Annotated in this window: 60 protein-coding genes, 1 pseudogene and 1 riboswitch (1 of these 62 running past the window's edge); of the genes and pseudogenes, 18 read left to right on the forward strand and 43 right to left on the reverse strand. The window is 42.7% G+C overall.

Features of this window, described 5'->3' with window-relative positions; genetic code table 11:
- Positions 1-301 precede the first annotated feature (301 nt).
- Positions 302-409: riboswitch (TPP riboswitch) on the forward strand.
- A 99-nt stretch (positions 410-508) separates the two neighbouring features.
- The 5 genes from tenA to thiW are packed head-to-tail and all read left to right on the forward strand — an operon-like array spanning position 509 to position 3971.
- The gene (gene tenA / locus WFH04_RS10690) at positions 509-1192 is read left to right on the forward strand and encodes a thiaminase II (RefSeq protein WP_336824038.1); all 684 of its coding nucleotides are present in this window, start codon (positions 509-511) and stop codon (positions 1190-1192) included.
- Complete coding sequence (gene thiM, locus WFH04_RS10695) at positions 1192-1998, forward strand: hydroxyethylthiazole kinase (RefSeq protein ID WP_336824039.1); 807 nt, start codon at positions 1192-1194, stop codon at positions 1996-1998. Before tenA ends, thiM begins: the two co-directional genes overlap by 1 nt.
- Positions 1995-2834 (forward strand): bifunctional hydroxymethylpyrimidine kinase/phosphomethylpyrimidine kinase, encoded by an 840-nt coding sequence (gene thiD / locus WFH04_RS10700; RefSeq protein ID WP_336824040.1) that lies wholly within the window; start codon positions 1995-1997, stop codon positions 2832-2834. Before thiM ends, thiD begins: the two co-directional genes overlap by 4 nt.
- Complete coding sequence (gene thiE / locus WFH04_RS10705; RefSeq protein WP_336824041.1) at positions 2821-3480, forward strand: thiamine phosphate synthase; 660 nt, start codon at positions 2821-2823, stop codon at positions 3478-3480. The genes thiD and thiE overlap by 14 nt, the downstream gene beginning before the upstream one ends.
- Positions 3477-3971 (forward strand): energy coupling factor transporter S component ThiW, encoded by a 495-nt coding sequence (thiW, locus tag WFH04_RS10710; protein WP_336824042.1) that lies wholly within the window; start codon positions 3477-3479, stop codon positions 3969-3971. The genes thiE and thiW overlap by 4 nt, the downstream gene beginning before the upstream one ends.
- 124 nt (positions 3972-4095) lie before the next feature.
- On the opposite strand, the gene WFH04_RS10715 is transcribed toward thiW, so the two are convergent.
- On the reverse strand, positions 4096-5556 hold the full coding sequence (locus WFH04_RS10715) for a protein adenylyltransferase SelO (RefSeq protein ID WP_336824043.1): 1461 nt from the start codon (positions 5554-5556) through the stop codon (positions 4096-4098).
- A 392-nt stretch (positions 5557-5948) separates the two neighbouring features.
- Between WFH04_RS10715 and WFH04_RS10720 the strand changes: the two genes are divergently transcribed.
- The 5 genes from WFH04_RS10720 to WFH04_RS10740 all read left to right on the forward strand — a co-directional run bounded on the left by WFH04_RS10720 (position 5949) and on the right by WFH04_RS10740 (position 11504).
- Positions 5949-6833 carry a hypothetical protein gene (locus WFH04_RS10720; RefSeq protein ID WP_336824044.1) on the forward strand — a complete coding sequence of 295 codons (885 nt, stop codon included), beginning with the start codon at positions 5949-5951 and terminating at the stop codon, positions 6831-6833.
- Between the two features lie 158 nt (positions 6834-6991).
- Positions 6992-7675 carry a response regulator transcription factor gene (locus WFH04_RS10725; RefSeq protein ID WP_336824045.1) on the forward strand — a complete coding sequence of 228 codons (684 nt, stop codon included), beginning with the start codon at positions 6992-6994 and terminating at the stop codon, positions 7673-7675.
- Between the two features lie 10 nt (positions 7676-7685).
- Positions 7686-8708: a sensor histidine kinase gene (locus WFH04_RS10730; RefSeq protein ID WP_336824046.1), complete on the forward strand. Its 1023-nt coding sequence runs from the start codon at positions 7686-7688 to the stop codon at positions 8706-8708.
- A gap of 101 nt (positions 8709-8809) precedes the next feature.
- Positions 8810-9586 (forward strand): ABC transporter ATP-binding protein, encoded by a 777-nt coding sequence (locus WFH04_RS10735; RefSeq protein ID WP_336824047.1) that lies wholly within the window; start codon positions 8810-8812, stop codon positions 9584-9586.
- Complete coding sequence (locus WFH04_RS10740) at positions 9573-11504, forward strand: FtsX-like permease family protein (RefSeq protein ID WP_336824048.1); 1932 nt, start codon at positions 9573-9575, stop codon at positions 11502-11504. The genes WFH04_RS10735 and WFH04_RS10740 overlap by 14 nt, the downstream gene beginning before the upstream one ends.
- 295 nt (positions 11505-11799) lie before the next feature.
- Here WFH04_RS10740 and WFH04_RS10745 read toward each other — a convergent pair whose 3' ends face one another.
- Positions 11800-12228 (reverse strand): hypothetical protein, encoded by a 429-nt coding sequence (locus tag WFH04_RS10745; protein ID WP_336824049.1) that lies wholly within the window; start codon positions 12226-12228, stop codon positions 11800-11802.
- A 233-nt stretch (positions 12229-12461) separates the two neighbouring features.
- Here WFH04_RS10745 and WFH04_RS10750 point away from each other — a divergent pair, with 233 nt between their 5' ends.
- Complete coding sequence (locus WFH04_RS10750; RefSeq protein WP_336824050.1) at positions 12462-14195, forward strand: ABC transporter ATP-binding protein; 1734 nt, start codon at positions 12462-12464, stop codon at positions 14193-14195.
- A 483-nt stretch (positions 14196-14678) separates the two neighbouring features.
- Complete coding sequence (locus WFH04_RS10755; RefSeq protein WP_336824099.1) at positions 14679-16103, forward strand: MDR family MFS transporter; 1425 nt, start codon at positions 14679-14681, stop codon at positions 16101-16103.
- A 204-nt stretch (positions 16104-16307) separates the two neighbouring features.
- Here the strand turns inward: WFH04_RS10755 and WFH04_RS10760 are convergent, their stop codons facing one another.
- Complete coding sequence (locus WFH04_RS10760) at positions 16308-17939, reverse strand: hypothetical protein (RefSeq protein WP_336824051.1); 1632 nt, start codon at positions 17937-17939, stop codon at positions 16308-16310.
- A complete protein-coding gene (locus tag WFH04_RS10765) occupies positions 17932-18729 on the reverse strand; it encodes an ABC transporter ATP-binding protein (RefSeq protein ID WP_336824052.1) in 798 nt (265 codons plus the stop codon). Before WFH04_RS10765 ends, WFH04_RS10760 begins: the two co-directional genes overlap by 8 nt.
- A 187-nt stretch (positions 18730-18916) precedes the next feature.
- On the opposite strand from WFH04_RS10765, the gene WFH04_RS10770 reads away from it, so the two are divergent.
- Positions 18917-19804, forward strand: a complete 888-nt coding sequence (locus tag WFH04_RS10770) for a TIGR01777 family oxidoreductase (protein WP_336824053.1) — start codon at positions 18917-18919, stop codon at positions 19802-19804.
- A 519-nt stretch (positions 19805-20323) separates the two neighbouring features.
- Here the strand turns inward: WFH04_RS10770 and WFH04_RS10775 are convergent.
- The 8 genes from WFH04_RS10775 to WFH04_RS10810 form a co-directional block, all read right to left on the reverse strand.
- On the reverse strand, positions 20324-20494 hold the full coding sequence (locus tag WFH04_RS10775; RefSeq protein WP_336824054.1) for a hypothetical protein: 171 nt from the start codon (positions 20492-20494) through the stop codon (positions 20324-20326).
- Positions 20495-20609: 115 nt separating this feature from the next.
- Entirely contained in the window at positions 20610-21383 is a 774-nt protein-coding gene (locus WFH04_RS10780) for a sulfite exporter TauE/SafE family protein (protein WP_336824055.1), read from the reverse strand.
- 299 nt (positions 21384-21682) lie between these two features.
- Positions 21683-21910 (reverse strand): sulfurtransferase TusA family protein, encoded by a 228-nt coding sequence (locus WFH04_RS10785; RefSeq protein ID WP_336824056.1) that lies wholly within the window; start codon positions 21908-21910, stop codon positions 21683-21685.
- An 18-nt stretch (positions 21911-21928) separates the two neighbouring features.
- Positions 21929-23056: an MBL fold metallo-hydrolase gene (locus tag WFH04_RS10790; RefSeq protein WP_336824057.1), complete on the reverse strand. Its 1128-nt coding sequence runs from the start codon at positions 23054-23056 to the stop codon at positions 21929-21931.
- Positions 23053-23631, reverse strand: a complete 579-nt coding sequence (locus WFH04_RS10795; RefSeq protein ID WP_336824058.1) for a sulfurtransferase TusA family protein — start codon at positions 23629-23631, stop codon at positions 23053-23055. The genes WFH04_RS10790 and WFH04_RS10795 overlap by 4 nt, the downstream gene beginning before the upstream one ends.
- Before the next feature lie 48 nt (positions 23632-23679).
- Positions 23680-24159, reverse strand: a complete 480-nt coding sequence (locus tag WFH04_RS10800; protein ID WP_336824059.1) for a DsrE/DsrF/DrsH-like family protein — start codon at positions 24157-24159, stop codon at positions 23680-23682.
- 439 nt (positions 24160-24598) lie between these two features.
- Positions 24599-24733, reverse strand: a complete 135-nt coding sequence (locus WFH04_RS10805) for a hypothetical protein (protein ID WP_336824060.1) — start codon at positions 24731-24733, stop codon at positions 24599-24601.
- A gap of 205 nt (positions 24734-24938) precedes the next feature.
- Complete coding sequence (locus tag WFH04_RS10810; RefSeq protein WP_336824100.1) at positions 24939-25778, reverse strand: dimethylarginine dimethylaminohydrolase family protein; 840 nt, start codon at positions 25776-25778, stop codon at positions 24939-24941.
- Positions 25779-25949: 171 nt separating this feature from the next.
- Here WFH04_RS10810 and WFH04_RS10815 point away from each other — a divergent pair, with 171 nt between their 5' ends.
- Positions 25950-26567, forward strand: a complete 618-nt coding sequence (locus WFH04_RS10815; protein WP_336824061.1) for an MjaI family restriction endonuclease — start codon at positions 25950-25952, stop codon at positions 26565-26567.
- Here WFH04_RS10815 and WFH04_RS10820 read toward each other — a convergent pair.
- From WFH04_RS10820 to WFH04_RS10880, 13 genes are all read right to left on the reverse strand, one after another.
- A complete protein-coding gene (locus tag WFH04_RS10820) occupies positions 26536-27588 on the reverse strand; it encodes a DNA-methyltransferase (RefSeq protein WP_336824062.1) in 1053 nt (350 codons plus the stop codon). The genes WFH04_RS10815 and WFH04_RS10820 overlap by 32 nt on opposite strands.
- 435 nt (positions 27589-28023) lie before the next feature.
- Positions 28024-29334 carry a D-serine ammonia-lyase gene (dsdA, locus tag WFH04_RS10825; RefSeq protein WP_336824063.1) on the reverse strand — a complete coding sequence of 437 codons (1311 nt, stop codon included), beginning with the start codon at positions 29332-29334 and terminating at the stop codon, positions 28024-28026.
- A 55-nt stretch (positions 29335-29389) separates the two neighbouring features.
- Complete coding sequence (locus tag WFH04_RS10830; protein ID WP_336824064.1) at positions 29390-30256, reverse strand: D-alanyl-D-alanine carboxypeptidase family protein; 867 nt, start codon at positions 30254-30256, stop codon at positions 29390-29392.
- Positions 30257-30416: 160 nt separating this feature from the next.
- On the reverse strand, positions 30417-30881 hold the full coding sequence (locus WFH04_RS10835) for a hypothetical protein (RefSeq protein ID WP_336824065.1): 465 nt from the start codon (positions 30879-30881) through the stop codon (positions 30417-30419).
- 1100 nt (positions 30882-31981) lie between these two features.
- Entirely contained in the window at positions 31982-32839 is an 858-nt protein-coding gene (kynA, locus tag WFH04_RS10840) for a tryptophan 2,3-dioxygenase (protein ID WP_336824066.1), read from the reverse strand.
- Entirely contained in the window at positions 32793-33428 is a 636-nt protein-coding gene (kynB, locus tag WFH04_RS10845) for an arylformamidase (protein WP_336824067.1), read from the reverse strand. The genes kynA and kynB overlap by 47 nt, the downstream gene beginning before the upstream one ends.
- Positions 33425-34684: a kynureninase gene (gene kynU / locus WFH04_RS10850; protein ID WP_336824068.1), complete on the reverse strand. Its 1260-nt coding sequence runs from the start codon at positions 34682-34684 to the stop codon at positions 33425-33427. The genes kynB and kynU overlap by 4 nt, the downstream gene beginning before the upstream one ends.
- Before the next feature lie 43 nt (positions 34685-34727).
- Positions 34728-35339 (reverse strand): response regulator, encoded by a 612-nt coding sequence (locus WFH04_RS10855; RefSeq protein ID WP_336824069.1) that lies wholly within the window; start codon positions 35337-35339, stop codon positions 34728-34730.
- Positions 35340-35351: 12 nt separating this feature from the next.
- A complete protein-coding gene (locus tag WFH04_RS10860) occupies positions 35352-36467 on the reverse strand; it encodes a sensor histidine kinase (RefSeq protein ID WP_336824070.1) in 1116 nt (371 codons plus the stop codon).
- A gap of 173 nt (positions 36468-36640) precedes the next feature.
- On the reverse strand, positions 36641-37702 hold the full coding sequence (gene desA / locus WFH04_RS10865) for a Delta(5) desaturase DesA (protein WP_336824071.1): 1062 nt from the start codon (positions 37700-37702) through the stop codon (positions 36641-36643).
- Positions 37703-37882: 180 nt separating this feature from the next.
- Complete coding sequence (gene fabG, locus WFH04_RS10870) at positions 37883-38623, reverse strand: 3-oxoacyl-ACP reductase FabG (RefSeq protein ID WP_336824072.1); 741 nt, start codon at positions 38621-38623, stop codon at positions 37883-37885.
- A gap of 90 nt (positions 38624-38713) precedes the next feature.
- Positions 38714-39040, reverse strand: coding sequence for a bacillithiol system redox-active protein YtxJ (gene ytxJ, locus WFH04_RS10875; RefSeq protein ID WP_336824073.1), 327 nt, complete (start codon positions 39038-39040; stop codon positions 38714-38716).
- Between the two features lie 13 nt (positions 39041-39053).
- The gene (locus WFH04_RS10880; protein WP_336824074.1) at positions 39054-39629 is read right to left on the reverse strand and encodes a glycerol-3-phosphate acyltransferase; all 576 of its coding nucleotides are present in this window, start codon (positions 39627-39629) and stop codon (positions 39054-39056) included.
- 78 nt (positions 39630-39707) lie between these two features.
- On the opposite strand from WFH04_RS10880, the gene WFH04_RS10885 reads away from it, so the two are divergent.
- Complete coding sequence (locus WFH04_RS10885) at positions 39708-40379, forward strand: phosphatase PAP2 family protein (protein WP_336824075.1); 672 nt, start codon at positions 39708-39710, stop codon at positions 40377-40379.
- 26 nt (positions 40380-40405) lie between these two features.
- On the opposite strand, the gene WFH04_RS10890 is transcribed toward WFH04_RS10885, so the two are convergent.
- Both WFH04_RS10890 and WFH04_RS10895 read right to left on the reverse strand, forming a co-directional pair.
- Entirely contained in the window at positions 40406-40960 is a 555-nt protein-coding gene (locus WFH04_RS10890; protein WP_336824076.1) for a hypothetical protein, read from the reverse strand.
- 347 nt (positions 40961-41307) lie between these two features.
- Positions 41308-41859 carry a YdhK family protein gene (locus WFH04_RS10895; RefSeq protein WP_336824077.1) on the reverse strand — a complete coding sequence of 184 codons (552 nt, stop codon included), beginning with the start codon at positions 41857-41859 and terminating at the stop codon, positions 41308-41310.
- A gap of 137 nt (positions 41860-41996) precedes the next feature.
- Here WFH04_RS10895 and WFH04_RS10900 point away from each other — a divergent pair, with 137 nt between their 5' ends.
- Positions 41997-42335 (forward strand): MGMT family protein, encoded by a 339-nt coding sequence (locus tag WFH04_RS10900; protein ID WP_336824078.1) that lies wholly within the window; start codon positions 41997-41999, stop codon positions 42333-42335.
- A gap of 75 nt (positions 42336-42410) precedes the next feature.
- Positions 42411-42791, forward strand: coding sequence for a large conductance mechanosensitive channel protein MscL (gene mscL / locus WFH04_RS10905; protein ID WP_336824079.1), 381 nt, complete (start codon positions 42411-42413; stop codon positions 42789-42791).
- Between the two features lie 375 nt (positions 42792-43166).
- Here mscL and WFH04_RS10910 read toward each other — a convergent pair whose 3' ends face one another.
- The 6 genes from WFH04_RS10910 to WFH04_RS10935 are packed head-to-tail and all read right to left on the reverse strand — an operon-like array spanning position 43167 to position 47596.
- Entirely contained in the window at positions 43167-44156 is a 990-nt protein-coding gene (locus WFH04_RS10910; protein WP_336824080.1) for an ABC transporter permease, read from the reverse strand.
- A complete protein-coding gene (locus WFH04_RS10915) occupies positions 44134-45051 on the reverse strand; it encodes an ABC transporter ATP-binding protein (protein ID WP_336824081.1) in 918 nt (305 codons plus the stop codon). The genes WFH04_RS10910 and WFH04_RS10915 overlap by 23 nt, the downstream gene beginning before the upstream one ends.
- Complete coding sequence (locus WFH04_RS10920; RefSeq protein WP_336824082.1) at positions 45048-45767, reverse strand: ABC transporter ATP-binding protein; 720 nt, start codon at positions 45765-45767, stop codon at positions 45048-45050. Before WFH04_RS10920 ends, WFH04_RS10915 begins: the two co-directional genes overlap by 4 nt.
- Entirely contained in the window at positions 45760-46128 is a 369-nt protein-coding gene (locus WFH04_RS10925) for a GntR family transcriptional regulator (protein ID WP_336824083.1), read from the reverse strand. The genes WFH04_RS10920 and WFH04_RS10925 overlap by 8 nt, the downstream gene beginning before the upstream one ends.
- Positions 46129-46130: 2 nt before the next feature.
- Positions 46131-46814, reverse strand: a complete 684-nt coding sequence (locus WFH04_RS10930; protein ID WP_336824084.1) for a hypothetical protein — start codon at positions 46812-46814, stop codon at positions 46131-46133.
- A complete protein-coding gene (locus WFH04_RS10935; protein WP_336824085.1) occupies positions 46811-47596 on the reverse strand; it encodes a hypothetical protein in 786 nt (261 codons plus the stop codon). Before WFH04_RS10935 ends, WFH04_RS10930 begins: the two co-directional genes overlap by 4 nt.
- A 242-nt stretch (positions 47597-47838) precedes the next feature.
- Here WFH04_RS10935 and WFH04_RS10940 point away from each other — a divergent pair, with 242 nt between their 5' ends.
- Positions 47839-48789, forward strand: a complete 951-nt coding sequence (locus WFH04_RS10940; RefSeq protein WP_336824086.1) for a hypothetical protein — start codon at positions 47839-47841, stop codon at positions 48787-48789.
- 236 nt (positions 48790-49025) lie between these two features.
- Here WFH04_RS10940 and WFH04_RS10945 read toward each other — a convergent pair whose 3' ends face one another.
- The 10 genes and pseudogenes from WFH04_RS10945 to WFH04_RS10990 all read right to left on the reverse strand — a co-directional run.
- On the reverse strand, positions 49026-49391 hold the full coding sequence (locus WFH04_RS10945; RefSeq protein WP_336824087.1) for a VOC family protein: 366 nt from the start codon (positions 49389-49391) through the stop codon (positions 49026-49028).
- A 253-nt stretch (positions 49392-49644) separates the two neighbouring features.
- Positions 49645-50124, reverse strand: a complete 480-nt coding sequence (locus tag WFH04_RS10950; RefSeq protein WP_336824088.1) for an acyl-CoA thioesterase — start codon at positions 50122-50124, stop codon at positions 49645-49647.
- A 35-nt stretch (positions 50125-50159) separates the two neighbouring features.
- Complete coding sequence (locus WFH04_RS10955; RefSeq protein WP_336824089.1) at positions 50160-50876, reverse strand: ABC transporter ATP-binding protein; 717 nt, start codon at positions 50874-50876, stop codon at positions 50160-50162.
- A 42-nt stretch (positions 50877-50918) separates the two neighbouring features.
- Positions 50919-51659 (reverse strand): ATP-binding cassette domain-containing protein, encoded by a 741-nt coding sequence (locus tag WFH04_RS10960; RefSeq protein WP_336824090.1) that lies wholly within the window; start codon positions 51657-51659, stop codon positions 50919-50921.
- 2 nt (positions 51660-51661) lie between these two features.
- Positions 51662-51754: pseudogene (locus WFH04_RS10965) on the reverse strand (urease subunit gamma); the annotation flags it as partial.
- 487 nt (positions 51755-52241) lie between these two features.
- On the reverse strand, positions 52242-53255 hold the full coding sequence (locus WFH04_RS10970; RefSeq protein ID WP_336824091.1) for an ABC transporter ATP-binding protein: 1014 nt from the start codon (positions 53253-53255) through the stop codon (positions 52242-52244).
- 1 nt (position 53256) lies between these two features.
- On the reverse strand, positions 53257-54195 hold the full coding sequence (locus WFH04_RS10975; protein ID WP_336824092.1) for a C40 family peptidase: 939 nt from the start codon (positions 54193-54195) through the stop codon (positions 53257-53259).
- The gene (locus WFH04_RS10980; protein ID WP_336824093.1) at positions 54192-55298 is read right to left on the reverse strand and encodes a mandelate racemase/muconate lactonizing enzyme family protein; all 1107 of its coding nucleotides are present in this window, start codon (positions 55296-55298) and stop codon (positions 54192-54194) included. The genes WFH04_RS10975 and WFH04_RS10980 overlap by 4 nt, the downstream gene beginning before the upstream one ends.
- A complete protein-coding gene (locus WFH04_RS10985) occupies positions 55298-56221 on the reverse strand; it encodes a S66 peptidase family protein (protein ID WP_336824094.1) in 924 nt (307 codons plus the stop codon). Before WFH04_RS10985 ends, WFH04_RS10980 begins: the two co-directional genes overlap by 1 nt.
- 306 nt (positions 56222-56527) lie before the next feature.
- A protein-coding gene (locus WFH04_RS10990) for a peptide ABC transporter substrate-binding protein (protein WP_336824095.1) crosses the window boundary here: on the reverse strand, positions 56528-57671 show its 3' portion. The gene runs 530 nt beyond the window's last position; 1144 of the gene's 1674 nt are visible here — the last part of the coding sequence; its start codon lies off the right edge, out of view — the gene reads right to left on this strand; the stop codon is at positions 56528-56530.

Consider the following 57671-nt stretch of genomic DNA (forward strand, 5'->3'; position numbering starts at 1 on the left):
AATAGAAGCTAATATTACGAGATAAAAAGGCCTTTTTCCGTTAAAATAACTTCATAATTGACAAAAGGGTTGGAAATCAATTCGATTTCCAACCCTTTTGTCTACAGTCTGGAATGAGAACTTTTTGGTTCTCATTTGCTTTTTCAACTGTCTTCGGAAAGATGAAGAAAACTTTTCTTAGCTTTTTAATTGTGAATTATTCGACTTAGTTATGAGGCAATCCATAATTTATTCAGCCAAGACTGTATGTGACTTGCCAATCTATTATTCTGTGCTATAGTGTAGTTGAAAACTGAAAAAAGTTAACCACTGGGGGAGTCTTTGTGAAAGACTGAGACGTGTATCGATATGCGGACCCTTAGAACCTGATCTGGCTCATACCAGCGTAGGGAAGTGGATCGCACGTCTTCTAAAGGTTATCTTACGCCGATATGCGAGCCGCTTCTTCAACAATACGTTGAGTGAAGCGGCTTTTTTGGTTTTCTAAAACGGATAAGGAGTGGTTGGGATGACATTTTGTGAAGAGGTACGGAAAGAATGCAACAACGTTTGGGAGGCTAGTTTTCATCATCCATTTATTACCGCGCTTGCTAACGGTACATTGCCTGAGGATGTATTCAAATACTATGTACTGCAAGACTCGTATTACTTAAAGCACTTTGCAAAAGTGCATGCCATGGCTGCAGTGCAAGCGACAGATATGTTGACTGTACAAAGGTTTGCACAACATGCTGATCGTACTTGCGGTTCAGAAATTTCATTGCATGAAGGTTTCTTCGAACTATTGGACATTACAAATAAAGATCTCGAAAACTTTAAACCTGCGCCGACCGCATATGCCTATACATCACATTTATATCGAGCTGCAATGGAAGGCGACTTGGCAGCGACTTTATCCGCATTGTTACCTTGCTATTGGCTTTATTATGAAATTGGAGAACGGCTGAAAAATGCTAAACCAAATCATCCGATCTATGACAAATGGATTGCCACATACGGCTCTGAATGGTTCGAAAAAGCAACCCTTGAACAGATCGATCGTTTGAACAACTTGACGGAACATCTATCAGATCAAAAACGTGAACAATTGAAAGCACATTTTATGAAAAGCACTCACTACGAATTGCAGTTTTGGGAAATGGCATGGACGAAGCAACAGTGGGAGATTGAAGGAATGGAGGCGCATGCATAATGGCTCCATCTTCTTTGCTGCATGAATTGCGCAACCAAAGTCCGCTGATCCATTGCATTACAAATATTGTCGTAGCAAATTTCCAAGCAAACGGACTGCTGGCATTGGGTGCTTCCCCAATAATGGCCGATTCGATAGAAGAGGCAGCAGAGGTTTCTGCCCTATCTTCAAGCACATTACTTAATATCGGAACGTTGAATGCCAACACGGTCGAGTCGATGATTGCCGCTGGCGGAAGTGCGAATACGTATGGTCGCCCTGTCGTATTAGATCCTGTCGGGGCAGGGGCAACTGCTTTTCGCAAAAGAACGGTGACACGTCTATTAGACGAATTAGATATTGCGCTCATTCGAGGGAATGCGGGAGAAATTGCCGCCATCGCGGGAGTGGAATGGACAGCGAAGGGGGTCGATGCCGGAAACGGATCTGCCAATATTGCCGCTGCTGCAATGGACGTTGCCAATCGTCATCGCTGCCTCGTTGCCATTACTGGAGAAACTGACATTGTAACAGATGGTGACAAACTCATACGAGTTTCTGGAGGGCACCCTATAATGACCCGCATTACAGGAATGGGTTGTCTGTTGAGCGCTGTTACAGCCGCCTTCCTTGCGGTTAATGTACACACTCCTATCGATGCTGTAGCATATAGTCTCGCCTTTTACAAAAAAGCTGGCGAAGTTGCGGCAGAACATGCAGCCGGGCCTGGAGATTTCGCTGTTCATTTCTTAAACGCTTTAGGCGGCATAGATGATGAAGCAATCGATGGTGGACAATTTTTTATCGAAGAGGGGGTTAAGGAATGACTTCCATCGCTCTAACAATTGCAGGTTCAGATAGTGGCGGCGGTGCAGGCATTCAAGCCGACTTGAAAACGTTCCAAGAACTTGGAACGTTTGGAACTTCAGCATTGACTGCTGTCACAGCTCAAAATACATTAGGGGTACATGCGGTACAGCCCATTGACACAAGTATTGTCATTGCTCAGCTTGAAGCAATATTGGATGACTTTACGATCGGAGCAGCAAAAACAGGCATGCTGTTTTCCGCTGAAATTATCGAAGCGATCAGCGATACGTTAAGTCGATATCCTACATTTCCTTTCGTCATTGATCCAGTCATGATTGCAAAAGGAGGTGCCTCTCTTCTCCAGCAAGCCGCAATTGTCGCTTTAAAGGAACGGTTAATTCCAATGGCCGCTCTTCTTACGCCAAATATTCCCGAAGCAGAAGTGTTAGCAGAAATGCCGATCACTTCATTATCACATATGGAGATAGCTGCGAAGCGATTATTGGAAATGGGTGCAGGAGCTGTCCTGCTAAAAGGAGGCCATCGGGAAGATACACCTTTCGCAGAGGATTTATTCGTATCAGCGGACGGCGAGCGCTTTATTATGAAAAGCAAACGGATCCAAACGAAAGACACTCATGGAACGGGATGCACATTCGCCGCTGCCATTACAGCGGAGCTTGCGAAAGGAGCACCAATGACGGAAGCAGTCATAACAGCCAAACATTTTATCCATGCTGCAATTGAAGATGGTTTGTCCATTGGCAACGGGCATGGACCTACAAACCATGCTGCCTACAGATTACGAGGCAATAGGGCACGGAAGGATGTGGAGTTGATTGAAAAACGTTGACTACAAGCTTTATTTCATTATGGGTTCTATAAATGCTACAGACCCGTTATCCGTTTTGGAGGACGCTTTGAAAGGCGGCATCACTTGTTTTCAGTTTCGTGAAAAAGGACCGAATGCACTTGCTGGAACGGAAAAGAAAGCATTTGCCCAAAGCTGCCAAAGACTATGTAAGCAATACGGTGTTCCGTTCATTGTCAACGATGACGTTGACCTATCGATTGAAATCGGTGCTGATGGGGTTCATGTCGGACAAGATGACACAGATGCGGCATTCGTTCGAGAAAAGATTGGGGCAGATAAAATAGTAGGAGTTTCCGTCCATTCAGTGGATGAGGCAAAAGCGGCTATTGCGGCCGGGGCAAATTATGTAGGTATCGGACCAGTCTACGAAACAGTATCGAAAGACGATGCAAAGCCTGTTGCTGGAACTGTTTTAATTGAAAAAGTCAGTACTCTTTTTCCTGAGTTGCCAATCGTAGGAATCGGCGGCATTACGGCAACTAATGCCGAACCGGTTTTTAAAGCTGGAGCTCACGGGATTTCCATCATTTCTTCGATTGCTTCCGCGGAGAACCCCGAAATAGCAGCAAAACAGCTAAAACATACGGCAAACCAATGGGCAGTTAAGAGAAGTGCTTTGCAATGACAACACGGAAGCTTGTTCTTATGACCGCCTTTACGGCAATTGCTATTGCAGGTTCCATTTTCGTCTCCTTTCCGGCAGGCATCGCACGCGCCTATCCGATTCAGCATGCTGTCAATGTGATCGCCGCCATACTGTTAGGACCCTTGCCTGCCGTCATTATCGCTTTTATGACTGGACTTGTGCGCGTTTTAACAGGCACTGGCTCCTTGCTCGCTTTCCCGGGAGGCATGATCGGAGCAGCGCTTGCAGGTTTGCTCTATAAACAATCGGGCAAGGCATTGCTTGCAGCATTAGGAGAAATTATCGGAACAGGAATTATTGCATCCCTTTTCGCAGTTCCTTACGCTGCTATTTTAATGGGAACGACCGTCACTGCATTTTTCTTCATGCCGCCTTTCCTCGTTTCAAGCATCAGCGGAGCGGCAATCGGCGTCGTCGTTGCATTACGGCTCCAACGTATGCCTGCAGTGAAAAGAATACAAAGTTACTAAGTTTTTGCCTAGTTGCCTGTATGAAGCATATGTTTCTTGGTAAAATACAGCAGGTAGCCAATTAAACGAAGAATGATTGGCTGCCTGCTTCTTTTTTATACGGTATCGTGTCTCACGCGAGCACTTATGTTCCACAATACGTTTGGTAGGGATCAGTTGAATTAGACGGCGCAATATATACTTCCTGCTTCTCCGAATACGAATAAGGGTCCGATAATGCTGCCAACAGTCTCTCCATCGCACGAAGGTCACCGTTTTCAACCGCAGATTCAAGTGCTTCTTCAACACGATGGTTGCGTGGAATGATTGCAGGGTTGCTTTCTTTCATTAATTGATAGGCTTCCTCTTCTGTTTCGGTTTGTCGAGAAAGCCTGTCTTTCCATTCCTTAAGCCATTGCTGAAATTCAGGGTGATCAAAGAAAGGAAGATTCTCGGCTTTATTTAAAGTGAACGCTCTAAACGTATTCGTATAATCCGCTTTCTGGTCTTGCATAATGCGCAGTAGTTTTTTCACAAGGAGCATATCCTCTTTCTCTTCATTGAAAATGCCTATCTTGCTTCGCATTCCGGCCATCCAATACCTATGAAAACGTTCAGCAAACCCGGAAATTGCTTCCTGTGCAATATTGACCGCCTCGTCTGTATCCTCATGCAATAATGGTAGCAGCGTTTCAGCAAAACGAGACAAATTCCATTCCGTAATGCCCGGCTGATTGCCGTAAGCATACCGTCCTTCCCTGTCAATTGAACTGAATACTGTAGAGGGATCATACGTATCCATAAATGCGCAAGGCCCGTAGTCAATCGTCTCTCCACTAATCGAAACATTGTCCGTATTCATAACGCCGTGGATGAAACCGACAAGCTGCCATTTTGCAACAAGCTCCGCCTGTCGCTCAATGACACTTTTTAAAAATGTATGGTATGGGTTCTTGTCATTTTCGATATGCGGATAATGTCGGTGAATCGCGTAATCGGCCAATGTCCGCAAATCATCAGTCTCCTGACGTGCTGCAGCATACTGAAACGTTCCAACCCGCAAATGGCTTAGCGCCACTCGAGTCAATATTGCACCTGGCAACACTTCCTCTCTATAGACCGGGGCTCCTGTAACTGTAACTGCAAGGCTTCGAGTCGTTGGAATTTTGAGCGCATGCATCGCTTCGCTAATCAAATATTCCCTCAGCATTGGACCAAGTGCCGCACGCCCATCCCCTCCTCGTGAAAAAGGTGTACGCCCCGATCCTTTTAATTGAATATCAACACGCTTGCCGTTAGGCATTATTTGTTCTCCTAATAAAACCGCGCGTCCATCGCCTAACATCGTAAAATGTCCGAACTGGTGGCCCGCATACGCCTGCGCAATCGATTTGCCTCCATCAGGGATCCGATTGCCTGCCAATATTGCAATGCCTTCTTCGCTGTTTAACATTTGCGGGTCCAACCCTAAATCCCCACATAATGATTCGTTCAACATCACAATTTGAGGTGATGGAGAATGCTCCGGTGATGTTTCAGTGAAAAAAGCTTCCGGGAGTTGTGCATAACTATTCTCCAAATGCCATCCATCATTATTTTTCGTCATCATGATCACATCCTTCTTGGTATTTTCGAGCAGTTGTAACAGCGTCTACACACATTTCGGGTCGATAGCTTCTACTCTCGGTCGGTTAAGAGCGAGCAGCTCAAGCTTTCTGGCTCCTCCACAACGGGCAAGCGAAAACGCTGCCTCTATCTTTCCTCTTCATATCCTCTCACGAATATCGACCTTTATCCTATTTTTTGCATCAATAAATACTTTTGCGGAATATTCAATCTTATAATTCTCACACTACGGATCTATTTTATAATTACGTAAGTGCCGATTTCGGCGTTTAACTTGCAGTACCAAAAGAATCATTTCCAACCTTTTCAATCCTCATTGAAACCTTTTCCACTTCTCTTTGTATATATTACAAACATATGGGAGGGATTTGTTTGAATAAAATATTGGTTCTTTTAGCGACGACCATTCTATTGACAGCGTGTTCAATACCGGAAAAGTCCGCTGACATAGAGGAACAGTCGCAAATGGAGACCGAAACGGATATAGAAAAAAATAACGTTGAAAAGAAGGAAGTAGACGAAAAACAGGTAGAGACAATTGGAGAAGATGACGCGAATGATGGAGACATGTATATAAAAGCAGGGATTTTAACAGTTGGCATTCCGTCGGTCTATAATGATGAAGGCAATTTTGCCAAAAAACATACGATGACTGAATATATGAAAATGGCTGAGGAACAGGGGATTGTTCGCTTCGCAATGGATGACTTTCCGGTGCGGGCCATTGTAAGCGATGATCAGAAGGTCACGAATATAACAAACTTTGCAGATGCCTATATCGACATTACAAATAATGTTGCTTACCAAATCGATAAATCAGAAATTCCGTCGGTCTATAAGCTGTTTCTGTCCGCCCAGCCAGAAGATTTGATAGGAACGCCTGCATCAGACTATCGAACTTGGGAAGAGGCAACAAATTTGGAGAGAGGCATAATGCAAATCGTCATTCTTACAGCGCCGCTATTAAACGATATTGGCTATATTATAGAAAATGAGGAATGGGATCATCCTGTCCTAAACAACGTCCAAAATGATTTCTTTACTCTTGGATCTCCGACTGTTCTATTGCCAGCACCCCAATCAGTAACGGATATGGTGATGTACGACAATATGATGATGATCAGTTCGCTTTGGGAACGGATTGGGAGGTTTGAAAATATAGAAGAAAACAAAGAAGAATTCATTGAAGTGTATCAAAAGCTACGTAGTGAGACGAACAATTTATTTGCACGCATTAACTATGTGTTAACTCAATAATGGATTAAATTGACTATAAAGCTTTTATGGGGACACATTTACCTTCTTCCCTTTTCCGCAAAACAATGTTTTCCCATAGCTGCTCACGCTGCCCATAATAATCTTTCCCAAGTTTGACGCGCGCGTCTATAATAAACATAAGGAAGGGCGTGTATGAGATGGATATGAAAATTTTTATTGTAGAAGATGATCGGGCGATTTTTAATTCACTTAAAGAACGCCTCGGACAATGGTCGCTTCATGTGTCGGGACCAACGAATTTCCATGACGTAATGGGGGCTTTCATTGAAGAGAGGCCCCATCTCATCATTTTGGACATTCAGTTGCCTGCATATGACGGATTCCATTGGTGCCGTGAGATTAGGGCTATTTCAAAAGTTCCGATTATCTTTCTGTCGTCGCGGGATCATCCAATGGATATGGTGATGGCCATGAATATGGGAGCAGATGATTATATCCAGAAACCGTTCCACACAGATGTTTTACTTGCAAAAATACAAGCAATACTTCGGAGAACTTATGCGTATACGGATGAAACAGCAGATGTATTAGAATGGAATGGCGCGATGATTGATATGAAGCGCGGCATAATTCGGCTTAATGGCAATGAAGTAGAATTGACGAAAAATGAATTTTTCATATTGGCTGTACTCGTCCAAGCGAAGGATGAGATCGTCTCTCGGGATGAATTAATCCGCAAGCTTTGGGACGATGAACGATTTGTCAACGACAATACACTTACGGTAAATGTGACAAGGCTTCGCCAAAAGCTATCGGATATCGGTCTTGGTGATGCGATTATTACAAAAAAAGGGATGGGCTATATGGCAGTCAGCTTATGAGGTGGAGACGATGTTCATTGCGTACATAAAAGATATGAAAAGCTGGATACTTCTATTTGTATTATCACTTTCATTTACGAATGTCCTTATTTGGATCGATAAAGGGCTTTCTATAAAAATAAGCTCTCTCATCTACTTGGATATGCTACTGATTGCCCTCTTCATTACATTCTTCATGTGGCGTTTTAAAAAAGAGACACAATATGTAAAGGAACTGTTGCATGCAGCAGAAATTCATTCACAAGATTGGCACGAAGGACTTCCTGAACCATTTTTCTCCCGCGACTATACGATCAATGAATTGCTGCGGCAAGTAGCGAATGATCAATTGGAGAAACTATCGGAAATAAAAGCTGCAAATCTTATGGAAAGTGATTATACAGCAGCATGGGTCCATGAAGTGAAAGCCCCGCTTACCTCCATGAAATTAACAATCGATGCAAACAGACAAGATCCTATAATCCGAAAAATCGAATCGGACTGGCTTCGCGTCCATTTGCTCATTGATCGCCAGCTCTATATTTCACGGTTGCCGTCACTTGGAACAGATTATTCATTAAATAAAACCGAAGTGGCACAATTGATTACCCCTGAAGTACGAGAACTTCAATCATGGTGCATTGAGAAAAATATTGGGGTGGATATTGAAGGAGAAGAAATGGAAGTTATTACGGACAGTAAATGGTGCCGATTCATCATCCGACAATTGTTGACAAATGCCGTGAAATATAGCCCCGACGGAGGGATCATTTCCATTAGAACGGATCGTACACAGAGCGGGCACGCCGTTTTATTAATAAAAGACGAAGGATCCGGAATTCCTGCCCATGACCTCCCCCGCATTTTTGACAAAGGTTTTACCGGAGAGACGGGAAGGCTTCATAATGCGGCGACAGGCTTAGGTTTATATATAGCACACCAAGTCGCCTCAAAAATTGGAGTTTCCCTATCGGCGCATTCCAAAATAAATGAAGGAACGACGATGGCAATCACCTTTTCTATTGAAAATGACTTTGATGCAACTCGAACATGACAACAATGTAATGTTGACCGACCTGTTTGTCACATAAATCGTACGACTATATACATGCCGTCATCTACTATAAGGATATAGCAAACAGGGAGGGAACAATGATGGACCAATATAAAACAGTGTTACATGCACAAAACATCCGGAAATCCTATGGCAGCCGGGGCAATGTTCAGCAAGTATTGAAAGGCATTGACCTGCGAGTAATGGAAGGCGAGTTTGTCGGAATCATGGGTGCATCGGGTGCCGGCAAAACGACGCTTTTAAACGTCCTTGCAACGATTGACCGTACGACAGAAGGCACAATCCTTATTGGAGATACGGATATTTCGAAGATGAAAGACCGTGAGTTATCTGCATTTAGGCGCGACCAATTGGGCTTCATCTTTCAAGACTACAATCTGTTAGATACGTTAACAGTGAAAGAGAATATTCTCTTGCCAGTTTCTCTTGGCAAAATGAAAAAGCGGGTTGCGGAAGATCAATTCAATTCAATTGTCGATATTTTAGGAATTAAGGACTTGGCGGATAAATATCCACATGAAATTTCTGGCGGGCAAAAACAACGTACATCCGCCGCAAGGGCTCTCATTAATAAACCATCAATGGTGTTTGCGGATGAACCGACCGGTGCACTGGACTCAAAATCAGCATCCTCCTTATTAGGGACTTTGGAAGACGTCAATAAACAGCGCGGCGTCACGATTATGATGGTGACACATGACCCTGTCGCATCAAGCTACTGTAGCCGAGTCGTTTTTTTGAAAGACGGCAACATCTACTCAGAGCTATATCGCGGCGACCAATCGAGACAAGCCTTCTTCCAGGAAATCCTGAAAGTCCAAGGCATCTTAGGCGGTGACAGCGTTGACGCTCTTTGATCTTGTTGTCCGCAGCATGCGGAAAAACATCAAACATTATTATTTATACTTTTTCGCGCTTATTTTCAGCGTCGTTTTATATTTTGTCTTTGCAACACTGCAACATGATCCATCGGTCGTGGCACAATCTGGCGGAAATATGGGGAAAGCATTTAAAGCTGCAGGTGTTTTGCTGTTATTCATTGCGGGCATCTTCGTCATTTATGCGAATGCGATATTTTTAAAGAGAAGAAGCAGGGAAATCGGACTCTATCAGTTGATCGGACTTACGAAGGGTGCCGTCGCACGGTTGTTAATTATTGAAAATACATTACTGAGCGCAGGTGCTTTAGCTTTCGGTATCGGCACAGGCATATTAGTTTCTCGGATCTTTTTAATGCTACTCATGAAATTAATCGGCTTTGATGGGTTTATCGAGTTATCATTCTCGACTGCTGCCGTTACTCAAACAATCATTGTCTTCTTGGCAATTATTGTCCTAACTTCAATTCAGATGCTCATTGCCGTCTATCGCAACACATTGTTGTCCTTATTCAATGCGGATAAAACCGGCGAGCATCCGAAAAAGCCAAAAGCCTTCCGTTCTGCGTTTTTAGCTCTATTGGGAATTGGCTTAATTGTCTTCGGCTATTGGCTGTCAGGTAATATGCTCAATGCACTGCTCTTCTTCAATATGCTAGCTGTTTTGGCTTCGACGATTCTCGGCACTTATTTATTGTTCCGAGTGACGATCAGTTGGTTGTTTTATCAAATTAGAAAGCAGAAACAAGGCCATCTTGGACTGTATAATAGTTTATCGTTAGCGCCAATCATGCACCGGATGAAAGGCAATGCGAATTCATTGACAATTATTACAGTATTGTCCGCGATGACGTTAACAATGTTAGCCGGAGCATATTCCCTCTATTATTCGACAGAAAAGGAAACCCGCCTAATCTATCCCGTCGATTTTTTGTTTACACCGAATGCAGAAGGAACGGGTGAATCAAAAGCAAAACAATTTATTGAACAACTTGAGCAACAAAAAATCGCATATCAATACTCTCCGATTGATGTATTAAACTTAGAGGGCGAATTTGACGAAAACAGCATCCCTAAATTGATAAACGGAACATTTGGGGTGAATATTGTAAATGAAAAGCAATTACAGCAGGTTGGCATGGATATCGATCTTCCTAAAAACAGAACAGCTTCTTTTTACGACGCATCTTTATATTGGATCATGCAGACTACTGAAGTCCCGGTAAACTTCAAATTGTTTACCCCCCATCAAGAAGTAGACATCTCCGTTTTAAAGATAGAGGAAGGAAATGTATTAAACCCACCGCGAGTTGGTTCTCATTTTGTAGTAAGCGAAGACTTTTATCGGGAAATAGAACAGCTTTCTGCGAATAAAAACGGAAAAAAACCTGTTACAACATACTTTGCAGTTCATATCATAGATAAAGAAAACCTGGCCAAGGCATCGGACATCTATTCAGAAATGACACACCCTAATCAGGCAAAATTTGATTATTTTTCGAACTATATATCAAATATGCAAAACAATGGGTTGCTCATCTTCATCTCGGGATTCCTTGGTCTTGTATTCCTCATTTCAACAGGAAGCATTCTATACTTCAAGCAAATGACGGAAGCAGAACAAGAGAGAAATAGTTATATAACATTGCGCCAATTAGGATTTACTGTCCAAGATGTAATGCGTGGTATCGTCCGTAAACAAATATTTGTCTTCGGCTTGCCGCTACTTATCGGACTGTTGCATTCCATCTTTGCGATCAAATCCGCTTCCTTCATATTCATGTCGGATATTACTGTGCCCGCTTCCATTGCAATGGGTATTTACACATTGATCTATTTACTATTTGCAGTGTTGACAGTAAGGTATTATCGAAAAATTGTTCAATCAGTTTTATAAAACGCGGTTTCATCAACATAGATGCTACTTGTGGATACAGCCACAAGTAGCTCAGACTGTAGACAAAGTATCTTTTTACTTTGTCTACAGTCCTTTTAAGGTTTGTAGTAATGAGATAGGTGTTTGCCCAGCTTGGCTTGAAAACGCTTGTCAGACAAGGCGCGAAGTCGAGCGAAGACCCGAATAGAACTTAGGTTCATGAGGGGACGAGCGAGACGAGCAACGCAGTATGCGAGCGTTTGTCAACAAGCTGTGCTACTTGTGGATACAGCCACAAGTAGCTTTTTCTACTAGATTACTTAACCGCCTGAACGAACATCGACAAATTCATTTTCTTTTTCCTCCTTCTCACTATGGTCACAACACCTAAAAAAGTTGGTATGATAAACATCATTGGCATTGCCAAAGTTGTTAATAAATCAATGCTATCGGGAAATCGATAATAGGTTCTGATCGTTCCGAATGCGTAAAGCATCGAGACAATCCCGAAAATAGAAGTTGTTATATATATAATAGATTTCTTCGAAAATAAAATCGTAATGACAAATGTGAACGTAGTGCTAATTGTTAGTGCAACGTACACTTTCGCCTCAATCGGTGTATAGTGAATAGGTATTTCAGATGTAATGAAAACATGCTCTGTTAGCGTGAGAAAATACATAAAAACGCTGAAACATGCACTTACAATGAATAGCACGAAATAGATGAGATCCCTTGTAGTCATAATTGCCTCCCGTTATTTATTGTATTTGTAACCGTATGACTCCCCTTACTATTCGCCACATTCTTTAGAACTCCTTCTGTCCCGCCAAGAACAGTCTATTACGCTACAAAAAAACTGAAACGAATTATTCCTGCTCCCGTATAGTTAATAGAAGACGGATTCCTTTCATTCTGTTACATTTGAATCGGCTATTCTTCATTCAGAAGGAATGGCTGGTTAAAGGAGGGTTTTATTTGAATAAGGAACAAAACGGATTAAAACCTTTTATACAATTAATTTTATCGACGAAAATCCCGAAAGGTGCTCTATTCATCGGGTTATCGGCAAGCATCATTACGACGCTCGCAGGGTTGGTCGTGCCTATATTGACAAAAAATTTGGTTGACGGCTTTTCTGTATCGTCTTTAAGCATGCCTTTGCTCATCGCAATTGGTGTAGCTTTTGTCGTTCAAGCGATTATAAGCGGGATTTCGATTTATTTGCTTGCTGCGGTCGGGCAGAAAATCGTTGCAAGTTTGCGGGAACGGATGTGGCTTAAGCTCGTGCGCTTGCCGGTCGGTTATTACGATCAGACGTCAAGCGGAGAAACCGTGAGCCGCGTCGTCAATGATACGAGTGTCGTTAAAGATTTAATTACCGATCATTTTCCACAATTCATCACCGGTATGATCTCCATCATCGGTGCCGTTACATTGCTCTTCATCATGGATTGGAAGATGACGCTGATCATGCTGATTGCAGTGCCGGTCACTTTAATTGTTATGATTCCATTAGGGAAAAGGATGGCGAAAATATCACGCGGTTTACAAGATGAAACAGCGGCGTTTACAGGAAGTGTTCAGCAAACACTTAGCGAAATCCGCCTTATGAAAGCGTCAACCGCGGAAAAGGATGAAGAAGCAAAAGGGTTGGAAGGCATTGGCAGACTTCTGAAATTCGGGTTGCGTGAAGCGAAAATTTTCGCGTTGGTTGCACCAATTATGCAGTTTGTTGTCATGCTTATCATCGTCATGATCATTGGCTACGGAGGAATGCGTGTTGCGAGCGGGGCGATGTCCACCGGAACGCTCGTCGCTTTCCTGCTTTATTTATTCCAAATCATTATGCCGATTACAACGTTTGCGATGTTCTTTACGCAGTTGCAAAAAGCGAAAGGTGCAACGGAACGGATTATTGAAATTATGGAACTACCGCTTGAAAGTGGGCAGGATGGCGTTGTGAAAGACATTGCCAATCAGCCAATTGTAGTGAAGGATGTATCGTTCTCTTACACAGAGGAAGAGCCGGTGTTGGATAGCATTTCATTCCAAGCGAATCCTGGTGAAATGATCGCTTTTGCAGGACCGAGTGGCGGCGGAAAAACGACTGTGTTTGGTCTAATGGAACGTTTCTATGAACCAACTACAGGAGAAATTCTCGTCGGAGATACACCAATCCAAAATGTTTCACTCGCTTCTTGGCGCAGCCAAATCGGATACGTTGCGCAAGAGAGCGCTATGATGGCTGGCACGATTCGGGAGAATTTGACATACGGTTTGGAAAATCCCCATGAAATAACAGATGACCAATTATGGAAAGTCGCCGAAATGGCGTATGCCGATCAGTTCATTCGTGATTTTCCGAAAGGACTTGATACGGAAGTCGGCGAACGTGGTGTGAAGCTATCCGGCGGTCAACGGCAACGGATCGCAATCGCAAGAGCCTTCCTGCGAGACCCTAAATTGCTCATGATGGACGAAGCGACCGCAAGCCTTGACAGTCAGTCAGAAGGCGTTGTCCAGCAGGCGCTAAGCCGCTTAATGGAAGGACGTACAACATTCGTCATTGCTCATAGATTATCGACGATCGTCCATGCAGATAAAATACTTTTTATCGAAAAAGGGCGCATTACCGGAAGCGGCACACATGAAGAATTGGCCGCAACACATCCGCTATACCGTGAGTTTGCTGAACAGCAATTGGCATAGCATTGTGCTGGTACGATATCGGTGCCTATCGGAACACAAATGGAAGTCCATTTAGTACGGATTGGTTGAGCCTCCATATTTCTTTTTTGTGCAATTGAAATGTATTTTCTGAATTAAACCTTGCACAGGCACCTATTTGTATGTTATTATAGGCCTACATTTTTCGAACGGAGGGTTTTCAAATGGCAACTATCAAATTCCGAGTTTCTTCTCGTAGCTAATTGAATAGCTTAGGAAGGCTTTGCATGTGTGCGAAGTGTTCGGAATCGGTCTGCCTTTTTGTCAAAAATCCATAAACAAACTAAGAGGGAGGTTATTCCCTCTTTTTTTATTTCCTGATAATTGGTTTCCCAATACAGGAATGCTCCTTTTCGTCCGCTTTCATACAAGAAAGCCTTCCTGCAAAACGGATCGTTGAAAGGAGTTTTTTGTTTGGAACAGAAACAATATGAATACCTAGCGGATAATCCAAATGTAAAAGTAATGCCGCTTATGTTATCGCTCATTATTGGAGCTTTCTTTGCAATTTTAAATGAAACATTATTAAATATTGCACTCCTTACTTTAATGGAGGAGTTCTCTATATCATTGCCAACGGTGCAATGGATGGCAACAGGCTTCATGCTTGTCATGGCAGTCGTCATTCCAATTTCAGCGCTGCTTCTGCAATGGTTTACGACTCGTCAACTGTTTTTAGGAACGATGACTGTCTTCACAATCGGAACCATTATTAGCGCCTGCGCACCTACGTTTTCAATTTTATTGGTCGGCCGATTGATTCAGGCTGTTGGAACTGGTTTATTGATGCCAATCATTTTCAACGTATTCTTGCTTATTTTCCCGCCGGAACGTCGAGGCAAAGTGATGGGGTTAGTTGGATTAGTGATCATGTTTGCGCCAGCACTTGGGCCAACGTTATCTGGTATCATTGTTGAATATTTGGGATGGCGTTATCTGTTTATCACAGTAATTCCGTTTGCCGTATTTTCACTCGCTTTTGCTTACAAATACTTAATTAACGTTTCTGAAGTGACAAAGCCAAAGATCGACGTAATCTCGTTAGTCTATTCTACAATTGGATTTGGGTCAATCGTCTACGGTTTTAGTGCGTTCGGTGAGAGCGCCAATGGATTTAGCAGCCCGAATGTATTCATATTTATCATTTTAGGTATCGTTGGGATTGTATTATTTGCGTTAAGGCAATTGAAGTTGGAAGAGCCTGTCATGGACTTACGCGTATTTAAATACCCAATGTACACACATGCGGTCATTATGTTTTTAATTATCATTATGGCCATGTTCGCTTCGGAAATCATCTTGCCGCTCTATATGCAAGGACCGCTCGCTCTTACTGCTGCAGCAGCTGGATTAGTGCTATTGCCCGGCAGTATTTTAAACGGTATCATGTCGCCATTTATGGGTCATCTTTTCGATAAATTTGGGCCGCGCGTGTTAATGATTCCGGCAACGCTCGTTTTAAGCGGAACGATGTTCATGATGAGTCGGTTGACGGTCGATACGCCAGTTTGGGTCGTTGTCGTTGGATACATTTTGATCATGCTTACTGTATCTGCCATTATGATGCCTGCCGAAACGAACGGACTGAATCAGCTTCCGAAGCGACTTTATCCTCATGGCACGGCGGTAATGTCAACGTTGCAGCCTGTCGCCGGAGCAATCGGTGTGTCCGTTTTCATTAGTATTTTAAATGCCAGGAAATTGCATTTCTTAGAAAACTCTGCGACGCCTGATGACCCTGTAACGAACAATTTGGCTATGGTAGCTGGTGTGGAGCTTGTTTATTTCATCTCCTTCGCCATATCCATCGTAGCAATCTTCCTTTCCTTCATTGTATATCGGGCAAAGCCGCAGGAAGATCAAGAAACGGCTACAGAAACTCAAGAATAAAGGAAACGCCGCCTGTAATAGGTGGCGTTCTTAGGTTGCCTTCCTTGACAAGCGTTTTCAAGCCAAGCTGGGCAAACACCTTTCTCATGACTACAAACCTTTAAATGACTGTAGACAAAGTGAAAAGATACTTTTTCTACAGTCTGAAACGCCACCCGCAAAAGGTGGCGTTTTTTATTGTGTCGGTACGTGTGCATGAAACATTTAGGCTGTTTTCTTCATTTTGAAGACGTTGCGCCAGCCAAGCAGAGTGACAGCTAATAGAAGGACGATGTAAATATAAATGCCCACTGTAAATGCACTTGCGATGAAATGCATGATGACAAACGCACCTGCAGCCAAACTAAGCAATATGACTGGGCCAGATCCTTCCGATTGTGCAAACTCGGCCGATTCCGTAAACGGGAATTTTCCCCCTCCAAGCCACTTATACGTCAGCAGCGTCTGTAAAACCGCACCCAATAACACTGCAAATAAATCTGGTGCAATCCGCCACGAGTAGATGGCCATGAGCGCGATGCAAAGCAGTACAAATATCGGTGCGTACAGCTTCACTAAAAACGCTTTCAGCGCGCCGCTATAGGCGATTGCTGGCTGCTCGATCGGCGTTGTTTTGAATAGGAAGCCGCCTTTGTAGTTCGCGGAATACTTCAACATGTTGATGATCGGTGGAATCATCATATTGGCAAAATAAATATACATGTACGATTTTCCTGTTGCGATTTCTGCCCAAGTCTTCGTTTGTAAATCCGTGAAAATGAAGATGAACGGAAATACGATCGAAAGACCGAGGGACGGATACACTTTCAACTTGAAATCTCGCTCCTGTTTCATCATCAAAGAAGCGAAACGGAAGAACATCTTCTCTTCTCGTGACCTGCAACATAGTTGCGCCCAGAAATTCACCCACCATTCCTTTTTTCGCGTCCTGTTTTTCGTGCTGGTCATGAGTTTATCCATATTGCGTTCAAAGGCCGGCATAAGCTTCGTATAGAGAAGCATGGACAGGACCGGAACAAGAACCGAAAGTACCGAGAATAGAATGATCTCCGGAGCATAGTTTTGATTTAAAATCAATTCGAACGGACCGCTAAACCACATCGGCGGAAGGAAAACATGCCACCAGCTAAATGTGTACGTTAGATCCATATCAACTACATTAAAGAGACGGATGACAATTTGGTATCCGATGATGATACCGATCGATAAAAGAATTTGCATATAATTTATGATGTCCCGCAATCTTTCGCCATCAAAAAAGCGCAGCACCGCAATATACAGTAATGTCGTGAAAACGACGATAAAAAGCATTGCAAGAAACAATGTGGCAATGAAGAGCAAAGTAAACAGTATGCCATTTCTAAACAAGCCGACTACAATCGGAACTGCGACGAAAGATCCGGCTATGAAAAACATGTAAATCATAATGTGGATCACTTTTGCTGTATTGACTGTCCTTGAACTGACCGGCTTCGTCTGTAAAATCGTCTTATCACGCAAATCAAGCAACACCGAGGAAAAGTCGGAAATCATCGTAGTCGTTAAAATGAAAAGAACCATGCTATAAATGATGCTCATTTGGAAAATTGCATTGTCGGCTCCGAAAAACAAGAACGGCACAAGCATGAGTCCATAGATTGCATAGACCCATAATGATTTGAGGAATTGATTGCCCTCTTTCTTTTTCTTCGTATCATTGAAGATCGTTGGAACCCTTCTGCCGTCCATCGTCAGCTTCATGCGCAATATCGTTTCCATCGCATCGTAATCGACGCCAGCCTTGTTGAAGAGCCTTTTGAATTTGGAAAGAAAGACAATCGAACGGAACTCACTCATTCGTATCGCCATCCTCAACAATGGAAATGAATTTTGCCGCCCTGCTCTCATGATCCGTAAAGCCTGTCAATTGATTGAAGATATCCGATAGCGAACCTTTCTCGCTCATCGCCTGCAATTCTTCGAAACTGCCATCCGCCACGATGGATCCGTTAAAGAGCAATACGATCCGGTTGCTAATCTTCTCGACGATGTCCATAATATGCGAGGAATAAAAGATCGTTTTCCCTTGAGCTGCAAGCTGAGCAAGCATTTCCCGGATGATCATCATACTGTTGGCATCCAACCCACTAAGCGGCTCATCGTAAAATAACAGATCCGGATTATGCAGCAAGCTCGAAATGATAAGCACTTTCTGTTTCATTCCTTTTGAAAATGAAGAAAGACGTGAGTGCAACACATCCCCTAATTCAAATTCTTCCATAAGCTTTTTCGCTTTTTGTTCCGCAAACGAACGGTCAAGCCCATACAACTCTCCTGTAAATGTCAAATACTCCATCGCTGTCAAGTTATCATACACTTCCGCTTGCTCCGGCACATAGCCAATTCTCCGCTTGTAAGCAGGATTTCCAGATGAAATATCCTCTCCAAACAGGACCACTTGTCCTTTGTAATCTTGAAGTAGACCAAGCATAATCTTTACTGTAGTACTTTTCCCTGCTCCATTCGGACCGATATATCCGATAATTTCTCCATGCCCAACCTCAAGATTTATGCCGTTTAAGACCGTATGATTGCCATACGTCATCGTCAAATTCCTTAGTATCAAAATTTTTTCTTCATTTCCCATTCAAACACCCCATCTCTTCCTCTATTTTACCATTTCTATTTAGTAAAGTATGTATTATTCAGAAGATTTCGCTGTCCTAAAGAACTTATTGAGGATTCATCTAAATAAATCCCTATGACCATGCAGGCACCTTTTTCAAACAATCTGCCGTCCTATTCAGTAAGAATAGACTGAAAGAGTGGATGAGATGAAAAAGAAAATTGTCATAGCTGGAGGCACTGGTTTCATCGGCCAATATTTTGAAAAGAAATTCGTGGATTCAGGATATGAAGTAATTATGATTTCAAGAAATCCACAGCATATCAATTGGCGGAATCACGCGCGAATCGTGGAGGCATTGGAAGGCTCAGAAATGCTCATCAATCTTGCAGGAAAAACGGTCAATTGCCGTTACAACGAAAAGAACAAAAAGGAGATTATGCAATCAAGAACAGAAACTACCGAATTATTGGGGCATGCCCTATCTGTTTGCAGCACCCCTCCACCTCTGTGGATCAATTCAAGCACCGCTACGATTTACAGGCATGCGGAAGATCGGCCAATGACAGAGAGAGACGGAGAAATTGGAAGCGGCTTTTCAGTCGACGTCGCGAAAGCATGGGAGGCATCCCTTTTTGCATTTGACCTGCCGAAGACAAGAAAAGTCGCATTGCGGATCGCCATCGTTTTAGGAAAAGACGGCGGAGTCATGGAGCCTTATATGAATCTTGTCCGTTTCGGCTTGGGTGGCGTACAAGGCACCGGCAGCCAAATGTTCAGCTGGGTCCATATAGAAGATGTGTACCGAATCGTCTTATTTCTAAAGAAAAACGAGCAACTGCAGGGTGTCTTCAACTGTTCAGCGCCATATCCCATTACAAATCGGGAGCTCATGGCACAATTACGCAGCACAATGAATCGAAAGTTCGGCCTCCCCTCCCCTAAATGGATGCTCAAAATAGGCGCCGTTATAATACGTACTGAAACAGAACTAATTTTGAAAAGCCGCTGGGTTGTCCCTGATCGTTTGGAGAAGGAAGGATTTCAATTTAAATATGAGACGATTGATAAAGCTTTACAGCAAATCATACAGTAATGCATAGTAAGAATGCTCATTTACATGATGACAAATTAATATGGTTTAGGCTGCTGTTGCATTCGAGCGGTGAATTGTGAGTTTTTGAGCGGTTGGAAGCCATTTTCAAGCGTTCTGCTTACATATTCGAACGGGCGCGATACTACATCGAGCAATTTACTTCTGGCTAAGCGATTGCGAACTGCCTTCGAGCGGCGACGCACTTCTTTCTAGAGAAACAGCTTTTTCTTCGAGCGGTGCACACTTCAAGCGAATCAACTTTTAAGCTTAGCAACTGCATGAAAATCAATTCTGTATTCGTCAACATCCACCGCCATTAAAGTGATTCCATAATGACTGTGACAATTATGCCTAACACGGTTCCTACAAAAAACGTTGCGGTAAATAAAAGAACGCGTTTCAATGCCTCATCCTTTCTATTTATCATTGTTTCAATGTATTAAATCGACGGTGCAGTTATGCTGGACAGGATAAAAAAACACCTGTATCTACGCTTCTGATACAAGTGTTTTTGTTATGTTATAAGCGTTCCTTCGGATCAAGGCGCACTCCACTTAGACTCCAATTGGTCGAGTTGTTTTTCTCTAACTGACCATTGCGTCGAGGATCTTGCGCCATCATCTCTTTCAAACCGTCCGGGCCAATCTTGCTTTGCACTTTCCGAATTTCATCCTCGAAAAATAATGACATGACTTAAACCTCCTGCCCATATTTAGTCACGTCCATCCCTTCATTGTAGAATACGTCAACATCGTATGAGGACAAGAGGTATGCGCACAAATCTTGAAAACATTCTTTTATCCTACTAAAAATCCACCCAGATTTTAATGGCAGTTCCTAAAATGAGCGCTGCTAATAAACCAGTTAATATTTTCGTATTTGTTTTCTGTCCGATTTTTGCCCCGATCGGCGCAGCTACGATGCTTGCAACAACCATAATGAACGCAGGGCCATATAAAACTTGCCCTGTTGCAATCTTTCCAACCGTAGTTCCGATAGAAGAAATAAACGTAATGGCGAGCGAAGTTGCTATCGTCACCCGCGTTGGTATCTTTAAAATCACCAACATGATAGGCACTAAAATAAAAGCGCCCGCGGCCCCTACAATTCCTGCCGCTACCCCAACGACGAATGCCAAAACGGCGGCAAGCCATTTATTGAACGTCAATTGGTCAGCAGAAACATCGTTTAACTCCTTTTTCGGGATGAACATCATAATCGCTGCAACCGTAGCCAAAACCCCATAGATAAGATTGATGGTATTCTCGGAAAGCAAGTCTGATCCATATCCACCGATAAAACTGCCAGCTAAAATCGCTATTCCCATGTAAATGATAAGCGTCTTATTGATGTATCCGCTTTTGCGATACGCCCATACACCAGAAATTGTCGCAAAAAACACTTGGATAGCACTAATGCCAGACACTTCATGTGCAGTGAAGGCCGCCATTCCAAGCAGAGGTGGAATATAGAGCAGCATCGGATATTTAATGATCGATCCTCCGATTCCGACCATTCCAGATAGGAAGGAACCAACGAATCCGATAAGGAAAAGCGTTATTATGAATGCAACATCCATTTTCATCATCCTTTCAAATAAAGAAAGGCATCTAGTAAGATACCCTCAGACTGTAAACAAAGTATCTTTTCACTTTGTCTACAGTCTTTTTAAGGTTTTTAGTCATGAGATAGATGTTTGTCAGCTAAGCTTGAAAACGCTTCATGGAAGACAACTTAAGAACGCCACGTCCTAGAGGTGCCTTAATTTCTCCAAAGAACGTAGAAATTAAGGCAAATCGAACCCTTCGCCGTTCAATTCGCAGTATGCGAGCGTTTGTCAACAAGCTGAGGGCATCTAGTACGATACCCTGTTCATCATCAACCTTTTTGAATCCAAAACAGAAAGACACCATTTTCTTCTGTTTGCTTCAAAAGCTTGTGTCCACCAGATTTGGACCATGCTGCCATATCTGCAACCGACCCTTTATCAGTCGCGTGAATTTCTAAAATCTCTCCTGCTTCCAAGTCTTTCATTGCCTTTCTTGCCCGCACAACTGGCATAGGGCAAGCTAATCCTTTTGCATCCAGTACTTTTTTTACGTCCATTTCATTATCTCTCCTTTTTTATCGTACTGCGCAACGGTTCGGGCCAATTTCCATTTCGCGTTGCGTCTCTTCATCAGGGGTAATATGCCCCATATTCGTTTTCCGGATCTCTTGATAAGCATTTGGCTGCGGCGGCAAATTACCCGTGACCAACTGACGGAAATCCTCTTCCTTTTCAACATTTAGACCATGGTTATTCTTCAACAACACACTAAGTTTTTCGGCAACAGAACCGTTTTCATTCAACTCTTCCATCACCATGAAATGCGCAGGCAGAACGATTAAATCCTCTGATAGATTGCGATATCGTTCATAAAGCGTCTCTCTCAAGTCCCCTACCCAATCTTCTGCAAGACCCGCTAAATCTGGGCGACCTATTGAGTCGATGAACAATATATCGCCAGACATTAAATACGTATCATCAACTATGAAAGAGGTAGAGCCAATCGTATGCCCTGGGGAGTACAAAGGCTGAATTGCAATAACTGAATTTCCGACTGTTATCGTATCTCCATCATGAAGCGGTCTATAGGTGAAAGTCACTTCTTCCGCGTCTTTAGGCGGTAGCCAATACGTCCCGCCCACTTCTTCTGCAATATGTCGGCCACCAGAAATATGATCTGCATGGAGGTGGGTATCTAACACATTTGTAATCTTGACGTTCTTTTCATTCGCAAATTGAATAAAGACATCTGTCATTCTTGTCGCATCGACAATCGCTGCTTCACCATTTGAAATGATCATATAAGATAGACAGCCTTTACCGATACGAACGAACTGGTACAGCTCCCCACCGCCGGTCAAATCGCCAATTTTTATAGGTTCTAAATGCTCGCTCCACGCTTTCATGCCACCCGATAGATAATGAACATTACGCCCCTCTTTCGCTATCATTTCTGCAACCATTACAGAAGAACCTTCCTTCGCACAAACAACAACAATGTCGCGATCCTCTGGAAGTTGGTCCATAATCTCTTCAACTCCGTCCAATAAATCGAAATACGGAATATTAAGGTGTTCAATACTGACACCTTCCACTTTCCAATCCGCAAAAGCATCGGCATTGCGGACATCCAATACGAATAATGGCTTTCTCTCACGTATTTTTCTTGTTAATTCGCTTGCTGTTATTGCTTGTACAGTCATTTTGTTTCCTCCTCTATAGACTTTTCGGTTGGTCCGTTCCATTCACTCATCCCTGGCACAACATTTTTTACATTTGGAAAATCCGCTGCAGCTAATTGTTGGCACGCCATATCGCTTCGGTTTCCTGTCCTGCAAACGACATAAATCGCCTTTTCTTTATCAAGTTGCTCCATCTTGCTTTCCAAATCGCTAATCGGAATCGAAATGGCACCTTTTATATGTTCAAATGCATATTCTGCATATTCACGAACATCGATAATTTGAACATTTTCATCGTTTAAAGCCGTCAATAATTCATCATTTGAAACTACTTGCGGAAACTTTTTTTCACGCAATTCTTCCTCCCCCGATCTACGGATGTAATGTTTAAGCGTGCCATCTGCTTCAACTGTTCCTAAATATTGATTCCCCGAACTTTCTGCCCAAGCCTTCAAATCGGCAGTAGATCCTTTGTCGGTCGCTAACACTTCCAAAACAGTGCCTGGTTGCATTTCTTTTATTGCTTTTTTCGTCTTTATAATCGGCATTGGGCAACTTAGTCCCTTGGCATCAATAACGCGATCTGTTCGAATCAATTCAATCTCTCCTTTTACCCAGGCGGGTATATTTATAAGTAAAAAAATTTATATAAAGAGGTTCACATTGCCGTCTTGAGCATCACCAAGATAAGCTGCAACACCGGCATATTCAATCCCATCTAACAATTCCTCTTGTTGAAGCCCCAATAAATCCATCGTCATCGTGCATGCGACTAATTTAATATCTTGTTCTTCCGCCATCTCAATAAGTTGTGGCAAAGTCATCGCATTATGTTTTTTAATGACATGTTTAATCATTTTGGGACCCATACCTGCAAAGTTCATTTTGGAAATGCCCATTTTATCTGCACCTCGGGGCATCATTTTGCCAAACATTTTTTCCAACCACCCCTTTTTCGTTGGAATCAATTCTTCTTTCCGCAATGCGTTCAATCCCCAAAATGTATGGAATATCGTTACTTCGTGATCGTATGCCGCTGCCCCGTTCGCGATAATATACGCAGCCATTGCTTTATCGTAATCGCCACTAAAAAGAACAATGGTCGTTTTCTTCACCTCAGACATTCAAATCTTCCTTTCTTATTATTACCCTTGGGGGTATATTGTTGATTAAAAAGAAAAGGGCTAACAATTGTCGGCCGCTTTACTTAAATCAATAATATACCCAGGTGGGTAATTTGTCAACAGTGGAGCTTTGCTGTGGCAATGCCTCGTTTGCTCGGTGATGCATGAATTTCATCCCACATACGGTTTTTAGTAAAGTTTGAGGAAAGAAAATTGGCTGTTGTAACGAGGCTTTCCGGATAATCATACAAGTCCAGCAGTTTAATGGCGTTCCGTGTTTCAGAAGGGCCATTATGAATTTTGTAGTCAAAGTGAGTTTCTCCATTATTAATTGTTTCACGAAAATGATAGTTAGTATACAGATGCTATTCTATTTCAGTCAGCTCAATGTCATGTGACGCTATAATGCTCATTCCTTTATTGGCAGAGAGCCATTCCATCATCGCAGCGAAGCAGAAATTCGCTCAATTGTATTCGTACCTTTTAAAATCTCATCTATAAATGAAATACATGGCTTTCCTTGTTCAATCATCCTTGTAATCGGTGATGAAATAACTTTCTCCATCCAGTACATTGTCTTGCACCGCCTTGAAATGGCTATAAAGCTATGCAGTTGATGATCCCCGGTTATGCGATGTCATAATGGCTTTATGCGAGGTTAATTCGCATTATGCGACTTTGCAAATGACTTATGAGGGATTCATTGGCATTATGCAATTTTATTATGATTTATGCGTTTTCGAAGAAAAACCTCACGCGTTATTTGCGTGAGGTTTTGTCTATTCCCTTTTGAGCGGCATCGAGCAGCATCTAAAGGATCCCCCGGATTTAATAATTTCCGAGAAGTCTACTTCGATGACCTCAAATCCTTTGGCTCGCATGGCTTCATTTACTTTTTTGTTTTGCGGTAAGCTGAATACTTTCCGATTGCCAATCGATAATACATTCGTTCCCATTGTAAATTGTTCGTCTGCCGATACTTCGATAAGATCGTACTCGGCTGATAATTTGTCCACTATTTCCTTCGTCAGCGCCTCTGGGAAAATGAGACCGACAGTTGGCGACAAAATGTTAAAAACACAGTCCAAGTGTAAGTACTTTTCGTTGAAAGGAATGCGAATGATGTCGTATTCCGGCAAATCCTTTTGTAAATTGCGGACCGCTTTTTCAGATGTTCTGCTGCTAATGCCAACGTAAACCCGATTGCGGTCGACAATAACATCCCCACCCTCTACCCGATCTATTGTCGTTTGATAAGGAATCTCTTCGTCTTCCAAAAATTCTTCGAGTGCCTCTTCTTCCCCTTTTCGGATGTCGCTTGCCATTTCTGCGACGAACACATCCTCTCCAACTGTAAATCCGATGTCACGAGTAAAAACTTGCTCAGGAAATTGCTCAGAAGCGGGTAGTTTAATGACTTCTACACCATGTGCAATGAGCAGTTTTTCAAATTCCGCATGCTGTTTCATTGCAAGATCGATGTCAATATTCTCATCTTTATATTTTTTTTGAACATCGTTAATTACGTCTTCGATTGCCATAAATTCCGGTTGACATAGGATGACGCGTTTCAACGGTTCATATTCTGTATTACAATTTGTTTGTTGACTTTCTTCCATAGGAAATTTCACGAAATGGCCCCTCCAATTTTTTTCTTCCCGTCTCTTTACCCATTTATCATTAAATGAAACAGGACGGAATTGTCTTAATGAATTCTCTATTCCAAAACAAACATTGTTATAATAAAATTAGATACTATAAGGGAATCTACATCATTGGAGGGATTCGTCATGAAGAAAATTAGCAGCATTAATAAAGATTATATTGCATCAGCGAATGATACAGAGAAGAAAGTGTTTCCGAAATATACAACGCAGTTAATCAATTTGGCGAATAGCAATGCGCATGGTACGAGACCGAAAGTCGTCGGCTCCATGGCGGATTATTTTCCGCTTTATCTCGAAGAGACAGATGATCCAACTGTAGAAGGATGGAAAAACTGGTATACAAACAAAGAACCTGAGGCAAAAGCACGTGCAAAAGCCCGGATTTTACCTCAGGTGGAACGATTGAAAGAAGCGATTGATTTAATTGATGAGCAGTTGATCGATCAATGGCTTGACGATATTTTGATCGATAAGACATTTAACGGCATGTACTTCCAAAAAGCGATTTTGCAAAAATTAAGCGAGCATTTTGAGCTTCCGTACCGTCCATCATCGGTTGAAGAAGAAAGCAAAGGGATTGACGGTTACATCGGCTCGACACCGATTTCGATTAAGCCAGAAACTTATGAACTGATGAAGCAGTTAGGAGAACAAATTGAAGCATCAATTGTTACATACCGAAAAAACTCAAGCGGTGGAGTTGATATTTTTATTGAAGAGGATTTAAATCCACATGCTTAACAATGATGCCATCCTCAGTTTGTTCAATCGAATCGATTAATGAGAGCTTAATATTCACTTCTTGTCGTGTCTTGACAGGTACGTTTAAATAGTCGTTATCGTACCATTTATCTTTGCCCGCAGCCATTTCTTGAATGACAAACTCCGCATGTCGTTCCACACGATCTGTTACGATTTTGTTTAAGTCGCTTTTCAATAGCAAGGCGTTTTCTGCTACGGTTTTCGATAACAGTGGATCGATTTCTACTCCAAAGCTGTTCCGCTCTGCACACATGGCGGCAAACATGGTCGTGCCAGTTCCGACAAACGGATCTAAAACATAGTCGCCTTTTGTCGAGTACATATTAATGAGCCGGTATGCCAACTCGAATGGATAGGCAGCACTACGCTCTCTTGTGCTAACGACGTTTTTAAATTTCTGTGTCTTCCCTTGAAATTCCCACAGGTCAGAGAACCATTTGTTGCGCTCTTCCCAAAAGAAAGCACTCTCCTGCCTGTTCGGAATTTCATCCTTTTTAAATACACGTTTCCCGCCTTTACGGAAAATTAAAATGTATTCATGCTCATATGTCACGTAAGCTCCTGAAGGCAACATCCCTGAGCCCATGAACTTATTCGGCGCATTTGTCGTTTTTCGCCAAATGATGTCCGGCAACACCGAATAACCCATCGAGACAAATTTCTCGATTATTTTCGAGTGATTCGAATACATTTGAAACTGGCCGTTGATCGTGCGGGTTGCATCCCCGATATTAATGCAAACAAAACCATGTGGTGCTACAGTGCGATCCACTTCCTCCCATATTTCATTCATAACGTCATGCATAAGGTTGAAAGCTTTATAAGACCTGCCTTCGTCTAAATGTGCTTTTATTTCGGGGCGAAGCTCTATGAAAAGCTCATCCCACATTTCAATCATTGGATACGGGGGTGAAGTGACAACCAACGCTACAGATTGGTCAGGTATCCCCTTTAAATCTTTCGCATTTTGATTTAACAGGCGATGCTGTGTCGTTTTCATTTATTCTCATCCTATCTTTATTGCAATACTTCTATTATGGGACTAAACTTTGCAACGTTCAATGGGATGTTTAAATAAAGAACATTGAAGGCACCAACAGCAAAAAGGCGGAATATTCATATTCTGCTTCTCAACTTGTTGACATTTGCTCGCACACCGCCTTGAGACCAGCAGGACACTGGTCGCGCAGTTAATCGAACAACGAATCGAACAACAAAGAGTTCGATTTGCCGTATTTCTGCGTTCTTTGCAGAAATTAAGGCACCTTCGAGTTCGATTTGCCGTATTTCTGCACCCTCTACGGAAATTAAGGCACTACGATGTCCCGATCATAGACTGCAATCCACGCGGCAAGCGTTTTCAAGCCAAGCGGAAGAAATTCCTTTCTTATTACTTCAATCCCTAAAATGTCGATTTCCCGGGAAATAAATCGAATTATTTCTTGCCGATTCCGTAATACTGCTCCATTTCGGTTTCAGGAACCATACTGCCACCAGTTGCCCAAACGATATGAGTAGCATTTTTTGAATCTGCAAGCGGAGCCGCATGTTGAATCGTTTGAATAGGTCCTGTCATACCAGCCAATGCAGATGGTTCCAGTCGTATCGCCTCCGTGTCTGCAATCATTGTAAGCAAATTAAACATCGTTTCATCTGTAATGGTGAAGCACCCTGCAAGCAAAGACTCCATTTTCCTGCCGACAAAAGCCGATGGCCTTCCGACCGCAAGTCCGTCTGCAGCCGTATGATTGCTCAAACCAAAATCCGCTACGCTCACTGTATCATGCAATCCTGTCATCATTCCGATCACCATACATGGCGAATTAGTTGGCTCTGCAAAGAAGCAATGGACATGATTCCCGAATTGCAACTTCAATCCAAATGCCACTCCTCCAGGTCCACCGCCTACACCACATGGCAAATAGACAAAAAGAGGATGATCTTCATCGACGATTGTTCCCATCTCCTTCAATTGAGCAGCAAGGCGCTCGCCCGCCACCGCATAGCCTAAAAATAAATCCAGCGAGTTTTCATCATCAATAAAATGACAGAGTGGATCTGCTTCTGCTTGCTTTCTACCTTCCTCGACTGCTTTGCTATAATCATCCGCATATTCAATGACGGTTACGCCTTTCTTCCGAAGCAGCTCTTTTTTCCAAGCTTTCGCATCAGCAGACATATGGACGGTCACATTGAACCCTAATTTAGCACTCATAATGCCAATGCTCAATCCTAAATTCCCCGTCGAACCTACTGCTATCTTATGCTTGGCAAATAAATCCCGCATTGCCGGTTCAGCAAATTTTTCATAGTTTTCATCATATGTAATTCGTCCATCTTGGATCGCTAAAGTTTCCGCATGCTTCAAAACTTCATAAATTCCTCCACGTGCTTTTATCGACCCTGAAATCGGAAGTTCGTTATCTTGCTTTAATAATAATTTTCCGGGAATGTCTATGCCATATTCATTTGATAACGCCTCTTTCGCAAAAGGAATTGCTGTTAACGGAGATTCGATCATACCATTTGCAAATGCCGTTTCTGGAAATACTTTCTCAATGTACGGCGCAAATCTTGCCAATCGTTCACTCGCATCCCTCACATCGGCAGCAGTAATGCCCGACTGCTTGATCCCTTCTTCGCTATCCCCATTTCGCGGATTGACCCAAAAAACTTCTTGTTGACTTGTCACTTTTTTAAGTAATGGAAACTTTCTAAACCAATCTGCTCTTTCGTTTTGATTCACACTCTCCGCCCCCCCTTGCTATCTATTTTGAGTATAGCATGTGAGGCCAATCGAATTATTGGTTTAACACGTAGTGGTCAATTAATTTTCTTGTCAGTGCAAAACGCGGAGTATTCGTATCGCCGCCCTCTGCTTCGACGCCAATAACAACTGTAATGATCCTCTTGCCATTGAAAACTCCCGTGCTCGCAAAGCAGGACTCCGCAGCTTCCGTGTAGCCTGTCTTCAATCCATCCATTCCGTCCATTTCATCAGGCATGCCAGGTAACATATGATTCGTACTCCATAAACGGACACCATCACGAGTCGTCACATCGGTCATGCGCGTATAATCGATCACTTCCGGGTACTCCTCAATTAGTGAACGGGCGATCGCCGCCACATCGCGTGCTGTTGCCATATTTGTTTTTTCCTCATCCAATCCAGTGGAATTAACAAAATGAGTATTTTGTAAGCCGAATTTCTTTGCTTGCTCATTCATCCGCTTAACAAATGCCTTTTCACTCCCGCTCACTACCTCAGACAAAGCAATGGCCGCGTCATTTGCCGAAACAACCGTCATCGCTTCAAACAGCTCCCTGACCGTGTACGTTTGTTGCGGGTCCATCCCTAATGTAACGGCATACTTGCTCTGATTCATTGCATTTTCGGATGGCCTGTATTCACTGTCCCACGAAATTTCGCCATCCTTAATTGCTTTAAGAACAAGATATTGCGTCATCAGCTTCGACATACTCGCTATTGGGTATGCATTCCCGCTATTGCTTTCATATAAAATCTTGCCCGTTTCTGCTTCCATTACGAATGCAGCACGCGCTTCAGCTATAATAGGATCTGCCTCTTTCCTCGCATCTTTATCACGTATAATGAATAAAACTGCTACACTCGCAATCAACAAGACTGCAACGCTTTTTTTAAACATTCCGCTCACACCTTTACCTTGATAACATCATTATCAACAAAAAAGATGAAGATTCATGCATGATGTTTCTGAAGAATTTATTAAGATGAGCAGAAGTAGGTTTCAAAAATGCTTTCTATAGAGCAATCTGCTTGCTTTACGCTCCAACACAAGCAAGGATTCATTCCACTTCTATTGCAAAGGCATAGAATGCATCACCATTTGATACATTTGCTTCCTTCTCATCCATCCACCAGACACCATAATCATAATAATAAACGCCACTTTGTGTAGGTGCGGTAAATTGATGATCGTCAACAACGATTTCCGTTTTCTCGCCATTAAACATTTGTGTAACATAAGATTTATTTGGCTTTGGTTCATAATCCATGACAAACTTAATCTCTTCACCCGGCTTAACTTTTATCGGTGTTTTTCCCGCCAAAAGCTCAATTGAACCAGCTGTATCAACACATTCACCTATACCGTTTTCCGACCAACAATACGTACCTAACTCAGTCCTATAATTTTCATCGCCAATCTTCACAAAAACTTCAGGCGGCTTCCCGACTTTCGTTTCAACATGATTACACCCCGTTAGAGCGATTATAAAAACTACTGCCGCTATTAATAAATACTTCCTCATGAACTATCCCTCCTCACTATTTGACGGATGTGATCTCATCAAGTTACTACATAAACCGTCCTGACACTGAAACGAACAATCCAAAAGTTTGCTCACGTTGCCGTACACACCCTAACAGACCACCCCGAATAAGATACGGTAAGAACATTTTCATGGTGGTGATCATGGGCATAGTATAGCGGGTCCTAATAAGGCGGGTAAGGAGGTGGTTGTCATCTTAGTGACAATATCTAACCTGTTGAAGGGGATGCGCTATTTTTATTTTGAATACATGCGAGGAAGGTGAACAGCTACTTGCAGCGGATGTATGTTATGCGGGAGATACGAAATGCGTGTTTAGGTTGAGGCAATGAGTCACAACGGTTCGGGGAGGGGTTCCTATTGTCGAGCGGCAAGTCATTCGACAGGTTCATTGCCGACCCGCCTGCATAAGGTGATTGATACGATTAAGAGAAACGCTTCGCCAATTTTTTTGGCGAAGCGTTTAATGCATGCGGCAAGGAAGATATGCGCGGATGAAATAGATTGATGCGACTGATCCAAAGCATTTTTAGCTTTAGAAACGCATAAATGCCGCGGACAAAGCATATACGCTTCTTAAGACGCATAATTCCCTTGAAAAGCGCATAATTAGCCGGGCACACGCATAACTACTTCAAAGAACGCATAAATAGATTGAACGGCGCATAACAGCTGAGGGACAAGCATATTTTTCGCTTAATGGTTGTTAGTGTTATGCGGAGTCGAGAAGGGTTTCGCGCGGATACGGGGCTTTATGCGGGATCCGCAATAGGTTATGTGGGGATGGGAATACGTTTTGCGGTTCTGCTGTACGTTATGCGCGGGCGGGGAAACCGTTTTGCGAGGTTGATGGGAATAATGAGTTTATGTTTGGTATTATGCTTGTTTATCGTGGTTTATGCGGAGTTTGATAACCGATATGCTTCTTCCGTTAGTTTTTTTGTGCGATCTTGAGGCATTTTATTAGTTTGATGATGCATTTGTAAACCTACCCCGCATTTACTGATGGATAATATATTCATAATTGTGTTAGATATGCATTTCAATAAAATAGAGCTGCCGCACGACAGCTCTTTTCTTCATAATTTTGTTCTGACATCCCACAGCTCAGGAAAGAAGCGGTGGTCTAAGACGGATTTTAAATAATTGACGCCGGAGGAGCCGCCAGTGCCCGTTTTGAAGCCGATGATTCGCTCAACGGTTTTCATATGGCGGAAGCGCCATTGCTGGTGGCTGTCTTCGATATCCACCAACTTCTCTGCCAACTGGTAAAGATCCCAATACTGGTCAACATTGCGGTACACTTCAAGCCAGGCAGCAGCCACAGTCGGATCGCCTTTATATGTAACAGAAAAATCGCGATTAAGGAGCTCCGGGTTAATTGGAAAGCTATTTTTATGTAGCGCATTGATGGCGACATCATAAATGCCTGGAGCATCGTAAGCTGCTTTTAACTCCTTGGCAAGCGCCGGATCCTTTTCATAGATTTTCATAATATGCGGCTGTTTGTAGCCTAAAGCAAATTCGATGAGTCGATTTTGATAGGATTGGAACCCCGATGCGCGTCCTAAATGATCCCGGAATTCCATATATTCCGCTGGCGTAAGTGTGGATAGGACATCCCAAGCCTGAATAATTTGCGTTTGTACTCTTGAAACGCGCGCTAACATTTTAAAGGCTTCTGGCAGTTCATCCTTATCGATCAAATCAATTGCCGTATTCAATTCATGCAATATAAGCTTCATCCACAGTTCACTTACTTGGTGTATGATGATAAACAACATCTCATCATGGTGGCCTGACTGACGCGTCTGGCTCGATAGCACTTGCTCCAAATTCAAATATTCACCATACGTCATATTGTTACGAAAATCAGTATGAATTCCTTTCTCAGTCACGTTGCCACCTCCGGATAACAGCACGCACAGGGCTCCCATCTCCACCCTCAATCGGAAGGGGCAATGCGATTAATTCATAATCCCCTTCTTCAATAGTATGCAAAACGATATTTTCCAAAATAAGCACACCATTATCGTTCAAAGCATGATGCGCTAACAATTCCTTGCTGTCCTCCGGATCGACGGATGGCGTATCAATACCGATCAATTTTACGCCACGCTCTTTCAATAAAGGACCGATATCCGGACTGAGCACCGTGAAGGTATCCGTAAATACTTTCGGATCCGTCCGGCTTTCCGTTTTGAATAAAATCCGTTCAGCTCCCCCGAAATCTAATTGCTCTAATTCCGCCCTTCCAATTGACTGTTTGCCAGTCATATCAATAACACGCGCTTTTCCTATATAAACATCGAGCGATAAATCATGAACCTTTTTGCCATTATTGTCGAAATGGAACGGCGCATCGATATGCGTTCCCATATGTGTACTCGTCGTCAATTTCCCAATATTGACCGACCCTGTATCCGCTTTCAAAAATCGTACTTCGTAGCTGAACGGCGTGTCCCCTGGCCATTCTGCAATATCATTTGTCAACGGCTGTGAAATATCAATCCATTTTTCAGTCATGCGACGACACCCCTTTTGTTTTCGAATTGTTCATATCGTTTCTCTTCCATGATGATGCGCAATTTCTCCACCGTTTGCCACACGTCAACAAATGAATTGTATAGCGCGACCGGTGCCAGACGTATCCCGTTTGGAGCACGGAAATCCGGTACGACACCATCCGCTTTTAATGCTTTGCAAATACGCGCAGCTTCCGGATGCTCCAACAGCAAATGCGCGCCGCGGGATTCATTATCAGGATTTCCGATTGTAAATCCATAATCTGATAGATGCTCACGAATCAATTCCATCATATAATCCGTCAGTTGAAAGGACTTGCTTCGAATTTGATTGATTCCGACTTCTTGGAGCATTTCAAGGGAGCCGATCAATGGCGCTAAGCTAAGCAAATGCGGTGTGCCAATTTGGTAAGCGCCTGCATCCCCTGCAACATCCATCGTATGATTCATGTCAAACTGCGATTGTTTGTTTGAACCAAACCATCCAGCAAGACCTGGCGTTTTTCCAAAATGCCTTTCGTGGATGAACAAACCACCGACAGACCCCGGTCCACCATTCAAGTGTTTATACGTACACCAAAACGCAAAATCAGCACCCCAATCATGTAAGGAATGCTCAATCGCACCAATTGAATGGCATAAATCGAATCCAATCGGTATGCCTCTCTCATTCGCAGCCTCGGCCAAACGCTCCATATCCAAAACTTGGCCGCTTCGATATAACACAGCGGGTAAAACGATGAGCGCAACTTCATCCGTCATTGCGTCGATAAGATCTATTTCACGCAAATAACGGCCATCTGGGCTCTTCACTTGGATGAAATGCTCTGCAGGGTCATACCCCTTTAATTGCAGCTGACTTTTTAGCGCATAAATATCCGAAGGAAAATTCAATTCGTCTGCCAATATTTTCGTCTTCTTACCTTTCGGCTTGTAAAAAGTCGATGTCATTTGATGAAGATTTGTCGTTGTAGAACCTGTTGCAATGACTTCGCCTTTCATTCCTCCTACGAGCGGCGCCATCATCTCTCCAATTTGTTCGGACAAATAAAACCACGGACGCTCCCCTTCCGTCCATCCGTCTATGCCTAATACTTTCCAAGAATCCAATAGCTCGTATAGTGTCCGTTCCGCACGCTTAGACAGCAGCCCCAATGAATTGCCGTCCATATAGATTTTACCGTCTGGAATGTAAAACTCTTTCCGATAATCGGCAAGCGTATCGTTCCGGTCAAGCTCTTTTGCACGTAATTCCATCTCTACTTCCCCTTTCATTTTATTAATGAAAGCATAGCATAATTCACTTATGCCAGCCCTTCTCTTTAAAGCGAGAAATTGCCTCAATCCGATTGCCAACGCCTAACTTTTCAAGAATGGTAGAAATATAATTCCTTACAGTGCCCGGCGTCAAATAGAGCTCTCCCGCAATTTCCTTCGTGCTCTTCCCCTCAGCGACAAGCCCCAACACTTGGCTTTCTCGATCTGTCAACGGATTTTCTGTTTCGTCATCCGAGCCGTATGCAATATCCACTAACTCCGGCGCGTAAATTCTTCTACCGTCTTGAATCGCATGGATGGATGTGACCAATTCCTCAATTGGGCTGTCCTTCAGCAAATATCCGCGCACTCCTGCACGTCTTGCCCGTTCAAAATAGCCAGCTCTTGCAAACGTTGTCAAAATGATTATTTTACAAGTCGATCCAATCAATTCTTCAGCTGCGTCAAGCCCCGTTTTGACCGGCATTTCTATATCCATAATGCAAATATCTGGCGACTGCTCTCGAACGAGCCGGACCGCCTCTTCCCCATTGCGGGCCATACCGACAACTTCCATATCGTCTTCCATATTCAGCAATGAACCAAGCGCGCCCAACATCATGCCTTGGTCCTCTGCAATGACAATCCGAATCATTGCAATCCCTCCTTAACTTTGATGGGTAATGACGACCGGCATCTCGATCGTCAGCTTTGTGCCATTGTCTTCATCTATCCGCAAAGTGCCGTTCACGAATTCAAGCCGTTCACGCATCCCTTTAAGTCCGCTTCCTGGAGCATTCATTCCTTTTAAGCCACTGCCATTATCATGAATAGCAATTGAAATTCTGTCTTCCGACTGTTCGATCGTCACATGACAAACCGTGGCGCCGCTATGCTTGACGACGTTCGTAACAGCCTCCTTGAAACACATTGCCAATACATTCTCGAAATTCGTCGGCACATGGGCAATCACAGATGATCCAGTTACCTTCAACTCAATTTCTGCAGCAGCTAAAATTTGCTGCGCACGCAATAATTCATCGGACAATTTAGTGGAGCGCATATCTGCCAATAGCTCACGCACTTCTTTTAACGCCGTACTTGCAGTTTTACGGATATCCAACAGCTCACGTTCCGCATCTTTCGGACTTTTTGCGATTAATTTTCTTGCCAAATCACTCTTTACACCGATCATTGACAGTTTTTGTCCCAATGTATCATGCAAATCACGCGCAATGCGCTCACGCTCCTCTAACAACTTCAATTCCGAAATCTTTTCCTTTGCGTCTTCTAATTGACCTTCCAAGTTCTCCCGCTTGCCCCGGTTGTACAAATTGAACGGCATTAAAATGACCCCAATTACCGTAATAATTACAAAATGGACTTGCGTCAAAAACAGGTGAATGTCGATGAAAAAACCTGCCACAATTGCCCCGATGGTCAACGCAATATGCAGCCCGTACAATATGAAGAAGCCGACTGGATTCCGAATGTTGCCGATGAAGAAAGCCGTGAAAATAGAGAAATACACATAACCGAAGAGCAGTGTCATTACGACATTTATGACCATCTCAAAACTGACCCACATATAGACAAGTCCACTTTTAGAGCGGAACGAAAAGAAATAAGAAATGAAAAAGAGCAGAAGCAAACCGATGCCGACTGATATACCAATTGCCGACCATGATCGGAAAATAAAAAAGAAAGGCAGCAAACAAAATATAATCCAAGCGTAGATGCTCAACCAAGGGCTTTTAGGAAAAATACTATACCATTTCTGCATAATCGCCGACCTTTCAAACAGATTTATATTGATTGTATCATTTCAGAAGATTGTATTGGAAAAACTCTCACACTTTAAAGTTTGGCCCACCATTTCGCGGAGTGACGTACCTACCATTAAAGCTTTTCACCTACAAATGAAAAGAAGCCACCCGAAGATGGCCGCTGTCGTAATTATTTTCCTTCAAAGCTTGTGCGCTTCGGTTTTAGCTCTTTCAAATCCAATGTTGCTGTTTTACTAATGCGCTCTTTCACTTCTTTAAAGGTGATGAACGATTTCCGCGCCGGATCGTAAAGCTTGTAGCGCAATGATTCTAAGCTTGTTTTAATTGTAATTGTTGTCGCTTTTTGAAGCGGTGGAGTTGATTCATGGGCTAATTCCAAATTGTAGTTTGGAACGCGCGGCGCCAGATGGTGCACATGATGGAAGCCGATATTGCCCGTCGCCCATTGAAGCACTTTTGGTAGCTTATAATATGAACTTCCTTCCACCGCAGCTTTTACGTAATCCCACTCTGACTCGTCCTCAAAATAGGAGTCCTCGAATGTATGTTGAATGTAGAACAGCCAGATGCCAAGCGCAGCTGATACGAACATAATCGACGCTTGCACGATGAGGAATGCCTGCCACCCTACAAGATACGCCATGAACGCATACAATAATACGATAGCAACATTCGTCAAATACGTATTGAATCGCTCTTTTTTCCGTGCGTCTTTTCGATTAAAACGACCTGAAATCAGCACTAAATAGAGTGGTCCAAGTCCAAACATAACGAATGGGTTCCGATAAAATCGGTAAGCGAGCCGCTGCCATTTTGACGCCCCCATATACTCCTCGACTGTCATTACCCAAATGTCTCCTACACCACGTTTATCCAAATTCGAGCTCGTTGCATGGTGGATCGCATGCTCCCGCTTCCATTTTTCATAAGGAAACAAAGTCAAAATACCTGTAATCGTACCGACAATATTGTTTGCTTTCTTATTTTTGAAAAACGATCCATGCGTGCAATCATGAAAAATAATGAAGGTCCGAACGACGAATCCTGCTGCAACTATGGAAACTGCAAATGTGAGCCAAATTGAAACAGATAAACTCAAATACGCCAAGTACCATAAAATAAAAATAGGCGGCACCGTATTAATGAGCTGGATTATACTTTTCTTCAAATCCGATTTTGCGAAGGGAGCTACATTTTTATGTAGCTGTTTTGTTTTTTCTTTGCTTTCCATCTTGATCCTCCTTTTAAATGTGACGATTATTTTTTCTTATACTCATCATAAAAGCAGGACCCATTTTGCAACAGACATGATTGTCATAACTTTTCGTATGATAAGTGTCATGTATTGTGAATGTATTCACAAATACATGAACAAAAACCCTCTTTCCAAATAAGAGAAAGAGGGTGAAAATTACTTTAACATACCGCCATCTACTTCCAATACAGTTCCATTGATGAAGTCAGCCTCCTCGGAGGAAAGGAAAAGATAGGCGCTTGCAATATCTTCCGGTTTGCCCATTCTTGCGGAGGGCGTCAACAGCTTCATTTGCTCCAATACTTTTTCTGGAATTGTTTCAATCATGTCTGTCTCAATAAAGCCTGGTGCTACGGCATTGACGTTGATGCCTTTGCGGCCATACTCTTTTGCCCAAGTCCTTGTCATTCCAATGACCCCCGCTTTTGCAGCCGAATAATTTGTTTGGCCGATATTGCCGCCAGTGCCAGCGATGGAGGATGTATTTACGATCTTACCTTTACCCGCCGCAAGCATCGTAGGGAGAAACGCTTGCGTACAATAAAATACGCCCGTTAGGTTTACGTCAACTACTTGCCGGAAATCATTTGCCTCCATTTTTACGAGCATAGCATCTTTTGTAATTCCTGCGTTGTTAATGAGCACGTCAACTTTTCCAAAATGTTCGAGCACTTTTTGCGCGGCTGACTGCACTTGCTCCTGATCCGCTACATTCGCTTTGAAGAATGCAGCTTCAATCCCTTCGCCATGCAAACTCTTTGCCGTTTCTTCCCCAGCTATCTCATTGAAGTCGATAATCGCAACTTGAGCACCCTCCTTGCCAAAAACGTTTGCAGCTACCGCCCCGATGCCGCTTCCCCCACCTGTAATGACAACAGTTTTGCCTTTCATTCTCACATGCTCTCCCCCAATTGTAAATTTTTAGATATTACTATTTTATCATAATGACAATATAGACACACTTACTGATTTGTGCTCCTAAGTCGCTCAGCAATGTTCTTCTACAGCAGATTTCATGCTTGATTTGCTTATGTCATAATGACTTGCGTACCAAACAGCTTCACCATCTTTTAGTAATAAAACCTGCGGTGTTTCATGACGAACATTGAGATCCTTCTTAATTTCATTGGAAATCGACCGGTTTTTCTGAACGATCAAGTAATACTTTGAAATTGATGTCTCATAATGTTCAAATACATGATGGCCCGAAATACTAATGGGACATGTTGCGCTATGCTTTAATACAAAAATAGGCGCTTTCCTCGACTGTTCTACAATATTTTTCCATTCTTCCGACGTCTTGATTTCAATCATCTTCGTCAACTCCTTACATTTTTACTTTCTCTTTCGCTATTGCCATGATGTCCTTCTTATGAGCAATGCAAATAAGAACGACCAGCAATAGCAGCATAGCAGCCTCATCAAGTCCTCTGCCTAACATCAAAATAGTAAACGGAATCGTTGCGATTGCAGCCAAACCAGCTACAGTAAAATTTTTTATTAGACTGATAAGCACTAAAAAGATGCCTGTTATTATTGTACAAATGAATGGTTCATAAAATAACACCCCACCGAGGAATGTAGAAATCCCTTTGCCTCCATGGAATTTATAAAACACTGGGAATATATGCCCTACTGTCGCTGCAAATAAACAAACCAATAGCATCGTGCCATCATATCCAGCCCAATGAGCAAGCATGATCGCAATTGCACCTTTCGCGCCGTCTCCTAAAAACGTCAAAATGAAGCCAATTTTTCCAAAAACCTTACCCGCATTGCGGACGCCAGTATTCCCACTCCCTAAAGCACGTATATCTCTCTTGTAAAGCAACTTACCTACAATTACTGCTGTTAAAAAATTACCAATGGTATAACAAGCTATAATCAAAAAAGTCGTTTGCAAAACGATCACTCTTTCTGATAAAAGATGCAGATACATACGCTTTCCTGTAAAATGGAGCGCATGAAAGGGTGAAAATAAATGAGAGAACTTTCTTTGCGCCTGTCGTTTGCACTGCTTTTATGTATTGTATTCGCTGGCATCTTCGCGTATATTGCAACCGGCATCCAAAATGAAACAATTCATCGCTTTGACCATACAATCATTGATATTGTCCAAGGATGGGAAACGCCCGCTTTGACTCCGATTATGAAAGCATTTACATGGATTGGCTCTACAACAGTCGTCATCTGTCTAATTGTAATCGGGTTCGCTTTGCTATTTTGGGTATTTCGCAAACATTCGCAAGCCTACTTCTTTTTCTTTGTCCTTATTGGTACCGGTGCGCTCAACCAAATATTAAAATTCATCTTCCGACGAGAGCGTCCGGACTTTCACAGACTTGTCGACATTAGCGGCTACAGCTTCCCGAGCGGTCATACAATGATGGCATTCAGCTTATATGCTATTTCCGCCTTCATCGCCATAAGAAATTTGAAATCTATAGTGAGTAAAATAGTTGTTTCACTTTTAGCGATCATTATGTTTGCATCGATCGCGATTAGCCGCATCTATCTTGGCGTCCATTATCCGAGTGATGTTGTCGGCGGCATGGCGGCAAGTGCGTTTTGGTTAATAATCGCTACATCTGTCTATAGCTATTATCAAAAAAGGAAAAAGCAACAGCTTGATCGTCGCTTTTCAAGGCAATAAACGAGTTCAAGAGGAAGCGGAAGGTTTCATTCAAACTCCTTCGCCTCCTCTTCGGACAATACACGCGTTTTTAATCCGCCGACTTCCACGTACTCAACTCGATCATCCACAGCGATTTTGAAAATATAAGGATGGGTCGTCAATTTAATTGAATGAATTTCTGCTTTTTGCTCCTCATAAAAATTTTTAATATCCTGCTCAGCCCAAAATGGCAGATCATTATTATTATTTTGTTCTTTTTCCCATCTCTTCTTCGCTTGCTCTTCTTTCCACTTCTTTTCTGATTCGGGATGTAATCTGAAATAAATCTTCTGCAGCAAATCAATCACTTCACCGAATCCGATGACCAATACACCAGTTATGAGATGTGTTGCAATGATTCCAACTGCCCCTAAAAAGGATATACCGTTATACATATCTGTATATTGGAGCTCTCCCCATTCATGCATTACATGTCCCTGAGATTGAAATCCAGTTATAAAAAAGAAAAAGGCTTGTAAAACGCCCCATCCGATTATGACAATACCCAAAATTTTAATAGTATACCCAATAATGCTTTGCTTTGAAAATACATCTTTCATTTGTGATCCTCTCCTTCTATTCTATTAAAGTATAGTCCCTTTACGAATATTCTCTCACAAACGTTTCAACTTTTCAGAAATAAAGCGGACCGCAGTTATGTGCGGTCCGCTCAGACTGTAGACAAAGTATTTTTTCACTTTGTCTACAGTCTTTTAAAGGTTTTTAGTTATGGGATAAGTGTTTGCCCAGCTTGGCTTGAAAACGCTTGCCAGACAAGGCGCGAAGTCGAGCGAAGACCCGAATAGAACTTAAGGTTCATGAGGGGACGAGCGAGACGAGCAACGCAGTATGCGAGCGTTTGTCAACAAGCTGAGCGGACCGCAGTTATGTGCGGTCCGCTTTCTACTCATTCAATCTTCGTCAATTCATCATCCGTTACCCATTTATGGTTGACAACTCTTTCTCCGCCATCTGTAGGCGTATAATCGATCATATAAACCGTTGTCTTTACCGCTGAATCAATTTTGCCGATAGCTCCTTTCATCCCTTCCATATGGTCCGCCTCGATCGTCACTTCATCGCCTGTTTGCAGCGGCTCATCATTTGTATCCTTAATCTCATCGTGGATGACCCACTTATGGTTTTCCACTTTCGGTCCTCCTGTTGTTGGTGTATACGAAACCTCATAGGCAGTAGTGTCATAAGCACCGACAATAGTTGCCTCAGCACCTTTCATGCCAGGCATATGATCTGTTTCTATAATCGCCTTGTCTCCAACCGCAAACTTCGGATTTGAAGCTTCTTTTAGATGTTTAGGCACGACACCTGAACGATTATGCTCCATCTCCTCATGTGGTGGCTGTTCGTTCTGCGCTTCGTTACTGGTATCTGTTTTATTGCCGCAGCCCCCAGCTAGTAAAATAGCTACTAATCCAATTGCTAATGAATAATGCTTCATCGTAACACTCCTTTTTATATCTCTTTAGAGTCTTCCCCGATGCCTATATGTATTAAACTTTGACATACCACACTTTAGGAATAGAAGTATTTTGTGTAAGATGAAAACAATCAATTTCCTAAGAGGAGGATAAAACATTGCTTCCCTTTACAGAAAAAGCCGTCCAAATTATTAAAAACATCCCTGCAGGCTATGTCATGACATACGGCCAAGTTGCCAAAGCAGCAGGAAGCCCCCGCGGTGCAAGGCAAGTTGTAAGGATTCTTCACTCAATGAGCGAAAAACACCATTTGCCTTGGCACCGAATTATCAACGCACAAGGAGGCATCTCTACACCAAATGACCGTGATGAAAAAGGACATTTACAGCGTGATTTATTGGAAGCGGAAGGAGTGGAATTCGGACTTGACGATAAAGTAGATCTGTCGAAGTATCGTTGGGATCCTACTATTGATCCGATAATTAGTGAACATTAAGTTGAATCATAGATTGCGATTTACTAAAATGAGAAAGAAAAGAATTAAAAATTATCCTGAAAGGGGGATTTCTACATGTGGAAAGATTTTAAGGAATTTGCGTTTAAAGGGAATGTGTTGGACCTCGCAATTGCAGTCGTAATCGGCGGAGCGTTCGGAAAAATCGTTTCATCCTTAGTTGAAAATATTATTACACCTATTATCGTCTTCTTAACAGGGAAAATTGAGTTATCCGATCTTCACCTTAAAATGGGCGGAGTAAACCTTACATACGGCGTTTTTTTACAATCCATCATAGATTTCATCATCATCTCGTTCTCCATCTTCTTATTCGTCCGTTTGCTTATGAAATTCAAACGCAAAAAAGAACCAGAAAAAGCAGAAACACCAGCTATTGATGCAAAAGAGGAACTGCTCAAAGAAATCCGAGATCTTTTAAAAGCGGAAAAGCAATAATCTCATCGCCGACTTGGTCGGCTTTTTTATTGTTACTACTACCCTGTATCGCGTTATGCACTAATCTCGTGGCAAATGCACGAAAGTTTGACGGTTAGGCACTGATCATGACCCAGAGTTAACCAATGTGTCTGCCTTCACTTTCACCCCGCCATTTTTCGACAGAGTCGTGTCGCCCGTTGCCTCGTCCAGCAACTGGTGCTACAATGAAAGATAGGATCATGACTAAAAGGAGTGGAGTCTTCATGTGGTTCATTTACATTATGTACGCGCTTTTCGCATTCATCCTTATTGGAACTGTATTCGGTCTTGTAAGCACTTTTAATCATCATAAATGAGAAGAAGCTGTCTCGAACAGAGACAGCTTTTTCTTATTTACGCAGTGACGTCACGTTTAATGAATGTTGTGTAGCTAATTGCTAAAAATACGACAATGTAAACAGCAACGACAGCGAGTGAAAACGTCAAACTAATACCTGGAATGAAATGCATACCCGTTTCGTATACAGTTAAATCCATATGTGTGAAAAGCAAATATTTAGCAACTTCATATTTCGATAGCATCATTGTAATCGTTGATCCTGTGAAGTAAATGAACAACGACAAACCGATTGCAAGTGAACTTGACCTGAAAACACTTCCTACTGCAAAAGCGAAAGACGCCGTGATGAACACACTTCCAAAAGATAATAGCAACATATATAAGCTTTTGCCCCATACAGAAACTTCCACAACTTCTTTCCCGTTCCAAGCCAATTCCTGACCAGCCCCTGATTTAAATAGGATCATACTAAGTGCAATATACAAGACGTATCCGACAAGGATTAGAAAGATACTAAATAAATTGACAGTAATAAATTTCGACGTAAGGATCTTCCATCTTTTCACTGGACGCGTCAGCAACATCTTAATCGTTCCTTGTGAAAATTCGGAAGCGACAATACCCGCTGCAACGATAACTGTCAATAATAATACTGTCCCGCTAATGCTTGACGGGTTCTTAATCAGTCCTTCTCGGCTGAATTCATCAATTGGTTCAATCGAATTAGCCAATCGATATTCAAGCACTTTTGCATTGCCTTCCAACTCTTTTCGTTCCACTTTTGAAAGGCCTTCTTCACTCAACCGGGCTTGTGTATAAGCCAAATCAGATTCTGCTGATTCCTTCCAACCGCTGTCATCTACGTCCACTTGCACGCTTATAGACGCATCACCTGGCTGGGCTTCCCAATTATTTCTTTGTGTATCAATCCACTTCATGAGGAACAACATCCCTGAAGTAAATATGATCATAAGTCCGACCATCACCCAAGTTCCTTTTTTGTTCCATAGCTTCATCCATTCATTTTGTATGAGATTGAGCAATTTGGCCACCTCCTGTCATTTCCAAAAACTCATCTTCCAATGTTTTCCGTTGCGGCTGAACGGCATACACTTGAAGCCCCTCTGCAATCAATGACTGCACGACGCCTGGGATTTGCTGTTGTTGCGCCTGAACTAAATAGCCCTCTTTCAATGGTGAAACTGCAAATCCTTCATTCACAAGAATCTGTTGCACCTGCTCTTTCGGCGTAGCTTCTATATAATAAAACGATTGCTCTGCGTCCGACATTTCGCGGATGCCGATCAATTTTCCATTTTGAATGACCGCAATCCGATCGCACATCAATTCAATTTCAGAAAGCATATGGCTTGAGACGAAAACGGATACTCCTTCATTTTCTGCAATCCGACGCAAGTAGTTACGGAATTCTCGGATGCCTGCGGGGTCAAGTCCATTCGTCGGTTCATCCAAAATCAAAAACTTCGGTCTGTGCAATAAAGCTTGAGCCAACCCTAATCTTTGGCGCATCCCTAATGAGTATGTGCCGACTTTCTCATGAATCCGATTTTGCAACCCGACTTGCCGGACGACATCGTCAATCCGCTCCTTCGTTATACCTTTATGCATCCGCGAAAAATGCAACAAATTTTTATATCCCGACATAAACTTATACATCTCTGGATTCTCAACGATAACGCCAACCTTCGACAGACCCTCCTCAAAATTATCCCTCAAAGAAACACCATCAATAATGACATCACCGCCCGATTGCTTCATCAAGCCTACCATCATTCGGATCGTCGTCGTTTTACCTGCACCATTTGGACCTAAAAACCCTGTAATTTGCCCAGGATACAAAGACAGATTCAAGTCATCAATAATTTTCTTCTTGCCAATGGCCTTCGATAAGTTTTTCAATTCTACTACTGGCTTCATTTTTCCATCTCCCTTCTTGGGTGCTGATCCCGGAATAGCGACACCATATAACTCGTCGCATCCACTCCATATAAATCTCTAATTTCATCTACCGCTCTATGCGCAAGCACCGATCCGCCCTGCATAATGATCATTTCATCCAGCAGAGGCTCTACTTCCCGGATCTCATGTGTTGACATAATGACTGTCTGGCGCTCTGGGTCTGTGAATCGGATAAGTCCTTTCGCAATGTCATCGCGCACCATTGGGTCAAGCCCAGAAAAAGGTTCATCAAGCAAATAAGCATCCGCTTCCCTCGCAAGCGTCACAGCAATTTTCACCCTTCCCCGGTTTCCTTTTGACAAGTTTTTCATTTTTGAATGAAGATCAACATTCAAAAACTGAATAATTTCCTTCGCTTTAATAACATCGAAATCTTCAAATTGCGAAGCATAGTAATCAATCAGTTGTTGCACTGTGAAATACAGGTAAAAGGAATCCGTATCGGACATATATGCAATTCGCGAAGCAACCCTCCGTGTAATTGGTTTCCCATCAAAAGTCACACTTCCAGCATTCACCGACACAAGACCAGCCATTATTTTCAGCATTGTCGATTTTCCGCTCCCATTTTCTCCGACTAGTCCAATCACTTTTCCTCTCGGAATGGACAATGTTACATTTTCCAACGCTTTTTTACTCCCATATTTCTTTCCAATATGCTTTAACTCAATCATTCTGTCCCCCCCTCTCTTGCAGACACTTTACTATTTCATCAGTTGTAAAGCCGAAAGCGGCCACGTTTTGAAGAAAGTTTGTCACTAACTGCTCCTTCATTTCATCTCGAAGCGCCGCAATCTTATCTTGATCCTCCGTAACGAACGATCCTTGCCCCCTCTTCGTTTCAGTGATCTCCATTTGCTCCAACTCCTTATATACGCGCTGCATCGTATTGGCATTCACGCCTACTTCCACTGCATATTCACGGACTGAAGGCAACTTCTCCCCAGCCGCTATCGTGCCACGCATAATATCTCCTAAAATCCGGTCGATGAGCTGCTGGTATATTGGCTTATCCGGTAGAAAATCTATGCTCATCGTCAGTACCTCACTTTCTTTTCAAGCAAGGTTGCCCCGCCTGCAAATAATACAATTGAAATAGTGATATACATAAAAGAACTAAATAGAATGCTCTTCGTATCATTAATAGCCGAAAGAATTCCCCATACAACCGATCCGGCAAAAATTAGGGGCATGACGACCAAAATTGCAAGATGGCTAATCTTATATGCTGTAATTTTGTAGATTACCCAAATGAACAGACTGAATGACATGATCAAACAGCTTGACATGAAAAATGTAATAAAAATATGCGTTGCTCCTGGAAGTCCAAACAAATTAAGCTTTACTTCAGAGGCTCCTGTCACGTACGCAACTCCTGCCGACAAGAGACAAATGAGAAGCGATGAACTGTTCAGCACAAATGCCATAACAACTTTAACGCCAAGAAGCTCCCAGATCGAAGCTGGCGAGTGAAACCAAATATCAGGCTGCTCAATATCTTTATGAAGGCTTTGTAGGAATAGGGCTGTGAAAAAAAACATATGTAAAATCAACCACATATTGACAAGACTGCTCATCTCTAACCGAATATTCCCAACCGAACCTACAATTGATGGCGCCAAACTGAACACACTAATTACCAAATTCGTCAATAGATAGCCAACAAACGACCATTTCATAAGCTGCCATTCTTTGCTTAACAACCCTCTATACGTTGTCATAGACGCACCCTCTTCTCAAACAAAGCAATTCCAGCAAGGAAAAGGCCAATAGTCAAAAGCATTGCAAACATAACTTCACCTACATATAAAACTGTTCCATTCAAAGCGAAATAACCATACTCTAATTCGATATGCGGATTTTTAAGTTTCATCAAATCAATTTTGCCAAACCGGACAAATCTCTCGAAGAATGGTGAACTTGTTATTTCACCGTACACCCTAACTGAAACGATAAATAACAGCAATGTGATAACAAGAGAAAACCCTTTTACAAAAGGCTTCAGCACTTGTTCAATTACAATAAAGAAAAAGCCATAAACCATAAACTGAATCGATGAAAGAAATATGATTGCAATTAACAAAGTTCCAAAGAACAACAGCTCATCAAACATGTCTACTGGATGAGATACTGCTGTTACATATCGAAATGCCACGACAATTACAGGCACGGCTATGCATGCAGCGCCCGAAAGAGTAGCCATTAACATTTTGGCCCCGACGAGCTCAGTAGTCGAAGCAGTTGAATGTAGCCATAAATCGGGACTTTTCATATCTTTGTTAAACATCATCAAAAAATGGATGACAGGCACTAAAATACATGCCCCAGCCGCTATAAAGCAAATTACCATCGTTATCTCAAACACCGAAACTTCTTCTACCGCTAACAACCTTGCAAAAGACGGCAAACCTATTAGTGCCGCAGCCATAAACACAATTATAATGAGCAACGATAACCGCCACTGCACCCATTCTTTCCACAGCAGTCCATTCCATTGTTTCATCAGTCTATCCCCCTTCTGTACTGGTGTATTAGTTACATAATACACTGTAACTTGCATTAATGTAAAGCGATATATCTTCATGATTTGATGCTTAGATACCACGTTTCTCATGGAAAAGACTTTCACCATACGACGGTTTCACAGCCCTATCCATACACAATTGCCCCATTCAAATCCACTGTATAAAAAACTGAAACCACTTGCTGCCTATAGCCGTAAATAAGGAAAGGAGCGTGTGAGCAATGAGAACGGATATTCATGAACGACAAATGGAATTGACGATGCTTCGCAATGAACGGAATCGGATTAAAAGAAGATTAGAAGGGGCAGAAAGGCAATTATTAGAAGCGACCAAGCTCCGCGACCAGCTGAAAAACCAACTATCAAAAGAACAGCAAGACGTTGTAAAGTTAGGTAAGTTTTCATTTGCAAATAAACTAAAGGAATGGACGGGCAAATGGGACGCCGAAATGGAGAGGGAAATCAATGAGGTGACAGAGGCGGAGCTTAAATATAATGAGGCTGAAAAAACCGTTGCCGATTTAACGGCTGAAACAGAGCGGTTGAAAGAGAAGATGAACCAACCTGACTTTGCCTATATCGAAGAGGATTGGGCCGATTTTTTAAAAGAAAAGGAAGCGTGGATCCGCCAGCACGATACGGCAGCGAATCGTACGTTGCAGCAAATTGCTGATGATCGGGTAAGAGTACGTTCGATGATTCGTGAAATTGATGAAGCATATGAGGCTGGAGGAAAAGCATTGCGAACGCTGGATGCCGCATTGGATAAGTTAGGCAATGCAGAAGGATTGTCGATGTGGGATACGTTTTTAGGCGGCGGCTTGATCGTTTCGGCTCTAAAATACTCGGAAATGAACAGCTCAGATGACCTCGTACACCGTGCACAGCGAGCACTCCGTCATTACGAAACGGAATTGATGGATGTCCAAAGCCTAGCTTCGGAGTCTTTCAAAGTAAATCAAAATGATTTCTTTACGTTTACGGACATCTTTTTCGATAATATTTTCTCCGACTGGACAGTGCATTCCCGCATTACTGATGCAAAAAGCCAATTGAACACTGTTCATCAAGAAGTTCGAAAAACACAAGATCGCTTAAGGAGAAAAAAAGACGAGGCGCTAGAAGAATTGAAAAGATTGGATCAGCAGGAGCAAGATATTATTGTGTCATAATCGATTTCTCTCTGCTTAGGATTTACGAGGTTGCTTGAAAAACTACCTTAACAATCTTTGATCTCTTTCCTTAAAATAGCAGTGTTTGGATTCCGCTGTAGTAGTTAAGGATGTTTGCATTTCGTAACTTGTGCACTTCTGCTACATTTAGATAACAGCGGCAAGACACGCATCATGTCTGCCGCTGTATTAATGCTTACACTATAAATATGAACTGCTATTGTTTAAGTCTCGTTTCAGTCAAATTCCAAAAACTCAATCCGATTGCCAAACGGGTCGAAGGTGAAAAAGCGTTCTCTTCCTGAAATCGGCGGCTCATTTGCTATTTCGTATCCTGCCTTCTCCAAGTCGTTCTTTAGCTCGGCAAGTGAACTAACAACAAATCCTGGATGTGCTTTTTTTGCTGGCATGAAATCTTTCTGAATTCCAATATGAACTTCCTGATTCCCACATTGGAACCAGCAGCCGCCCCTTGCTTTTAGATTTTCTGGCTTTGGGATTTCTTTCATTCCTAACAATTCCCCGTAAAAATGTCTTGCCTGTTCCTCCGAACTATCTGGTGCTGCAATCTGAATATGGTCGATCCCCTTAAGATAATCCATTCTGTCCATCACTCCTTCTATATTCAGTGTATCGGAAGTGACTCATAAGTACTATGACGATAATTCTATCAATTTCAATAAGTTTAACTTATACACTATTGGAGATTACCTACAAAATTTGTCCATATAAAACATTCATGAGCCTCCTCTCCCAACTCACATGAAAACTTCTTTAACACGCGCATATTCAAACCTTGTTTTCACAGAAAAAAGCCATCCGACATTATCGGACAGCTCCTTCAGAAACAAAATATCAGTGCTTGATCGATCTTCTTAAGCTACGATGCTCCCTCCGTGCCGGGCCCGTTTCAAACAGTCGCTTTTCGGCATCGGTTTCAGGATAAACACCTGGAACTGGTGTTGGCTTATTGTCTGGGCCCATCGCAACCATTGTCAAAAACGATTCAGTCGTTAGTTTTGATTCTCCTGTCAATAAATTCATCGAGCGCACTGTAACGAACACTTCCATAGACGTTCTTCCCGTAGAGCTGACGACCGCTTCAAGTTCCAAAACATCGCCTACTCTTGCAGAGGATAAAAAATCAACAGAGTCGATTGATGCTGTAACGACGGCTGTTTGGGAGTGCTTCATAGCAGTAATTGCCGCAATTTCATCTATATAAGAAAGCACTTGTCCTCCGAAAATCGTTTGTAAATGGTTTGTATCCGGCGGCAATACTAATTTCGTTTGGATAGTACGCGATTGGCTCATTGGTAATTCGTTCATTGTCATCTTCCTCTCTTTCCACCTTTAGTATACATCTAACTTCATGCAAATAACTTTTTCGCGTACTGATCTGTGAAAGAAAATTTCCCTTCCTGCTTTTTACTTTCATCAACAATTTGTCCAGACTTCATTACATATACTCGGTCACATAAATAATTCACGACCCGCAAATCATGTGAAATGAAAAGGATTGCCATCCCCGTATCCTCATTTAATTGGCGAATCATATCGACAATCTCCTTTTGAATTAACCGATCCAAATTTGATACAATTTCATCACAAATAAGCAACTTAGGCTGCACTAAAATTGACCTTAATACGTTCACCCTTTGCCGTTCGCCTCCGCTTAATTCAGATGGGCGTCGACTAACATGCGATTTGCTCAATTGAACCTTGTCCAACATCTTGAAAATGTATGCATCGCGGTCAGTCCCTTTCATAGATCGAAGCGGTTCGCGCAAAATTTCCATCACTGTCCAAGAAGGATTCAAAGCGGAGGATGCATGCTGGAAAACGATTTGGCAATTCGAATAATACGAATACAAATCGACAGGTCGTTTTCCGTGGAATAAAATCTCCCCTTCATCGCAATGCTCCAATTGCATAATAATGCGGGCCAATGTACTTTTTCCGCTACCACTCTCTCCAACAATACCGACAAGTTCCCCATCGGCTACATTCAAAGATATTTTGCGAAGCACTTCCTTTTTATGTTTTCCACGGCCATAACTTTTTGAGAGTCTCTCAACTTGCAGCATCATCTCACCTCCGCTTTTCACTTTTTTCCATAACAGCCATTGTCAAAACCTGCTATTCAATAAACGCTTCGTATAGCTATCTTCCGGCCGCTCCAATACTTCACTCACAATGCCCGTTTCTACGACTTTCCCTTTATGCATAACGACCATATCATTTGCTGCATTTGCAACGATATCTAAATCATGAGTAATTAGCAGCACAGTCGTGCCATGTTTTTCATTTAATACGCGAAGCTCTTTTAGAAAGTCTTCCCGTACCTCCATATCTAAAGCAGAAGTCGGTTCATCGGCAATCAACAAATCTGGCTCAACGTATAATGCACAGGCAATCATACATCGTTGAAGCATGCCTCCGGATAACTCGTGCGGATATTGATTCAATACGTCATGCGGTAAACGAAGGTCATTCATAATCCTGCCCATTTTCTTCTTAAATTGAATGTTATCATCATTAATACGCCCAGCGGAAAACGCATATAACTGCCGAGCCATCCTTATAGCTAAATTAAAACTGCTTGATGCGTCTTGAAATATTGTAAAAACTCGGCGCCTTCGCAGCTCTACTATTTCAGTATGAGAAGCCTCGAGCAAATTTTTACCTTCGAATAAAATCGTCCCTTCAACCCGAGCGGCAGGGGGCAATAGCCGTAAAATAGCAGCCACAGTCATACTTTTTCCACTGCCACTCTCACCAATTAGTGCCGTGATCTTTCCTTTGCGAATAAAAAATGAACTGTCCTTAACGATCGGCGTATTTCCAATTTTAATCGTAAGTCCGCTCACTAGTTCAGCTTGACGCCTCGCGCTTTTCTTTTTAGCGCAAGCTCACCTGCCACATGCAACATTAACTTCTCCTGCTCAACCGGAGATAACTTCAATTCCATCCACCTCTTTTATATTTGTTTAAGACTTCGGACTAATCGAAATAAAAAAATGATCGTTACCGCCCGTTTTCTCCTACACAAAGAAGAACCAAGACAACTTCTGCTTTTATAAGCTGTTTTTGGAAATTTGATTGCATACGAAATAAAGTTAGGGCCTTGCTATTTTTCCCTAGCTGCTTCTGTTCTATTCACTTTTATATTATTTTAGCATTTTGCATGAACATGCATGTAATGGACAGGTGTCCGTTGATTGGGACCCGGCAAGAGCAGGTCGTTGTGGGGTTGTTGAGGTTTGCTGCTAAGTAATTATATGATATCTGAGATTCATTGGCAACCTCTTTGCAATAAACGAGTTATCTATGAATAAATATCCATCGGCTATATAATGAAGCTTTCTTTTAATTTGCTGAGGTTAACCAATTTATTCACTATAGTTCAAGAGTTGCTGAAACGAAAAATCGCAATAAATAAAGGCCGCCCCTTAGGACGACCCTACTGTTTCCCTCACAGCATCTTGCCGATTCATCACTTTCTCATCATGCAAATGGCAGGCGACAAAATGTCCCTTCTCCTTCTCCAACCAATTCGGCTTCAACTCCGCACATACCGGCATGGCGTATGGACAACGGGTCCTGAACACACAGCCTGAAGGCGGATTAATAGGACTTGGCAATTCACCTTGCAACAATATCCGTTCACGTGATTCTTCAATGTCCGGATCTGGTATCGGGATTGCTGACAACAACGCTTCCGTATAAGGATGTAGCGGTTTCTCATACAACTGCGCACTAGAAGTAAGTTCTACCATATGTCCCAAATACATGACGCCGATCCGATTGGAAATATATTTTACCATCGACAAATCATGTGCTATGAATAAATATGTCAGCCCCTTTTCACGTTGCAAACGTTGCAGAAGCTTCACAACCTGAGCTTGTACAGACACATCCAAAGCAGAAATCGGCTCATCAGCGATAATAAAATCCGGATCTAATGCTAAGGAACGTGCGATGCCGATCCGTTGCCGCTGACCTCCTGAAAACTCGTGTGGATATCGGTTCGCATGATCTCTATTTAACCCGACATCCTCTAATAATTCATTAACCCTTGCACGCATTTCCTCCGCTGTCTTATACATGCCGTGTATTTGCATTGGCTCAGCAATAATTTCGTAAACCGTCGACCGTGGGTTTAAAGACGCATAAGGATCTTGAAAGATCATTTGCACTTTCTTCAAAAAACGTTGACGTTCCTTATCTGTCATATCATGTACGCTTTGCCCTTCATACAAAACATCGCCGTCCGTCTTATTATACAAACCTAAAATCGTCCGACCGGCAGTCGACTTCCCGCAACCCGACTCTCCAACAAGACCAAACGTCTCTCCACGAACAATATCAAAGCTGATCCCATCCACAGCTTTCAATGTCTGCTTCCGCCCGACTTCAAAATGCCTTTTTAAATCCTTTACGGATAAAATCACTTTATCTGACATATCAATTCCCCTCCGTTCCGTATCTACGAACGCCACAAAGCTCACGCTCCAACTTGGATCCAGCCAACTTCAGCAATTCAATGGACTGGCCTGTCGATGGGGAATGCAAAAGCAAACCATTTCCAAAGTAAAACCCAACATGCCGGACATTTCCTTTCCCTTCATCATTTGCAAAGAACAACAAATCCCCTGTTTCCCATTTCTCCGGCTGCGACAACGGTACCTCTTCCCCGCCCCTCGCTTGATCACCAGCATCACGGGGAATCCAATGCCCGCAAGCCTTTAGCATATTATAAGTGAAGCCTGAACAATCATAGCCGTACGATGACATACCGCCCCAGAAATAGGGCAGGTCTAAAAATTTCATTCCTTCATAAACCGCATCAGCGGCCGTTTTTTTATCAAACTGATGGACAGAAGGGGCACGTTGTACATCCACTTTGCGAATAAGCGCTTCCCCATCTGGTGTTTCAACAATAAAATGTTCCTTTCTTTCATCTGTTAAAGGCAATATGGCGTTGAATGGAATGATAACTGTCGGATCTCCATCCATACTCCAAAGCTGCGCCTTACCTGATGAAACTCTTACAAATCCCCCAGCTTCCTTCAATTGCTTTGCGCTTTTCAGCTGTGTGAGTGGCACCCATCCCGGATATCCCCGTTCATCCTTTTTCGATGCTTGCCAAACCGCAATCACTTTCGCCCAATCACCAGCCACTTCATCGACGATAATCGGCTCTCCATACAACAGCTGTGTCTGAACTCTATTTCCATTGCATAAATCGAAACGTTCCTTATACGCCAACTTCTCAAGCCATTTCGACAAATGTACCGGATTCGATATACCTTCCGCATCAATTTTCCTCGGTGATTCCGGCGATGTCCAAATCGTCGCTACAGGAACTGCACATACATACATATTCACTGATGGCTCCGTCATTTCTTTGCCTCCTTCAACGCCTGATCCATTTCCTTCCCTATAAGGCCAAGCCCTGGCAAAGGAGAGAAACGGATTGATTTACCTTCGTATTGGATACCGCCCACCACGACATCTTTGGATAACATAAGTGGCGCATCAAAATCGAAACGTGTCACATTCGATTGGCTTGCTGCAAAATGAGCTGCTGCCGTGATGCCCAACTTTGTCTCAATCATGCTGCCAACCATGCATTCAACACCATTCGCTTCTGATAAAGCATTGATCTTCAAAGCTTCATGGATACCACCTGATTTCATCAACTTAATGTTCATCAAATCCGCCGCTCGCATTCCCAAAAGTCGAAGCGCATCTTTCGGGCTAAACACACTTTCATCAGCCATAATCGGCGTTAATGTCCGATCCGTTACATACTTTAGCCCCTCGAGATCATCCGCGGACACTGGCTGTTCAATCAATTCAATATCAAGTCCTGCATCTTCCATCTTGCCAATCGCAAATACAGCCTCTTTCGGATGCCATCCTTGATTGGCATCAAGCCGAATTTTTACATCCTTGCCGACTTTATTACGAATTGCACGGATGCGGCCAATGTCTTCCGCAATCTCACCAATTCCCACTTTCACCTTCAGCACATCGAATCCTTGAGCGACATACCGCTCAGCATCCTCTGCCATTTCTACCGGATCATTCACACTGACTGTAAAGTCCGTTTCCAATTCGTGTCGATTGCCACCTAAGAACTGATACAGTGGCAAGCCTGCCACTTGGCCAATTAAATCATAAATGGCCATGTCGACAGCCGCCTTTGCACTCGTATTGCGGACGATCGACCTTTTCAATGTACGAAACAATGATTCCCGCTCCCGAATATCAATTCCGATCAGCTGAGGTCCAATTACCTCGGTAATCGCATATTCAATGCTTGCCAGCGTATCACCAGTAATGACATGAGTCGGCGGCGCCTCTCCCCACCCGACTCTGCCATCTTCGTCTGTCAATTTTACAAATACGGAATATGCTGTTGTCACGGTTCGTAAAGCCGTCTTGAAAGGTTTTATGAGCGGAACTGAGACGCGCATCGTTTCAATTTTCCGAATCCGCATCATTCCACCCCCGGCAACAATGTCAAGGAACGTTCGTCAGCATTTAACCGAGCTTCCGCACCTAACGGAATGGCAAAATGCGGTTCGCAATGGCCTATCTTAAACCCTTTCACAACTGGCTTGCCTAATCGGCCTACATAATGATCGAACACCTCATCCAATGTCAACGACTCTTTCCGCTTCTTCGGCTCTGCATCCGAAAAATCACCGATAATGATGCCTGCTGCATCCGTCAATTTATCGGCCATCCGCAGTTGATTCAACAAACCATCCACACGATAAGGTTCTTCACCAACATCTTCAATGAACAGCAATTTCCCTTTTGTCTCCACTTCGTATCTTGTTCCAATTGTATTCGCAAGCAATGATAGATTGCCGCCGACAATTTCCCCCGTAACCACGCCGCCCGATAACGATTCAAGCGGAGAAATGTGTTCATCATAATGGAGCTCCATCGGCTCAAACAACTGCTCAAACATTTTAGCGGATAAAGGGTGAAAGGATTCCTTTCCGACACAGGATGCCAACATTGGCCCATGAAACGTTATAAGATTTGTATAGCGTCCAATCGCCGTATGCAAAAATGTAATATCGCTAAACCCCCAAAATATTTTCGGATTGTCACGAATTAAATCAAAATCAAGTTTGTCCGTATATCGTGCTGAGCCATAGCCACCGCCCGCACAAATAATACCTTTCACTTCTGGATCGGCAAACATAGCATGCAAATCGTCTAAGCGTTCATCATCCTTTCCAGCCAAGTAACCATATTGATCCTTCACATGCTCGCCGAACTTCCACTTCAGTCCAAGGCCCTCCAAAAATGTTAAAGATCGCTCAAGGCTCTCTTGATTGGGCGGGCTTGAAGGCGACACAATCCCAATCATATCTCCACTCCGCAACCTCTCTGGCCGTATCTTCATCTCCCCATCTCCTTAAAACGCATAAATAAAATCCGCATAAATCAAGATAGCATTGCAAAATTGAACTTAAAAACGCATTATTCCATCGAACAAGCGCATAAACTTATAAGAAAACTTATCTACTCCCCCCTCCACGCTTAAACCGACTCAACAACGCATATAAATCCACTTTCCAGCACTTATTAGCGAAACTGTTAATCTATCAAAGGTACCAAGTCGGCACCGTACCAATCCTCCAAACTTGCAAACGATCGGTGACTAAAACTGAAAAAATCGCGGCGCCATGACGGACACCGCGACTGTTCATCAGTTCTTATCAGCGTATTTCAAATCGACATAGCCGACAGGATGACGCAGAATACCGGTTACACCCGGTTTTTCAAGTGTTGTCTGGTTGTAAAAGTATAGTGGGAACACTGGCATTTCTTCCATAAGTAGACGGTCTGCCTCTTGCAACAATTCCCAACGCTTGTTTTCATCTGTTTCATTTTTAATATCCGCAATTAACTTATCGTATTCCGCGTTCGACCAAGTCGTACGGTTCATAGAAGAGTCAGTTATGAAACTCTCAAGCGCATTGACAGGGTCTGCATAGTCATGCAAGAAGGACGAACGGGACATTTGATATTTAAACTCTTTCTGTTCGGATAGGAATACCCCTGCCTCTACATTTTGCAACTCCACATCAACACCTAACACTTCTTTAAATTTTGATTGAAGTGCTATTGCAATGTTTTGGTGCGATTCGCTTGTAGAATACGTAATCGTCACTTTTGGAAGTTCCGTATAACCTTCTTCTTTCATTCCTTCTTCTAACAGCTTTTTCGCTTCATCGGGATTATAGGAAACGAGATCTCCAACCGTGTCACGGAATTCCTTGCCATCAGGGCCTATGAAACCATATGTGACAAAACCATGTGCAGGTTTCTCTCCATTTTTCGTTACATATTCAACAATCTCTTCTTGATTTACCGCAAGACCAAACGCTCTGCGAATCTTCTTATTCGTGAAAGGCTCCATCGAAGTATTGAAGCGGTAGAAATACAAACCTGCTTCATCATCTACGCGCAGCTCATCACTATCTTTCAATTGTTCGGCAATCTCAGCCGGAACTCCTGAAACATCCAACTCATCGGATTGATACATTTGGTATTCAGTAGTTGTATCATTTACCATTGCCCAATGGACTTTATCCAATTTCACAGCGTCTGCATCCCAGTAATGTTCGTTTTTCTCAAATTCGAAACTGACATCGTGATCCCAAGCAGTCAACTTAAATGGTCCATTGCCAACAAACGTCGCTGCATTTGTATGCCAAGACGGATCTGCTGAAGCGACCTTCTCATTGATCGGGAAGAAGCTTGGATTCGTAATGATGTTCAAGAACGCTTCGTTTGGAGAAGTGAGCTTCACAACAAAAGTTTTTTCATCCGGCGCTTCAATTGCAATA

The organism is Sporosarcina sp. USHLN248 (assembly GCF_037144575.1).
Classification (GTDB): domain Bacteria; phylum Bacillota; class Bacilli; order Bacillales_A; family Planococcaceae; genus Sporosarcina; species Sporosarcina contaminans.

Excerpts from the sequence above, each read along its gene's own strand:
- tenA (WP_336824038.1), top strand. The coding sequence starts at position 509 with ATGACATTTTGTGAAGAGGTACGGAAAGAATGCAACAACGTTTGGGAG.
- thiM (WP_336824039.1), top strand. The coding sequence starts at position 1,192 with ATGGCTCCATCTTCTTTGCTGCATGAATTGCGCAACCAAAGTCCGCTG.
- thiD (WP_336824040.1), top strand. The coding sequence starts at position 1,995 with ATGACTTCCATCGCTCTAACAATTGCAGGTTCAGATAGTGGCGGCGGT.
- thiW (WP_336824042.1), top strand. The coding sequence starts at position 3,477 with ATGACAACACGGAAGCTTGTTCTTATGACCGCCTTTACGGCAATTGCT.
- WFH04_RS10715 (WP_336824043.1), bottom strand. The coding sequence starts at position 5,556 with ATGACGAAAAATAATGATGGATGGCATTTGGAGAATAGTTATGCACAA.
- WFH04_RS10725 (WP_336824045.1), top strand. The coding sequence starts at position 6,992 with ATGGATATGAAAATTTTTATTGTAGAAGATGATCGGGCGATTTTTAAT.
- WFH04_RS10730 (WP_336824046.1), top strand. The coding sequence starts at position 7,686 with ATGTTCATTGCGTACATAAAAGATATGAAAAGCTGGATACTTCTATTT.
- WFH04_RS10735 (WP_336824047.1), top strand. The coding sequence starts at position 8,810 with ATGGACCAATATAAAACAGTGTTACATGCACAAAACATCCGGAAATCC.
- WFH04_RS10745 (WP_336824049.1), bottom strand. The coding sequence starts at position 12,228 with ATGACTACAAGGGATCTCATCTATTTCGTGCTATTCATTGTAAGTGCA.
- WFH04_RS10755 (WP_336824099.1), top strand. The coding sequence starts at position 14,679 with ATGCCGCTTATGTTATCGCTCATTATTGGAGCTTTCTTTGCAATTTTA.
- WFH04_RS10760 (WP_336824051.1), bottom strand. The coding sequence starts at position 17,939 with ATGAGTGAGTTCCGTTCGATTGTCTTTCTTTCCAAATTCAAAAGGCTC.
- WFH04_RS10765 (WP_336824052.1), bottom strand. The coding sequence starts at position 18,729 with ATGGGAAATGAAGAAAAAATTTTGATACTAAGGAATTTGACGATGACG.
- WFH04_RS10770 (WP_336824053.1), top strand. The coding sequence starts at position 18,917 with ATGAAAAAGAAAATTGTCATAGCTGGAGGCACTGGTTTCATCGGCCAA.
- WFH04_RS10775 (WP_336824054.1), bottom strand. The coding sequence starts at position 20,494 with ATGTCATTATTTTTCGAGGATGAAATTCGGAAAGTGCAAAGCAAGATT.
- WFH04_RS10780 (WP_336824055.1), bottom strand. The coding sequence starts at position 21,383 with ATGGATGTTGCATTCATAATAACGCTTTTCCTTATCGGATTCGTTGGT.
- WFH04_RS10785 (WP_336824056.1), bottom strand. The coding sequence starts at position 21,910 with ATGGACGTAAAAAAAGTACTGGATGCAAAAGGATTAGCTTGCCCTATG.
- WFH04_RS10790 (WP_336824057.1), bottom strand. The coding sequence starts at position 23,056 with ATGACTGTACAAGCAATAACAGCAAGCGAATTAACAAGAAAAATACGT.
- WFH04_RS10800 (WP_336824059.1), bottom strand. The coding sequence starts at position 24,159 with ATGTCTGAGGTGAAGAAAACGACCATTGTTCTTTTTAGTGGCGATTAC.
- WFH04_RS10805 (WP_336824060.1), bottom strand. The coding sequence starts at position 24,733 with ATGTACTGGATGGAGAAAGTTATTTCATCACCGATTACAAGGATGATT.
- WFH04_RS10810 (WP_336824100.1), bottom strand. The coding sequence starts at position 25,778 with ATGGAAGAAAGTCAACAAACAAATTGTAATACAGAATATGAACCGTTG.
- WFH04_RS10815 (WP_336824061.1), top strand. The coding sequence starts at position 25,950 with ATGAAGAAAATTAGCAGCATTAATAAAGATTATATTGCATCAGCGAAT.
- WFH04_RS10820 (WP_336824062.1), bottom strand. The coding sequence starts at position 27,588 with ATGAAAACGACACAGCATCGCCTGTTAAATCAAAATGCGAAAGATTTA.
- WFH04_RS10830 (WP_336824064.1), bottom strand. The coding sequence starts at position 30,256 with ATGTTTAAAAAAAGCGTTGCAGTCTTGTTGATTGCGAGTGTAGCAGTT.
- WFH04_RS10835 (WP_336824065.1), bottom strand. The coding sequence starts at position 30,881 with ATGAGGAAGTATTTATTAATAGCGGCAGTAGTTTTTATAATCGCTCTA.
- kynA (WP_336824066.1), bottom strand. The coding sequence starts at position 32,839 with ATGGGAGCCCTGTGCGTGCTGTTATCCGGAGGTGGCAACGTGACTGAG.
- kynB (WP_336824067.1), bottom strand. The coding sequence starts at position 33,428 with ATGACTGAAAAATGGATTGATATTTCACAGCCGTTGACAAATGATATT.
- kynU (WP_336824068.1), bottom strand. The coding sequence starts at position 34,684 with ATGGAATTACGTGCAAAAGAGCTTGACCGGAACGATACGCTTGCCGAT.
- WFH04_RS10855 (WP_336824069.1), bottom strand. The coding sequence starts at position 35,339 with ATGATTCGGATTGTCATTGCAGAGGACCAAGGCATGATGTTGGGCGCG.
- WFH04_RS10860 (WP_336824070.1), bottom strand. The coding sequence starts at position 36,467 with ATGCAGAAATGGTATAGTATTTTTCCTAAAAGCCCTTGGTTGAGCATC.
- desA (WP_336824071.1), bottom strand. The coding sequence starts at position 37,702 with ATGGAAAGCAAAGAAAAAACAAAACAGCTACATAAAAATGTAGCTCCC.
- ytxJ (WP_336824073.1), bottom strand. The coding sequence starts at position 39,040 with ATGATTGAAATCAAGACGTCGGAAGAATGGAAAAATATTGTAGAACAG.
- WFH04_RS10885 (WP_336824075.1), top strand. The coding sequence starts at position 39,708 with ATGAGAGAACTTTCTTTGCGCCTGTCGTTTGCACTGCTTTTATGTATT.
- WFH04_RS10890 (WP_336824076.1), bottom strand. The coding sequence starts at position 40,960 with ATGAAAGATGTATTTTCAAAGCAAAGCATTATTGGGTATACTATTAAA.
- WFH04_RS10895 (WP_336824077.1), bottom strand. The coding sequence starts at position 41,859 with ATGAAGCATTATTCATTAGCAATTGGATTAGTAGCTATTTTACTAGCT.
- mscL (WP_336824079.1), top strand. The coding sequence starts at position 42,411 with ATGTGGAAAGATTTTAAGGAATTTGCGTTTAAAGGGAATGTGTTGGAC.
- WFH04_RS10915 (WP_336824081.1), bottom strand. The coding sequence starts at position 45,051 with ATGAAGCCAGTAGTAGAATTGAAAAACTTATCGAAGGCCATTGGCAAG.
- WFH04_RS10920 (WP_336824082.1), bottom strand. The coding sequence starts at position 45,767 with ATGATTGAGTTAAAGCATATTGGAAAGAAATATGGGAGTAAAAAAGCG.
- WFH04_RS10925 (WP_336824083.1), bottom strand. The coding sequence starts at position 46,128 with ATGAGCATAGATTTTCTACCGGATAAGCCAATATACCAGCAGCTCATC.
- WFH04_RS10930 (WP_336824084.1), bottom strand. The coding sequence starts at position 46,814 with ATGACAACGTATAGAGGGTTGTTAAGCAAAGAATGGCAGCTTATGAAA.
- WFH04_RS10935 (WP_336824085.1), bottom strand. The coding sequence starts at position 47,596 with ATGAAACAATGGAATGGACTGCTGTGGAAAGAATGGGTGCAGTGGCGG.
- WFH04_RS10940 (WP_336824086.1), top strand. The coding sequence starts at position 47,839 with ATGAGAACGGATATTCATGAACGACAAATGGAATTGACGATGCTTCGC.
- WFH04_RS10945 (WP_336824087.1), bottom strand. The coding sequence starts at position 49,391 with ATGGATTATCTTAAGGGGATCGACCATATTCAGATTGCAGCACCAGAT.
- WFH04_RS10950 (WP_336824088.1), bottom strand. The coding sequence starts at position 50,124 with ATGACAATGAACGAATTACCAATGAGCCAATCGCGTACTATCCAAACG.
- WFH04_RS10955 (WP_336824089.1), bottom strand. The coding sequence starts at position 50,876 with ATGCTGCAAGTTGAGAGACTCTCAAAAAGTTATGGCCGTGGAAAACAT.
- WFH04_RS10970 (WP_336824091.1), bottom strand. The coding sequence starts at position 53,255 with ATGTCAGATAAAGTGATTTTATCCGTAAAGGATTTAAAAAGGCATTTT.
- WFH04_RS10975 (WP_336824092.1), bottom strand. The coding sequence starts at position 54,195 with ATGACGGAGCCATCAGTGAATATGTATGTATGTGCAGTTCCTGTAGCG.
- WFH04_RS10980 (WP_336824093.1), bottom strand. The coding sequence starts at position 55,298 with ATGCGGATTCGGAAAATTGAAACGATGCGCGTCTCAGTTCCGCTCATA.
- WFH04_RS10985 (WP_336824094.1), bottom strand. The coding sequence starts at position 56,221 with ATGAAGATACGGCCAGAGAGGTTGCGGAGTGGAGATATGATTGGGATT.